The sequence below is a fragment of the Jatrophihabitans sp. GAS493 genome (assembly GCF_900230215.1).
Taxonomy (GTDB): Bacteria; Actinomycetota; Actinomycetes; order Mycobacteriales; family Jatrophihabitantaceae; genus MT45.
On record NZ_LT907982.1, the window covers coordinates 3,497,732 to 3,555,402 of the forward strand.

Below are 57,671 nucleotides of genomic sequence, written 5' to 3' on the forward strand. Positions count from 1 at the left end.
AGTCGGTCTGAGCGAGCGCGTCGACCATCTGCCGACCGAACTCTCCGGCGGCCAGCAGCAGCGAGTCGCGATCGCCCGGGCGATCGTCACGCAGCCGGTGCTGCTACTCGCTGATGAGCCCACGGGTGCGCTGGATTCACGGGCCTCCGCCGACGTGCTTGCCCTCTTCGATGATCTCAACCTGAACGGCCGGACTCTTGTGATCATCACCCACGAGGACGAAGTCGCCCACCATGCCAAGCGGATCGTCCGAATGCGTGATGGCGAAGTCATAGAAGACATCCGCCAGGCCGGGGTCAGCGCGCCGCCACCGCGACTCGGATTGGGAGTCAGCGCATGAACCTGCCCGTCGCGCTGCGTTTCGCAACGGTGGGAATCGCGGCGAACAAGATGCGTTCCGCCCTGACGACACTGGGGATTCTCATCGGGGTATCGGCGGTGATCATTCTGCTCGCCGTCGGCACCGGTTCGAGCGCCGCGGTGAAGAGCCGTATCGCGAAACTCGGAAGTGCCACGATCACGGTCAGCCGGCAGGCCAACGGGAACGGGCGCGCCGGTAGCGGAGGAGGCGGTGCGGGGGGCGCAGCCCGGGCCTTCGGCGGAGGCGGATTCGGTGGGGGTGCCTTCGGCGGCGGCGGCGGTGCGGCGGCCGGTGGCGCGAGCACCTCAGGCTCGGCCACCAAGACCCGGACCACTGACCTCACACTTGACGATGCCAAGGCGCTCACCGATACCTCCCAGCTGCCCGACGTGAAGCTGGTGGCTCCGCAAGCAAGTGCCACCTCGGTCGTCGGCGGCTACACGGGTGTGACGCACACGATCTCGTCCTTCCTCGGCAGCACACCCTCCTACTTCGCCATCAGCAATGACGACCTGCTCGCCGGCAGCTACTTCGGAGACAACGACTATCTGGCCCACAGCAATGTCGTCGTGCTCGGCACGACAGTGGCGCAGGATCTGGTCGGAGGCACCGGAGCCGACGCTGTCGGAAAGACGATTCAGCTCAACGGTGGCAACTGGACGGTCTCCGGCGTGCTCGCTTCGAAGGGGACCACCAGTGGATCGAACGCCGATGACCTGGCGGTGGCCCCACTGACCACGGTTGAGGACAAGCTGACCGGAGTCGATCAGAGCCTCACCTCGATCCTGGTCGAGGCCAAGAGTTCCTCAGCGGTGGACAGCGCCGAGGCACAGATCGAATCGGTCCTCGACGCCCGGCACGTGGTGACGTCCAGTACCCGCGACTACAGCGTCTCCAGCGCGGCATCCATCATCTCGACGGCCACCAGTACCACTCAGACCCTGACCGTCCTGCTCGGTGCTGTCGCCGCGATCAGCCTGCTGGTGGGCGGGATCGGGGTCATGAACATCATGCTGGTGACCGTCACCGAACGCACCCGGGAGATCGGCGTCCGGAAGGCGATCGGGGCCGGCAAGGCTGACATCGTCGTCCAATTTCTGGCCGAAGCGGTGCTGCTGTCAGTGATCGGCGGGCTCGTAGGCGTGGCCATCGGCCTGATCGGAAGCCGCTTCACCATCGTCGGTGTGCAGCCGGTCGTTGCGAGCTGGTCCGTCTTCCTCGCGTTCGGAGTCGCCGTGGCGGTCGGGCTCTTCTTCGGTATCTACCCGGCCAACCGCGCCGCGTCCCTCAAGCCCATCGACGCCCTGCGTTACGAATAAGGAATTCAATGACATTCTTCAACTCCCCAGACGGCGAATCGACGACGTCAGTGACGGCCGAGGATCACGATCAGTCCACCGTCGAACTGCTGGAGACCGACCACGACATCGCGGCCGCGCCGGAGGACGATCTCAACCGCGACGATGACATCGACGACGACATTGACGACGACATTGACGATGACTTCGCGCCGCGCGCCAAGGAGCGCCTCGGAGCGCTGAGCATCGCTCTGATCGCGCTACTCATAGCCGGGATCGGTTTCCTGGGCGGCGTCATCACACAGAAGCACAACGGTGACTCATCGACGGCCAGTCGGGGCGGTGCGGCCGGCGCGGGCGCGAACGCCCAGCGCTTCGGTGCGTTACGCGAGGGAGCCGCCGGCGGCTTCGGTGGGGCAGCCGGCGGCGGTGCCGCGGCTGGCGGTGGAGCGGCCGGAGGTGGCACCGGTTCCGACACCGCCGACACCCCCGCGCTCATCGGCACGGTGGTCAGCGTCAGTGGTGACACGGCCGTGGTGAAGAACCTCGCGGGCAAGGAAGTAACCGTCCATCTCTCCACGGATACGCGCGTATCCAAGGCCGCGACGGCCGCCGACCTCAAGCCCGGACAGACCGTGACCGTGGCCGGCAGTACCGGTACCGACGGCTCAATCGCTGCATCATCGGTCACCGCAAAGTGATCTCCACCAACCATCAGCTGTGAAAGGCAAGACATGCCCATCATCATTCGTTCGTTGACGATTCTCGGTGCGGTCGCACTCGGAACCGCTGGCCTGGCCGCCTGCTCGAGCTCGGCCAAGGCGACATCCTCCACGACATCGACGGCCGCCGCGTCAGGGTCAGCGGCCGCTGCGGGAGATCGCGCCGGTGGCAATAGTGCGCTGCGCGATTTCCTCGCGACCGACGCCGCGAAGACGTGCCTGAGCGCTGCCGGCATCTCGGTGCCGTCCTTCGCCGCTCGCCCCTCCGGCGCGTTCCCGTCCGGCGCCCGCCCGTCCGGGGGATTCCCCTCCGGCGAACGTCCGTCGGGAGCCTTTCCGAGCGGCGCGCGCCGCAGCGGTGGCTTCGGCGGTGGCGCCGGTAACGAGCAGTTCACCAAGATCGAGGCGGCGCTGAAAGCCTGTGGTCTCACCGTTCCGACCCGCTCCCCGGCTTCGCGCCCGGCGGGTGCCGCCCCAACCAGCGCGCCGGCAAGCAGCTAGATCCGAGTGCCATAGTCTGCACGGGTGCTCATCCTGCTGCCGCCGAGCGAGAAGAAGCGACCGGGCGGACGTGGACGGTCACTCACCACGCGCCCGGACGCTGGTGAACTCGCGGAGTACCGCGCGCGCACGATAGACGCCGTCCGGCAGCTAGTCGCCGGCCCGCGCCAGACGGCCGCGGCCAAGCTGCTGCTGCCCGATTCAGTAGTGGACGAGACGGTCGCCATCAACCGCGCCTTGCTCGACAGCCCGACCATGCCGGCTCTGCAGCGCTATAGCGGCGTCGTGTACGACGGTCTCGACGCTGCTGCGCTCTCCGCCGCGGCGACCAGCTTGGCCCGGCGACGTGTGTTGATCTTCTCCGGACTCTTCGGAGTGTTGACCGGTGGTGAGCCGATACCGAACTACCGGGTACCGGCGAAAGCCGTGCTGCCTGGAATCGGGGTCGCGGGCACCTTCTGGCGGCCCGCCCTGGACGGGCGACTGCGCGGACTGATCAAGCGAGGCGCCGTCATCGACCTACGTTCCAGCGACTATGCGTCGATGTGGCGGATGCCAGCCCTGGATGGTCGCGGGGTGAGTGTGCGAATCGAGTCGCCGACCAGTCGCGGCTACGGAGTGGTGAGCTACAACAGCAAGTACGGCAAGGGTGTGCTGGCTCGGGCGTTGCTGGAGCGGGTTGCGGCCGGCGGCGAGGTCAGCGGCGCCGAGGAGGCGCTCGAGGTCTGGCGGGAGGCTACCGGCGAATCCGGTGAGGTCCGGCAAACCTGCTCCGGCGCCACGTTGCTGTTGCTGCGCACCGGACCCACCGGCGGCTAGTAGCTGGTCACTTACACGAAGTCGTTGCGCCCCCATCCCGGACCCCAGTGATGCGCCCGTGTCACAGGTTCGCGAAGATGTGGCCATGCAACTCGATCATCTCTGCTATGTCGCCGGTCCGGAGGGACTCGGTGCGTGCGTTCAGCGCCTCGGCGCCCGCCTGGGAGCCGGATTCAACGACGGCGGCATTCACCCGCGCCTGGGAACACGTAACTATGTGCTGCCGCTGGCCGGCGGTCGGTACCTCGAGGTCGTTGCCGCGCTCGATCACCCGGCGGCCGACTCAGCACCCTTCGGACGGGCGGTTCGCGACCGGACCCTATCCGGCGGCGGCTGGCTGGGCTGGGTCGTGCGGGTCGACGACATCACCGACATCGAACTGCACCTGGCCCGCCCCGCCGTGGCCGGGCACCGCGTTCGCCCCGACGGCTACGACCTGCGGTGGAAGCAGCTCGGGGTCAACGACACGGCGGCCAACCCGCACCTGCCGTTCTTCGTGCAGTGGCTCTCCCCGTTCAATGAGCACCCGTCCAGTCACGGCGGGGCGATCGAGCTGAGCAGCCTGGAGATCTCGGGCGATCAAGGCGAGATCGACCAGTATCTCGGCAGCTCCAGTGCCGAGATACTCGCCGACGTGACTGTGACCTGGCTACCGATCAGCGAGGACGACAACGGCATCGTCGCGGCGGAGTTCACCACCGCGCACGGAACTGTGCGTATCGACTAGGTCCAGCTGGGGCAACGTCGGCCGGGCAGCTGTGCCAGGTGTGCCAGGTGTGCCAGGTGTGCCAGGTGAGGCCGGCCGGCTAGGCGCCGGCGGCCGGCACGGGCTCAGCGATGCCGATCGCGACCTCGTCCCTCGATTTGCGGGTGCGCGCGGCGAGGACAGATCCGGCCAGAATAAGTGGGAATCCGATGGCCATGCCCATCGTGAAGGACTCGTTGAGCAGCAGTACCCCGAGAAACACCGCGACCGCCGGGTTCACGTAGGTGATGACCACCGCGCGGGATGGGCCGATGGCGGCGATCAGCTCGAAGAAGAGGACGAACGCCAGCGCGGTGCAGATGAGGGCCAACGCGATGATCGAAGCCACGGTATTGGCGTGTAGGTGATCGGGTCTCATCACCACGGCCGCGGGTAGGTAAGCCAGGGACGTGATGGCCAGGGACGTGAAGACGACCCCGATCCCGGGGACTCCGCCCAGGTGTCGATTGAGGATCACCGGCGCCACGGCGTAGCCGACTACCACCACCCCCACCTCAAGGAGCGGACGGGCCTGCACATTGCCAAGATCCAATCCGAGCAGCGCCACGACGCCGACCACGCCGAGCAGCAGCCCGGCCAGCCTTGTCGCGTCCACCCTCTCCTTCGTGCGCCCGAAGCGGGCGATGACCACGCCGACCAGCGGCACAGCGGCGATAAGCAGGCCGGTGAGCGAGCTGGAGAGCTTGGTTTCGGCGTCGTTGAGCAGCAACCACGGGATCGCGATCTCGATCGCGGTGAAGGCCAGTAGCGGGCGCCACAGCGGCAGTACGGGCCGGATCGCGTTCCGTTTCAGCGCGATCGGCAGCAGCACCAGAGCGCCGAGGAACGTGCGGGCGAAGACCAGAGCCGGAGGTGAGACGTCTCGCACGGCCACGCGGATCAGCAGATACGGAATACCCCAGATGATGCACATCGCCGAGAAGAGCATCCAGGTACGTCGCGTCACGCGTGCTCCCTCGTAGCGGTCGAAGCTCAGTAGCGGTCGAAGCTCAGTAGCGAATCTGTAACCAGGTCGAGCTTCTGATTCGTGCCAGATCCTAATGAAACCCTCCGACAATGGCGAACGACTTTCGTTCCTTCCGCATTCCCGAAGGTGCAGGCCGTATCCGTACAGCTGCCGCCGACCGGTCCCGACCCCTGGGCGGTGGACCGCAACATCAGGCATAGTTGCGACGTGCACAACATCGCCCTCACCTGGCAGCAGGCCGCTCGCCTCGGGGTGGGCCTGGTTGCGCTCGCGGCATTGGGGCGATGGGCGACGGCGAGCGGCGCGGTATCCGTACGGATTCGGCGCGCGGCCGGCTTCACGACCCCGTTCGTGACCGAGATCGCCATCATCGCGTTTCTGTACTCGATCTGGCAGTTCGCCGGGACCGCGCCGGTCTTCGGAGCGGCCGGAGCGATTGGCCGCGGCTCGGCCATCGAACATTTCGAGCATCTCGTTCATCTGCCGAGCGAGCACGTCGCCCAGCGGCCGTTGCTCGGTCACCCCTTGCTGGCCCAGGCGGCAAACCTCTACTACGCGACGATGCACTTCACCGCACTCTTCGTTCTCCTCCTCTGGGTCTTCGTCCGTCACCGTCGCCGCTACCCCGAGGTGCGTCTGCTACTCGTTGTTCTCACCGTGCTCTGCTTCGTGGTTCAGCTGGTTCCGGTGGCCCCACCCCGCCTCCTGCCCACCGCGGGCTACGTCGACACCGCGGAGATCTACGGGCAGTCGGTGTACACAGCATTCGGGGCGATCGGTCCGGACCAGCTGTCCGCGATGCCGTCCCTGCACGTCGGTTGGTCGGTTCTGGTGGCGTTGGTCGCGGTGACGGTGACAACGAGTCGCTGGCGCTGGCTGGTCGTCGCGCATCCGATCATCACGATCTACGTCGTCTCCGCCACCGCCAATCACTACTGGTCCGACGGTCTGGCCGCGATAGCGCTGCTGGCTCTGAGTCTGCTCGTGCTGAAAGCGGGCCAGCGATTGAGCGGGAGCCGGAGGCCGAGTAGAAGCCGGAGGCAGCGAGACCTTCGCGACGACGTGACCGAGGCCGTCCCCGCAGCCGTGGTCTAAGCCACAGCTGGGTGCGACCGGCAGCCAGCACTCCCTGGCGGCGCGACACGCGGGGAGGCGCAACCGGCGTCCTGTCTAGCAGGAATGGCCGGCGTCGTCCATGCTTTTGAGATGGACGAACAGATTCCGGCAACCGCCGCCCTCGCGCAGGCACACAAGCCCACGCGGAAAGCGGTTCCGATCGGCGACTACGGGTTCCTCTCCGACGGCGAGGCGACGGCGCTGGTCTCACCGGGTGGCGCGGTGGAATGGATGTGCCTGCCCCGCATGGATTCGCCCAGCGTCTTCGGCTCGCTTCTCGGGCCACACGCCGGCAGCTTCCGGGTCGCACCCTCGGACGTAACCGTTCCGGCTGCTCGTCGCTATCTGCCTGGCACGATGATTCTCGAGACGAGTTGGGGCACCGCCACCGGCTGGATCATCGTCCGAGATGTGCTGCTGATGGGTCCATGGCGACACGATCAGGCGGTCTCCAAGACCCATCGCCGCACACCCACCGACTACGAACCCGAGCACACCCTGCTGCGGACGATTCGCTGCGTCAAGGGCGAGGTCCAGACCGTTGTCGAGTGCGAGCCGGTCTTCGACTACGGCCGTGGCATCGGGCACTGGTCCTACACCGAGCAGGTCTATCACCAGGGTGTCGCACGCTCCCAGCACAGCGAGATCGCCCTCACCCTCACCACCGATATGCGGATGGGATTCGAGGGCGGACGGGCCACGGCCCGCACGCTGTTGAAGGAGGGCGACGTTCGGTTCGTGGCGCTCTCCTGGGGGAGCAAGGAGCCACCGCTCACCCACGCCGAGGCATACTCCCGTCTGGTCTGGACCGCGCACCACTGGCAGCACTGGCTGGCCCGCGGTCGTTTCCCGGACCACCCGTGGCGAAGCTACCTGCAGCGCAGTGCGCTCACTCTGAAGGGGCTCACCTTCGCACCGACCGGCGCCATTGCCGCCGCGACCACGACCTCGCTGCCCGAGACGATCGGCGGCGAGCGCAACTACGACTACCGCTACAGCTGGATCCGCGACTCCACGTTCGCCCTCTGGGCGATGTACAGCCTCGGGTTCGATTGGGAGGCGGTCGACTTCTTCTCCTTCATCGCCGACCTGGCTTCGGCCGAGGATGACCTGCAGATCATGTATGGCATCGGTGGCGAGCGGGAGCTACCGGAGGTCGAACTCGACCACCTTCCCGGCTACGCCGACTCGCGACCGGTGCGAATCGGCAACGCGGCCTACGCGCAGCGCCAGCACGACGTCTGGGGCGCGCTGCTCGATTCGGTCTACCTGCACACCAAGGCTCGCGATCACGTCGACGGACGGATCTGGCCCTTCCTGGGGAAGCAGGTTGAACAGGCGATCGCGAACTGGCATCTTCCGGATGCCGGGATCTGGGAGGTCCGCGGCGGCCATCAGCACTTCACTTCCTCGAAGATCATGTGCTGGGTCGCGGTCGACCGTGGAGCGCGACTGGCTGACATCATCGGGCAGAACTCCAAGGCGACGGAGTGGCGCAAGGTGGCGGATGAGATCCATGCCGATATCTGTGCCAACGGCGTCGACTCCCGCGGGGTCTTCACCCAGCATTACGGCACCGACGCGCTGGATGCCTCGCTGCTGCTCGCGCCGCTGCTGAATTTCCTCCCGGCCGACGATCCGCGAATCAAGGCCACCGTGCTGGCCGTCGCCGATGAGTTGACGGTGGACGGCCTGGTTCTTCGCTACCGCACTGACGAAACCGACGATGGGTTCAGCGGTGAAGAGGGATCCTTCACGATCTGTTCGTTCTGGTTGGTCTCGGCCTTGAGCACCATCGGTGAGCGCCGACGCGCCCGGGACCTGTGCAAGAAGCTGCTCTCCTTCGCCGGCCCACTCGAGCTCTACGCCGAGGAGATCGACCCGCATTCGGGCGAACAGTTGGGGAACTTCCCGCAGGCGTTCACCCATCTCGCGCTGATCAACGCGGTAGTCCACGTCATCGCCGACGAGGCGCTGGAAGACGACCTCCACACAGACGATTCATTCAGCGACTAGCGGTAGGCCCGCTGGGTTCGTGGGTACGGTGGCTGGGTGACCGAAGCCAACGAAACGAGCAGTACACCCCGTCCGACGATCTTCGTGCTCTTCGGCGCCACCGGAGATCTGGCCAAGCGAATGGTGCTTCCGGCCTTCTACGAGTTGGCGAACTCGGGGCTCCTGCCACAGCAGTGGCGTCTCATCGGAAACGGCCGCGGCGACGTGTCGCACTTGGACTTCCGACAGCACGTTCACGACGTGCTATCCGAGTTCAGTTCGCTCGGCAGCGATGAACAGTGGGAGGCTTTCCGGGAGCGCCTCTACTTCGCCGGTGGTGGATTCAGCAGCGACGATCCCGGCAGCCTGCTGGACGTGATATCGGAATCCCGGGAAGAGATGCAGGGCGAGCAACTGGTTCACTACTTCGCCGTACCGCCGTCTTCGTTCGGCGAGCTGACCAAGGGTCTCGGCGAGCACGACTTGGCCGGCGACGCCCGAGTCGTCTTCGAGAAACCGTTCGGCACCTCCGCCGAGGCCTTCCACAAGCTGGACAAGATCGTCCACTCAGTGCTGGACGAGTCACAGGCTTATCGGATAGACCATTTCCTCGGCAAGGAGGCGACGCAGGATCTTCACGTCATGCGCTTCGCCAACAGCCTGATCAGCGGAATCTGGGATGCCGAGCATGTCGAGTCAGTGCAGATCGATGTGCCGGAGACGCTGGACGTCGCCGACCGTGCGCTCTTCTACGACGCCACTGGCGCGATCCTCGACATGCTGGTCACCCACCTCTTCCAGGTCGCAGCCGAAGTGGCGATGGAGCCGCCGGCCAGTCTCGACGCGAGCGATCTGCAGTCGGCCCGCGAGGAGATCATCAGCAAATTCCGAACCATCGAGCCCTCCGATGTCGTTCTCGGGCAGTACGACGGATATCTCGAGACTGAGGGCGTGAAGGAGGGTTCCCGCACCGAGACGTTCGTCGCCGCGAAGCTGTGGATCGACAGCGACCGGTGGAAGGGAGTTCCGTTCCTGCTGCGCACCGGCAAGCAGCTGGCCAGGAGCGAACAGCGCGTCAGTCTGGTGCTGCGCAGCCCGCAGGGACCCCTGGGTTCGCTACCGGCCGAGCGGAACGTGCTCTCCTTCTCGCTGAGCGGCTCGGGCGAGGTGGACCTCTCGTTGGTGGTGAAGGAGCCGGGGCCGGAGCTGAAACTCGGCGTGGCCGAGGCGAAGATTCCGTTGGCCAACGTGAACGGCGGCCAGCCACTGTCGCCTTACTCCAGGCTGATTCATGACGTGCTGCTCGGTGATCGTTCGCTCTTTACCCGACCGGACGGCTTGGAGCAGGTGTGGAAGGTGAGCGAGAAGATTCTCTCCGATCCACCCGCCCCACTCCCCTACGCCCCCGGCTCCTGGGGACCGGAGGCGGCCGATGCGCTGGTCTCACCCCTACGCTGGCTCGTCGGAGACGGCAGCCCGGCCGCCAAGGAGAAGTCGGCAGACACTCGGAAGCCAGCAACGAATGAGGAGAAGGAAGAGTCATGACCGGGAGATTGGACGGTACGTCAGCATTGGTGACGGGAGCCAGCAGCGGTATCGGCGCAGCCACCGCGCTGACGGTGGCCGCAGCCGGCGCACGGGTCGCACTGGTGGCTCGCCGAGTCGACCGGCTGGCCGACTTAGCCGACAAGATCACCGAACTCGGCAGCGAAGCCCTGGTCGTCGAGGCTGATGTGAACGTCGAGGAGCAGGTTCGGGGCGCGGTCCAGGCGGCGATCGATCGCTTCGGGCGGCTGGACACCGTGATCGCGAACGCCGGAGTGATGCTCCTGGGGCCGATCGTCGATGCGCCGGTCGAGGAGTGGGAGCGGATGGTGAACCTCAATATTCTCGGCCTCATGTACACCACCCACGCGGCGCTCCCCCACCTGTTGTCTGCGGCCGACAATTCTCCCCGCGGGGTTGCCGACCTAGTGATGATCAGCAGCGTCGCCGGTCGGCAGGCCCGGCTGGGCAGCGGGGCCTACAACGCGTCCAAGCACGCGGTCGGTGCCTTCGCTGAGTCGCTGCGCCAAGAGGTGACCCAGCGCCATGTGCGAGTCGGATTGATTGAACCGGGAGCGGTGGCGACCGAACTGGCTGGGCACAACCGTCCGGAGATCCTTGAGGGTCTGCGGACGCGCTTCAGCCAGATGCAGCGCCTGGAAGCCGAGGACATCGCCGAGACGATCGAGTTCATGCTGACGCGTCCGCGACGGATGGCTATCAACGAGATGCTCATTCGACCCACCGAGCAGCAGCAGTAGACCGTCCACGCTTGCGAATGCGCTAGCTGGACGGCGGTTCGGCGCTGGGCGGGTTCGAGCTCACCCGCGCGGCCCTGACGGTGTCGCCGATCAGCTCGCCCAACTCGTCGAAGCGCTGGATCGGGGACGGGAACTCAAGGTACGTTCCGGAAGCGCCGTTCCGTCCGACCACCCACAATCGCACGCCGTTGCGGGTGAGCCCGGTGAGCGACGCGCCGGCCACGTCGCGTACGTCTTTTCCGGCACAGGCAGCGCCCCAGCCACGGAGCTGCTCACTGTGAAAGCGATTGAGGTGCGCCGTGACCCGCCTCGAATTCGCGGCGAAGAGATCCGGTTCGGCACTGGCATAGCTTAGTAGCGGGATCTGGCGCACTCCGGACACTGCGGGAGGCAGTGAGTCCAGCCGCGGACATGAGACCCAGACCTCTTCGACCCGCAGCGCGACTTGGGTCAGTTCCGGCCCTCCGTGGTGGGCAGAGCAGTGCGAGTGCGCCCCGTCGGGAACGCTGTGGCGGCCGAGTCGGTGCAGCCGACCGCTCAGGGTCAACCCGACGCCGGCCAACCCGGCGCCGCTGTCGACGGCGCCCTTCAAGACGAGCGATCCCCACCTCGGACGCGGCGCGGTAAGCCAGATCGTGCCGGCCGTGGGAACCGTCATGACCGCCTCGCCTCCGTCATCACGCACGGAGACTGTTGTCTCACTGCAGATCGTCGGCCCGCCATCGGCGACCAGCAGATTCCCGCAGTCCGCGCCGGCCAGAATCGTGCGCGCCTGCGTGGCGAGACCTTCATCGTCGAAGTGGACTTGGGCGTTCATCGAGAAACCGTGACGGCGACGGTACACGTGACCTCCGAAGATCGGTTCGAGCCCGAGCGGGCTCGACTTAGGTCAGCCTAACTTAGGCATACCTAACCGTCTATCGTCGGCCAGAGCAAAGCTGTGCACCCCGACCCACTCGCTCGGTCGGGGTGCACAGATCGTCTTGCAAGACGTGCCGAATCAGCGGTACTAGCTGCAGCCGCTGGTCGAACCACAGCCTTCACAGACGAAGCAGCTACCAGCTGGACGCATCTTCGTGCCGCAGTTCATGCACAGCGGCGCATCGGCCGATGTGCCGATGATCGACTCGAGAAGCTCGGTCGAACTGTGCACCTGCAGCGGCGCCGGCTTCGCGGTCTCGGCGACCACGTGATCAGTGCCGTCAGCCGGCGCAACTGGTGTTGCCACCGAGGCCGACTGGGCCAGCGTCTCGAAGTCCTCCTCGACCGGCGCATAGCTACCGGTGTCGAGCTGCTGCGTCCGCTCGGCCGCGGTGTGAATGCCGAGGGCGGAACGAGTCTCGAACGGTAGGTAGTCCAACGCGAGGCGGCGGAAGATGTAGTCGAGCACCGACTGCGCCATCCGGATGTCCGGATCGTCGGTGAGACCAGCTGGCTCGAAGCGCATGTTGGTGAACTTCTGGACGTAGATCTCCAGCGGCACACCGTGCTGCAGCGCGATCGAGATGGCGATCGAGAAGGCATCCATCACACCGGCGAGCGTCGAACCCTGCTTACCGAGCTTCAGGAAAACCTCGCCCAGACCGTCGTCCGGGTAGGAGCCGGCCGTCATGTATCCCTCGGCGCCGCCGACCGCGAACGAAGTCGTCAGCGACGGGCGAGCCTTCGGCAGACGCTTACGGGTCGGACGGAACTCCACGATTTTCTCCGGCTCCGGCTCCGCCTCGGCCTTCGAGCCTTTGCCGGCCGACAGCGGCTGCCCGACCTTGCAGTTGTCGCGGTAGACGGCGAGGGCCTTGATGCCGAGCTTCCAACCCTGCATGTAGACCTCTTCGATCTCCTCGACCGTAGCGCTCTCGGGCAGGTTCACCGTCTTGGAGATCGCACCGGAGAGGAACGGCTGAGCCGCGGCCATCATCCGGACGTGCCCCATGGCGCTGATCGCTCGGGCGCCCATCGCGCAGTCGAAGACCTCATAGTGCTCGTGGCGCAGCCCCGGCGCGTCGATGACGTGCCCATGCGAAGCGATGAATTCGACGATCGCCTCGATCTGCTCCTCCTGGTAGCCCAGGACGCGCAGTGCGCGCGGCACAGTCTGGTTGACGATCTGCATCGAGCCGCCGCCGACCAGCTTCTTGAACTTCACCAGTGCCAGGTCCGGCTCCACACCAGTGGTGTCGCAGTCCATCATCAGACCGATCGTGCCGGTCGGAGCGAGCACCGAAGCCTGGGCGTTGCGCCAGCCGTTGCGGGCACCGATCTCCAGGCTCTTAGCCCACTCTTCGGCCGCGAGCTGGTAGAGCGTGCGGTCGTTCTGGTGCAGTGGGCGGGCCGCGTCGTTGGCCGCCGCGTGCTTGCGGATGACCCGAGTATGCGCGCTGGCATTGCGTGCGTATCCGTCATACGCGCCGACGATCCCAGCCACCTCTGCGGAGCGGCGGTAGGAGGTACTGGTCATAAGCGATGTGATCGCTCCGGCCAGCGCCCGGCCACCTTCGGAGTCATAGGCCAAGCCCGAGGCCATCAATAGGGCACCCAGGTTTGCGTACCCGATTCCGAGCTGACGGTAGGCCCGCGTGTTGACACCGATCGCCTCGGTCGGGAAGTCGGCGAAGCAGATCGAGATGTCCATGGCGGTGATGATGAGCTCAACGGCTTTGACGAACTTCGGGCCATCGAAGACGTTGTCGTCGCCGAGGAACTTCATCAGATTCAGCGAAGCCAAGTTGCACGAGGTGTTGTCCAGGCTCATGTACTCCGAGCACGGGTTCGACGCAGTGATCCGCCCGGTCTCGGGGTTGGTGTGCCAGTCGTTGATCGTGTCGTCGTACTGGATGCCCGGGTCGGCGCAGGCCCACGCAGCCTGGGCAACCTTCGTGAAGAGCGTGCGAGCGTCCACCGACTCGATCACCGAGTTGTCGGTGCGCGACCGCAGGCCGAATTCGCGCCCCTCCTCGACAGCTCGCATGAACTCGTCGGAGACCCGCACCGAGTTGTTGGCGTTCTGGTATTGGACGGAGGTGATGTCCGTCCCGCCGAGATCCATGTCGAAACCCGCATCCCGCAGGACCCGGATCTTGTTCTCCTCGCGGGCCTTCGTCTCCACGAACTCCTCGATGTCCGGGTGATCGATGTCCAGCACGACCATCTTTGCCGCCCGGCGGGTAGCGCCTCCCGACTTGATGGTGCCGGCCGAAGCATCTGCACCTCGCATGAAGCTAACCGGCCCGGACGCGGTTCCACCCGAGGAGAGGAGTTCACGAGACGATCGGATGCGGGACAGGTTCAGTCCAGCACCGGAACCTCCCTTGAAGATAAGTCCCTCTTCTCGGTACCAGTTGAGGATCGAATCCATCGTGTCGTCGACGGCGAGGATGAAGCAGGCACTGACCTGCTGCGGCGATGTGGTGCCGACGTTGAACCAGACCGGCGAGTTGAAGCTGAAGACCTGGTGCAGCAGCATCCAGGTGAGCTCGTGCTCGAAAAGCTCAGCGTCGGCCGGCGATGCGAAGTAACCATGCTCGACACCAGCAGCGCGGTACTTGAGGACGACCCGGTCGATCAACTGGCGCAGGGACCACTCACGGGTCTCGCTGCCAACAGCGCCACGGAAGTACTTGGTGGTCACGATGTTTGCGGCATTGACCGACCAGAAGTCCGGGAACTCCACACCACGCTGCTCGAAGTTGATGGATCCGTCGCGCCAGTTCGTCATGACGACGTCGCGGCGCTCCCAGCTCACTTCGTCATACGGGTGCACACCGGCCGTGGTGTAGACACGCTCGATCACCAGACCATTGGCTGGATAGGTGGCGGCGCTGGGAGCCGCGTCGGCTACATCGGCTGGCTTGCCCTTGGCAGCGCTCTTGTTGATCGCCTCGGTCATGAGTCGGGACTTCCCTTCACGGTGCTGTTTGGTCGTTCGTCGGGTAACGGATGCAGGACTGAACATCGAGACGCCAGTCCGAGCGGGGGATCTAACGGGTGTCGGGGTTGTGCGGGTGGGCTTCCTGCCCATTGAGGGAACTCGGGCCATTGAGCGAATTACGGTGTTCGGTGCGGAGCTCGACGATTGCCTTCTCGAAGTCATCGATGGAGCTGAACGCGTTGTAGACGCTGGCAAAGCGCAGGTAGGCAACCTCGTCGAGCTCCCGAAGCGGGCCGAGGATGGCTAGGCCAACCTCGTCGCTGGGAACTTCGGCCAAGCCACGGGCACGAACTGCGTCCTCGACCTGCTGGGCGAGCTGAGCGAGCGCGTCATCGTCGACTGGGCGACCCTGACAAGCCCGACGCACGCCGTGCACCACCTTGGTACGACTGAATGGTTCGGTGACTCCGCTTCGCTTGATCACCGCGAGTGTGGCTTCCTCGACGGTGGTGAAGCGGCGTCCGCACGCCTGGCAGCTGCGGCGACGCCGAATGACCTGCCCCTCGTCGTGTTCACGGGAGTCGACCACCCGCGAATCAGAATGACGGCAGTACGGGCAGCGCATGTGAGCGGCACCTTCCCTTCCTGTCCGTCTGTGGCGCGAGGTTCTAACGCGGCCGGTGGGTCGCAACCGATGTGACTTGTTGTGGACGATGTGTCGACAACCTGGGGACGACTTGTGGAGATGCAGGCCACACTTGTGGAGAGCTAGACCCAACTTGTGGATGACTTACACCAGTGTAACTACTACATGTAGGGGTAGGCTAGTTCTAATTCACAATCCGCGCAAGAACCTTGCGATCTCTGACACTGCGCGTGTCGGCCGCCCAACCGACGCCCGCTTCATGCGGAATTCACCGGATCCGGATGGTCTGACCCGGGACAAGCGTCAGGTCGGCCAATCCGTTGAGCTTGCGCAGGCGAGCGACCACGTTCCGCGGATCACTGGACGGATCGACTCGATTCGCGATGGACCAGAGTGTGTCGCCGTCATGAACCACGACTGATGACACCGATACCGCGCCGGGCTGCCGCACCGAAGCCGGCCCGGACGAGGCCTGAGCCCCGGCATGCGCCAGTAGCAGAAAAGCAACGCTTGCCACCGCCATCCCAATCAACAGCACGAACCGGCCACGTGCCGTCAGCTTCACCGGACTCAAGCGACTGTCGGGCGGGGCAAGCAGGACACCAGCCCCCTCCAGCGGGTCGGAGACCCTCAGAGATTCCGCTCCGTTAGGTCGAGCCCGGTTCGGTCCCACAAGTAACGCTTCAGGTCCGCGAGCAGCCAACCCCGAGACCGCCGCGTCGACGAAGGAGACGGCCTCAGGCCGGGCGAGGACTCCAATAGACCCCGTGACGACCTCGACCCGGCGCCTAGGCGCAACCGTAGGCACATGACGCGGGAGGACAACCTGAAGCGGGGCGACGGTTCGCAACCCGCGCTGCCGCACGTGCGCCCGGGCTCGCTCAGGTATACGCACAACTGGAGGAAGTTCGGTGGCGGCTGACATAGCATCTCCTCGAAATTAAGAGCAATCTCGCATGAACTCGCCTATCACCAACCCGGCGGAGCCGGAGCCGGTCCGGCTCAGGTATCCGATTCGTCGGCCAATAGTCGAACAGTCGTTCTATCGAACGCCTGTGTCAAACGTTCTACCATCGGGGTCTGACAGAAACCAGGGAAGCCCGGCGTGTCCTTCGAACATGTGTTTGAGATCCGCGTCGCAACGCGTTAACGTACAAGACACAGGCGGCCTCGACCGCCTGTTCGATCAGACGCCCCATCCGAGGTCGAGCCGCCCGCTCGCCGACGCCAAGGAGATCTCCATGCCTCGCAACTCCGGCTCCGAAACCACGACGCCGAAGAGCACGACGCCGAAGAGCACGACGCCGAAGAAGTCGACGACTCAGTCGCTCGTGAAGGGCAGCGCACCAAAGAGCACTCCAAAGGCACCGGCCAAGCAGGCAGCCGCAGCTCGAGGTGGCCCACAGGGGGCCGATGGGGCAGCGGCGACCAGCCGGAAGAGCGCGGCGGCGGTCAAGAAGTCCGCCGCCCTGCGGGTGCCCGGCCGCGCCGGGGCACCGACTCGACTGGAGATCGAAGCACTGCAGGCTACGAACGTGAGCGAGTTCCCTGAGCGGCTCGTGCGCGGTGACGGGCTCACCGTCCGGCAGCGCCGCATACTCGAGATCATTCGGGATTCTGTTCAGGACCGCGGCTACCCGCCGAGCATTCGCGAAATCTGCGAGCTGGCCGGACTCTCCTCCACTTCCAGCGTGGCCCACCAGCTCAGGGCGCTTGAGCAGAAGGGCTACCTGCGACGTGACCCAAACCGTCCACGGGCCGTTGACGTCCGATTGGCCGACGATCCGTCCCACGGTTCGGTAGCCCAGGACGCCCCGCAGACACCGACGCCGGCATACGTGCCTGTCGTCGGGCGGATCGCCGCCGGCGGACCGATCCTGGCCGAGGAGCTGGTCGAGGATGTCTTCCCGCTGCCTCGCGCACTGGTCGGCGAGGGGACTCTGTTCCTTTTGAAGGTCGTCGGCGAGTCGATGATCGACGCCGCAATCTCCGACGGGGACTGGGTTGTCGTACGCCAGCAGCCCAACGCGAACAACGGAGAGATCGTGGCGGCCATGATCGACGGCGAAGCTACGGTGAAGACCTTCCAGCGACGGGACGGCAAAGTATGGCTACTACCGCACAACGCTGCCTATCAGCCGATCGATGGCAGCAACGCAACTGTGCTCGGGCGCGTCGTGACCGTCCTGCGAAAGCTGTAACAAGCAGGGAACTGCAGGGAGGGCCGGTTACTCGTGAGCGGCGGGACGGTCGGCTGCGACAGGCTTGGTGAGACTGACTTCGCCCGCGGTGACTGGCGGGACGGGCGGGAGGACGGGAATCGCCGTCTCGGGAGCAGCGGCGGCGGTCTCCGCGCTCTGAGCGACGGCATCGCGCGTGGCGTCGTCGTCGCCGAGGCCCTTCATCTCGGTCTTGAAGATGCGTAGCGAACGCCCTACCGATCGTGACATTTCGGGGAGCTTCTTGTATCCGAAGAGCACTGCGAAGACAGCAATGGCAATCAGCCAGTGCGACGGCGAATCAAATCCCATATCGCTTCCTCTGGTTCTGCGTTGACGCGCCTGCTGCTCGGCGATCGCCCAACTCTGCGACCGACCGAGTTCGGACCCCTCAACTGGAGACGAACATCTAGTTAGAGGGTACGCCGTCGATCTGCAGGAAGGGCTCCAAAGCACCGGCCAGTTCTTGGCTCACTCGGGCCGAAATAGCAGTGCCGTGTTCGGTGTGCGATTCGCTGTCCATCTGCGCATCGGCGTGGATTCGGGCGACGAGGTCACCCCGCGTGTATGGAAGCAGCACCGAAACCTGCACGTCCGGTCTCGGTAAACGTTCCTCGATCAGCGCCCGAACGGCGTCCAACCCGCGCCCGGTCCGAGCCGATACAAAGAGTGCGTCCGGGACGAGCCGGCGCAGTTGAAGCAATACGGCCGGATCGGCGAGATCTGTCTTGTTGAAGATGATCTGTTCGGCCACCGACGTTGCGTCGATATCGGCCAGCACCTCGTGGACCGCTCTGATCTGCGCCTGCGGGTCGGGATCCGAGGCATCCACGACGTGCAGGATGAGGTCGGCCTCGGCCACCTCTTCCAGCGTCGAGCGGAAAGCCTCGATCAGCTGGTGCGGCAGATGCCGGACAAATCCCACCGTATCGGCGAGGGTGAAGATCCGCCCATCTGCTGTCTCGGACCGGCGCACGGTCGGATCCAGCGTGGCGAAGAGGGCGTTTTCGACCAGCACACCGGCGTCGGTGAGCCGGTTGAGCAACGATGACTTGCCCGCGTTGGTGTACCCGGCCAGCACGACGCTGGGTACCCGATGGTCCGTCCGCCGGGAGCGTTTCACATCCCGGGCCGTCTTCATTCCGGCGATCTCGCGTCGCAGCTTCGCCATCCGGGTGTTGATGCGTCGACGATCGATCTCGATCTTGGTCTCGCCGGGGCCTCGCCCACCGATGCCGACGCCATTGGCCGCCCGTCCACCGACCTGTCGGGACAGCGACTCGCCCCATCCACGCAGGCGCGGCAGCATGTACTGCATCTGCGCCAGCTCGACCTGGGCTTTCCCCTCCTTGGAGCGGGCGTGCTGAGCAAAGATGTCGAGGATGAGGGCCGTCCGGTCGACCACCTTCACCTTCACGACCTGCTCCAACTGGCGGAGCTGGCCTGGCGTCAGTTCACCGTCGCAGATCACCGTGTCGGCGCTCTCGCCGTTGACGATGTCGCGCAACTCCTTGGCCTTCCCCGAGCCGATGTAGGTGGCGGGGTCCGGGCGATCACGACGCTGGATGAGTGCGTCCATCACCTGTGAGCCGGCGGTCTCGGCCAGTCGGGCCAGTTCGGCCAGCGAGTTCTCTGCCTCGGCCAGCGTGCCGGTGGTCCAGACACCGACCAGCACCACCCGCTCCAGTCGCAGCTGGCGATACTCGACCTCGGTGACATCCTGTAGTTCCGTCGACAATCCGGCGACGCGCCGCAGCGCCTGCCGCTCGGAGAGTTCGAAGTCCCCAGTGCTGGAGCGCCCAGTCAGGTGGCGACGACTGTCACGGTCGCCCGCTTCGTCCGATTCGTCAGTGTCGGATCCGAAGCCAAGGTCATCGTCAAGAAATTCAGTCATCGTGACTGTAAGGGTGACACGTCCACGGGTCCCGGCGCCATTTATTTCACAGCGCTGACAGCGAACCTCATCAATCGCACTGCTTGGCCCGAGCCAGCCACTGCGCATCGATGTCGATCGTGGCGACCAGGACCGCCGGCCCGGTCATCACGACGCTGCCGTCGGTTCGCCAGACGACGCTGCAGGTTCCCCCCGGGACGTCGACGCGCCAACGCGTGTCGTCCTGTGGCGTGTCGGCGGCCAGGGCCGAGGCAACCACTGCCGCGCAGATGCCGGTCCCACAAGATCGTGTCTCGCCAACCCCGCGTTCGTGCACGCGCATCTGCAGGTGACGCGGCCCGAGCTGCACCACGAACTCGATGTTCTGCCCGTCCGGCAACGCCGGCGAGACCGCGGGTGCCCGGTCTAGGTCCAGCTCGGCCAACTCCTCGGAGCTGCTCACCGGAACAATCACGTGCGGATTGGGGATATTCAGTGCGTAACTCGAGGCGAGGGCCGGGCCGCCGTGCGTCTGCACCAGCGGTCGCTCGGTAAGCAGCTCCGGCTGTCCCATCTCAACGCTGATGCTGCCGTCGTCGTTCAACCATGTCGGTTTCAGCCCGCCTCGCGTCGCGACGACGACACGCTCACCAGTCAGACCCTGACTCTGCAGGTAGCGGACGAAGACGCGCACGCCGTTGCCGCACATCTGCGCCAATGAGCCGTCGGCGTTGCGGTAGTCCATGAAGTACGGGGCGATGGCCTGGTCCGCCGCAGCAGACGGCTCGTGTTCGCTGGCCACCACCCGGAGCACGCCGTCGGCACCGATTCCAGCTCGTCGGTCGCAGAGGGCCCTAACCAAGTGGTCGGTGAGGTCCAGGGAGTTGTCCAGGTCAGCGATCACGACAAAGTCGTTCTCGGTTCCGTGTCCCTTCATCACCTGCAGCGCGTCCACGGGCCAAGCCTAGGGCAGCACGAGCCGCAGCGCTTGTGTCGTGAGGTCGGCGGCCGCGCCGTCGAGCCAGCGAACGCGGGGATCGCGTCGAAACCAGGAGCGCTGACGGCGGACGAACCGCCGCGTTGCCCGAACCGTGATCGCCAATGCCTCGGTCAGGTCTCCGGTGACCTCGCCCTGGTCATCGACGCAGTTCAGCAGTTGGGCGTAACCCAGCGCTTTCCCCGCCGTCGGGCTCTGCCGCAGCCCCTTCGGCAGCAGCCCCCGGATCTCATCGAGCAGGCCCTGACTCATCATCCGGTCGACCCGCAGCGCGACCCGATCGTCCAGGTCGCTGCGATCCAGCCCGATCTGCAGACAGTTATAGACCGATTCGAAGGCCGGCATGGTGGCCAAGAACGGGGCGCCGGTGATCTCGATGACCTCCAGCGCCCGGAGAATCCGGCGAGCATTCGTGGGCAGAATGGCGTCGGCCGCGGCCGCATCGACGCTCGCCAGCCGAGCGTGCATCTCCGCCGCGCCGAGTTCGTCCAACTCCAGGGCCAGACGCCCCCGAATCTCCGCGGACTCCCCCGGGAACTCCAGATTGTCCAGCGCACCCCGAAGGTAAAGCCCCGAACCCCCGACGAGAATCGGGGTACGCCCGCGCCGCCGGATGTCGGCGATCGCCTCGCGCGCCAGCAGTTGATACTGCGCGACCGCGGCGGACTGGGCCAGCGGCCATACGTCAAGCAGGTGGTGGACGACCCCGCCCCGCTCAGCGACGGTCAGCTTGGCCGTCCCGATGTCCATGCCCTCGTAGAGCTGCATCGAATCGGCGTTGATCACCTCGCCGTCCAACCGCTGCGCGAGAGCGACTGCCAGATCGGATTTTCCAGTAGCCGTCGGGCCGACGACGGCGATGACGTCGGCCATGAATTCGGTGATGCCCGGGCGACTCTCAGGCACTGGGGCCTCGCGGCGTCCAGTACGCAGCAAAGTACTGCACACCGAACGGATCATCCGAGTACAGCAGTCGCGCGTCGTGTTCGGCACCCTCCAGGAGCCCACCTGCGGCTCGCCAGGCCGGAACCCCTGCCGCCAGTAGGGCGGCGCCCAGTTGCTCGTCCAGCTCGGCCAGAGCGCCGCCGTCGCCGTCACGTAACGCAGTCTCAACACCACGGTCGAAGTCGATCGAACGCGGCTCGAGGTACCCCGGGGACGTCGTCGCGCGCCGGGCGCTACCGTCGCCGATGACCAGTAGCGTCAGATCCACGGATTCAGCGAGCCGCAGCAACTCGAGCGCGGCTGGGCTGGATGAGAAACCGGGTGCGACGCTGAATCCGACCGCTCCGCTACGCGGTCCGGCCACCTCGCCGAGCAACCAGGCTCCCACCGTCAGCGAAAGCGGCAGCTCGCCGCGACCACCGCAGCCCGGCGATCCCAACGCCACCTGCAGGTCGACGCCCAGGCCGGCAAAGCTACCCCAGCTCAGCGGTGAGTGGGCCTGGCTCTCATCCGCGGCGCCGATCAACACGACCTGATCTCCGCCCTCCGCCAGCACGCAGTGGATCGCGTCGAGGCTGGCCGTACGCAAATCCGCTAGGTCCGCTGCCGCCGCACCGCCCACTTTTGGGACCATCGCAGGTGGATGTGGACAGAAGGCAACGCCGGATATCACGCTTGCAGGCTATCCGCCTGTCGCGCTTGGCGACCCTCTCGTGTCTAATTCAGTGTCATGGGCTCCGAATGGGGACGCATCGATCCTGACGGAACGGTGTACGTCCGAACAGCTGATGGTGAACGGATCGTCGGGTCATGGCAGGCAGGGGACGCTGAAGCTGGCCTCGCCTACTACGCGCGACACTTCGAGGACATGGAAACCGAGGTGACACTCCTCGAGCAACGCCTCAATTCCGGCGCCGGAGACCCGGCGGCTACCCGCGTCCAGGCAAGCGCGCTGCGCGAGCAACTGCAGACCGCCTCCGTGGTCGGCGACGTGGCCGGTCTGGATGCGCGACTGCAGACCCTGCTCGGCAAGACGGACGAGAAGATCGTCGCCAGCGCCGCCGCGCGACAGCAGGCTCGTAGCGAGGCCATCGCCGCCAAGGAGGCGCTGGTCGCAGAGGCCGAGCAGATTGCCACTTCGGCGACTTCGTGGAAGACGTCCGGTGATCGGCTGCGCACCATCGTCGACGAGTGGAAGCTCATCAAGGGCATCGATCGCAAGACGGACGAGGCCCTCTGGAAGAGATTCGCTGCGGCTCGCGATGCGTTCGGCAAGCGCCGCGGTCAGCATTTCGCCCAGCTTGACGAACAGCGTGGCGTGGCCAAGAGCACGAAGGAACAGCTCGTCGCGCAGGCCGAGGCGCTGTCGGACTCCACGGACTGGAAGGAGACCGCAGCCGCGCTACGCGGTCTGATGGATCAGTGGAAGGCTGCCCCGCGCGGCAACCGCAACGTCGAAGACGCGCTCTGGGCGCGTTTCCGTGCCGCGCAGGACGCGTTCTTCGCGCGTCGTTCGGCGACGTTCTCCGAGCGCGACGCCGAGCAGTCGGTCAACCTGACCAAGAAGCTCGAACTCGTCGCAGAAGCAGAAGCCATCGACGTCAGCGACGTGAAGCAGGCCCAGTCGACGCTGCGCGACATTCAGTCGAGGTTCGAAGAGGTGGGCCATATTCCACGCGATTCGATGCGACGCACCGACGATCGCATGCGGGCCGCCGAGAAGCGGGTCGCCGACGCGGCGGATGCCGAGTGGCGCCGCGGCAGCGTGGAGAGCAACCCATTCCTCAGTGCGCTGCGAGAGCGGCTGGCCGAGGCCGAAGCGAAATTGGAGCGGGCCGAGAAGTCCGGCGACGCAACTCGGATTGCGAAGGCGCAGGAGGAGGTCGCGTCTCGGCGCGCACTGCTGCCCACCGACTAGACCGCGAGACGCAGCAGAGAGTCAGTGGCGGCAGAGTCAGTGGCGGTCAGGCGGAGTGGTCACAGCGGCGGACGGGAGCCGATGCTGAGCAGCTTCGGTGCCGCCGCACTCGCAACGGCGATCGCTTCGTTTCCGGAGCCGCTGCCTCGCCACCGCCGATGCTCGATGACCGGACCATCGGCGACTAGGTGATGGGGCGCGGCATAGGTGACGCGCGAGCGCAGGACGTCGCCCGGTGCGACCGTGATGGCATCGCGGTCGACGGCGACGTGCACCAGCCGACCGTCACGCGAGCGCCCCGAGACCCGGCCGGTGTCCGCGTCCTTTCGACCGTCGGTCGCGTTGACCAGCACCTCGACCTCAGTACCGATGAGCGCCCGGCCCTGCGCTGCGGAGATCTCCTCCTGTAACGCGACAAGTCGCTCGTAGCGCTCCTGGACGATCGCTTTCGGGATCTGGTCCGGCATCGTCGCGGCCGGAGTGCCGGGACGCTTGGAGTACTGGAAAGTGAACGCGCTGGCGAACCGGGCCAGGCGGACCACTTCGAGCGTCTGCTCGAAGTCGGCCTCCGTCTCGCCGGGGAACCCGACAATGATGTCGGTGGTTATCGCGGCGTCCGGAATACGGTCGCGCACGGTCTCAATGATCTGGAGATAGCGCTGCTGCCGGTATGACCGTCGCATTGCCCGGAGCATCTCATCGGAGCCGGACTGCAACGGCATGTGTAGCTGCGGGCAGACGTTCGGCGTTTCAGCCATCGCGTCGATGACGTCATCGGTGAAGTCCCGAGGATGTGGGCTGGTGAAGCGGACCCGGTCGAGCCCCTCGATCTGGCCACAGGCACGCAGGAGTTTTCCGAACGCGAGCTTGTCGCCGAAGGAGCGTCCGTAGGAGTTGACGTTCTGACCGAGCAGCGTGACCTCGACGACCCCGGAGTCAACGAGCGCTTCGATCTCGGCGAGCACGTCACCCGGTCGGCGATCAGTCTCTGCGCCCCGCAGGCTCGGCACGATGCAGAAGGTGCACGTGTTGTCACACCCGACGGAGATCGAGACCCAGGCTGAATAGGGCGATTCGCGCCGGCTCGGAAGATCTGAAGGAAAGTTCTGCAGCGCCTCCACGATCTCGACCTGCGCCGATTCGTTGTGCCGGGCCCGCTCCAGCAGGACGGGCAGACTCGCCAGATTGTGCGTTCCAAAGACGACGTCGACCCACGGCGCCTTCTCGATGATCACGTCGCGATCCTTCTGGGCCAGACAGCCTCCTACGGCGATCTGCATTCCATCCCGGCGCCGTTTCGCCGGCAGCAGATGCCCCAGGTTTCCGTAGAGCCGGTTGTCCGCATTCTCACGCACCGCGCAGGTGTTGAAGACGACCAGGTCGACCTCATCACCGGCATCACCCGGCGCGCGACGGTAGCCGGCCGCCTCCAGCAGCCCCGAGAGCCGCTCCGAGTCGTGGACATTCATCTGGCAGCCGTAGGTGCGGATCGCGTAGGTGCGTGAGCTCGTCATAACGGTGTCAAGGATACGGGCCGGGCGGTACCTGAAGCGCCTCCGAACCGGCGGCTACGCCGATGTGGCCGGGGAACGGGCAGTCGCGTGACTCAGTGGGCGATCTCAGTCGCTCGCGACTCGCGAACGACCGTGACCCGAATCTGCCCTGGGTAGGTCAGCTCGTCCTCGATCTGCTTGGCGATCTCGCGCGCCAGCACTGAGGCCTCCAAGTCATCCACTTCGCCCGGCTGCACCATGACCCGAACCTCACGACCGGCCTGCATCGCGAACACCTTCTCGACGCCGATCTTGGCGGTCGCGATCTCCTCGATCCGGCTCAGCCGCTTGACGTAGGCCTCCAACGACTCGCGCCGTGCTCCGGGCCTCGATGCCGAACAGGTATCAGCCGCCTGGGTCAGGACGGCTTCGATTGTTCGTGGATGCACCTCGTTGTGGTGTGCCTCCACGGCATGGGCCACTGCCTCGGACTCGCCGAACTTGCGAAGCAGCGCCGCCCCGACGATGGCGTGACTACCTTCGACCTCGTGGGTCAGCGCCTTGCCGATGTCGTGCAGGAAAGCACCGCGTTTGACCAGCGTGGGCTCGATGCCGAGTTCGGCCGCCATCACGCCGGCCACATGCGCCGTCTCGACCAGATGACCGAGCACATTCTGCCCATAGCTGGTCCGGTACTTCAGACGACCCAGCGTCGGGAGTAGCCGTTCATCGAGGTCAGTGATCCCCACCTCGGCGAGCGCATCGTGGGCCGCCCGCAGACACAACTGCTCGACCTCGATCTTGCTCAGCTCGTAGGCCTCCTCGATACGGTGCGGGTGGATGCGGCCGTCGAGCACCAACTTGTCGAGGGTAAGCCGGCCAACTTCGCGCCGTACCGGGTCAAAGCAGGAGAGAAGAACGGCCTCGGGCGTGTCGTCGATGATGACGTTCACCCCGGTGACGGTCTCGAACGCGCGGATGTTGCGGCCCTCCCGGCCGATGATTCGCCCCTTCATCTCATCGCTCGGCAGATGCAGCACGCTGACGACACTCTCCGCCGTCTGCGCGCTGGCCACTCGCTGGACCGCCTCGGAGACGACGGCACGAGCACGATCGGCGCCCTCCACCCGGGCCTCGGCTTCGATGCCACGGACCAGAGCGGCCGCCTCCCGCCGGGCGTCCGCCTCAACATGGCTGAGCAGTTCTACCTTCGCTTCAGCCGAACTGAGCCCGGAGATTCGCTCCAGCTCTGCCGTGTGTTCACTGCGGCGACCTTCGAGGGCGTTCAGCTCGAGCTCAAGCTGTCGGCGCAACGCGGCGGCCTCGCCCGTCCTTGTCTCCAACTCGTGCTGACGAGCCTCCAGCTGACGCAACTGACGGTCCAGCTCCGCACCGTCGAGTTCCAATCGCTCGGCCGCCTCCGTGGCTCGTTCATAGAGCTGGTCGATCTCCAGCTGCCGAGCATTGGCCAGCCGCAGGGCCGCTTCGGCCTCCGCCGTCAGGGTCGCGACCTGCGCCTGTCCGGTGCGATCTGCGTCGGCGAGTGTCGCGGTCGCCTCGGCCGCAGCTCGGTCCCGGATCTGTTCCGCGGCCTTGTGCGCCGACTCCACATCGGACTCCGCAGCGCGTCTGAGCGCCCGGAGCTCGGCGTCCGCGGCCCGTCGATTGGCATCCGCCTCCGTCTGAGCCAGTTGGCGAATCGACGCGGCTTCAGCGTCAGCGACTCGGCGGGCCGACTCGATACCGGCGGCGAAATCCGCGGTAGCCTCGCCGGCCGCATCCGCCCTGGAACCGTGTACTGCTGGCTCAGTCGTCGCGCCACGACGCCGGTAGGAATTGACGAAATATAGGGCGACGACGAACGCGGCTGCGATGGCGGCAAAGAATACCCACTGAAGATCATGCAGTTCGTGCATTCGCTTGCCCTCCGGTCCTGACGAGCTGCGAATTCAGCTGAATTCGCGTCAGAAGCAGGCAGCCTAGATCGACGCGGAAACCACCGGGCAGCGCGTGCTCTAGCGGGAGCACGTCAAAATCGAACGCAGACCCGACGATTCCGGGCCGGCGTCTCCAGGTGGAGTTACCGCGTATATCTAAAGTCCGTACTGGACCGACTACTCAAATGAAGGTTGATCTTACGTAGAGCCAACAAGATCGTACGACTACTTCCAACACCACGACATTAGGAAGCAACCAGACTTTGGTCAAGTAAGCGCGCTGGGGCCCGAGTTACCATTCCACCGCCGAGTCCGATGATGAGGCGGATGCGCTAATTGCTTCCCGGCAGATCCGTGCGGCCAGACTGGGCGAATAGCCACGCCTAGCCAGAAGCCCGAAGACCCGTCGCTGTTGCGTGGCCAGGTCAAGGCCGCGCAACGACCGAAGTTTCTTCTCCGCTAACCGGCGCGCAGCCTCCATTTCACTCTCGGCATCGATTGCGGTCAGAGCTACCTCGGCGTCGCTATCGCTGACTCCCCGCTTCCGAAGTGACATCGCAACGGCGCGCCGGGATAACCCTCGCTCGGCGTGCTGGGCTCGAACGACCATGTCGGCGTAGGCCGCATCGTCGATAAGGCCAAGTTCTACAAAACGATCGAGCACCACGTCGGCCGCAGCTTGAGGCACTCCACGGCGCAGCAGCACCGTGGTGAGTTCAGCGCGGCTCCTGGCCCGAGTTGCCAACTGCTGTAGGCAGATCGTTCGGGCGACCGAGACTGGGTCGCCGGGGGGATCAATTTCCGCCGGCGACCCAGTCTCGCGTTGCTTCGGCATTCAGACTCAGAAGTCGACAGGAGCCGGGAGCGGAACTATGGCCTCGGCGTCCAGTTGAGCGCCGACGCCGAGCTTCTCCTTGATCCGCTTCTCGATCTCATCGGCGAGGTCTGGATTGTCACGCAGGAATGTGCGGGCATTCTCCTTGCCCTGTCCCAGCTGATCGGTCTCGTACGTGTACCAGGCACCTGACTTCTTCACCAGGCCCTGCTCGACACCCACATCGATCAGCGAGCCCTCGCGACTGATGCCCTGGCCGTAGACGATGTCGAACTCAGCCTGCTTGAACGGCGGCGCGACCTTGTTTTTGACGACCTTGACGCGCGTTCGGTTGCCAACCGCCTCACCGCCGTCCTTCAGGGTCTCGATGCGACGAACGTCGAGGCGCACAGACGCGTAGAACTTGAGCGCCTTACCGCCTGTCGTGGTCTCCGGCGAGCCGAACATGACGCCGATCTTCTCGCGGAGCTGGTTGATGAAGATCGCAGTAGTTCCCGAGTTGCTAAGGGCGCCCGTCACTTTACGTAGCGCCTGGCTCATCAGGCGCGCCTGTAGACCGACGTGACTGTCCCCCATCTCCCCCTCGATCTCGGCACGCGGAACGAGCGCGGCAACCGAGTCGACCACGACGATGTCGATCGCGCCGGAGCGGATCAGCATGTCCATGATCTCCAACGCCTGCTCTCCGGTGTCAGGCTGGCTGACCAGCAGCGCATCGGTATCGACACCGAGGGCACGGGCGTAGTCCGGGTCGAGGGCGTGCTCCGCATCGATGAAAGCGGCGATTCCACCAGCGGCCTGCGCGTTCGCGACTGCGTGGAGCGCAACGGTCGTCTTACCGGAACTCTCCGGGCCGTAGATCTCCACCACGCGGCCGCGCGGCAGACCACCAATGCCGAGTGCGATATCAAGCGCGATCGAGCCGGTCGGGATCACCGCGATCGGCACAGCGGCTCGTTCACCGAGCCGCATGACGGAGCCTTTGCCGAACTGCTTGTCGATCTGGGCCAGTGCGACATCGAGTGCTTTGTCGCGATCGAATGCTGCCATTGTGTCTACCTCTTCACGAGTCAGGGCGGGTCGGACGATTGCCGACGTGCTGTTCATGCGTCACGCTAAGCCTGGGTACCGACAATTTTTAGGACGTCGGTGGATCTGTGGATTCTCGAACCCACTGTGGACAGCTTAGACGAACACCTGTTCGAGCCGCCACGACACGCCGGGCGGGATACTCAGTCCCACACCGCGCTCAGCGCAGCGAGAGCGGGACATCGAACTCGGCGCAGACCGCGCGCCAGATCTCCTTGGGGTTCACGCCGTCGGCGATGGCTTGCTCAACCGTCGACCCAAGCGTCGGCACGCGATAGTCGCGAGCGAGGCTATGCGCGTAGGCAGAGCCGAACTGGGCCTCCATGAGGCTCCAGAATTCGGTAATTCGCACGACGTCAGCCTAAGGGGTCTGAGAGGATCACCGGTGTGAGCACCCCTGACCAGTGGTACGCGCAACCGATACTCACCGGCAGATTGGTTCGGCTCCGACCGATGGTCGCCGAGGATGCCAGCGGCTACTTCGAGGCATCCCGCGCCGACGGTGCGGGCTCCGAGGTGTTTCGATGGCTCGCGCTGACCCCACCGCCGGACGTCGAAACCGCTGAAGTCCAGATTCTTGCCGCGTTGGCTGCCCGAGCTCGCGGCGAACGATTCGCCTACGCCCAGCTGGATGCCGTCAGCGGGGAGTTCATCGGCACAACCTCCTACTACGAGGTTGACCCCGATCGACGGGCGCTGGGCGTCGGGCACACCTGGCTCACGCGGACACGATGGCGGCGCGGACACAACACGGAGTCCAAGCTGCTCATGCTCAGCCATGCCTTCACCCGGCTGGAAGCGGCCCGCGTCGTCTTTCATACCGACATCTTCAACACGCGCTCCCAGGCCGCCATCGAACGGCTGGGCGCGGTGAAGGAGGGCGTCATCCGCAAACACCGCATCCGTCTGGACGGATCCTGGCGAGACTCGGTGCAGTACTCGATAACCGATGACGACTGGCCCCAGGTGCAGGCGAAGCTGACTGACGCTCTGCTGCGCTGACCTATCGCGATCGGGCGGTTGTGTCAGACCCAGAGGGCAGACTGAGGAGCATGCACACGTTCTCGGAGGCGACGCAGGCCTGGTTCGACGGGGCATTCGTCGGCCCGACGCCGGCCCAGACCGGGGCCTGGGAGTCCATCGCAGCCGGCTCGCACACGCTCGTCGTTGCGCCCACCGGGTCAGGGAAGACGCTGGCCGCCTTCCTCTTCTCGCTGGACCGCCTCAGCGCGGAGCCGGCGCCTGAACAACCGTTGCAGCGGTGCCGAGTGCTCTACATCAGTCCGCTGAAGGCGCTGGCCGTTGACGTTGAGCGGAATCTGCGCTCCCCGCTGGCCGGTATCCGCCAGGCGAGTATGCGTCTGGGCCTGCCCGAACCCGAGATCAGCGTGGCGATGCGCACCGGCGATACGAGCCCCGAGCAGCGAAGACTCTTTGCGCGGCGTCCGGCGGACATCTTGATCACCACCCCAGAATCGCTGTTTCTGCTCCTGACCTCCAACGCTCGAGAGGCGTTGCGCGGTGTCGACACGGTCATCATCGACGAGGTCCACGCGGTCTGTGCGACCAAGCGGGGCGCCCATTTGGCCCTTTCCCTGGAGCGGCTGGACGCCCTGCTCGAACGGCCGGCTCAGCGCATCGGACTCTCGGCAACCGTCCGACCGGTTGAGGAGGTAGCTACCTTCCTGGCCGGTGGCCGCCCAGTGACTGTGGTCCAACCGCCAAGCGAGAAAGCCTTCGAATTACAGGTAGTTGTCCCAGTTGAGGACATGTCGACGCTCGGGGAGGAGACTGACGACCTCTCCGGGGCGGCCGCCGGCGCCGCGACGCGAACATCGATCTGGCCGCACGTCGAAGAGCGAATTCTGGACCTGATCGAGAGCCACAGCTCCACGATCGTCTTCGCCAACTCGCGCCGCCTGGCTGAGCGACTCACATCTCGGCTAAATGAGATAGCCAGCGAGCGCCAGGGCATCCGGCTGGCCGAAACGGCCAAGCCACCGGCCCAGATCATGGCCGAATCAGGCGCCGGTCATCCAGCGTCGGACGTCGTGGTCGCCCGCGCCCACCACGGGTCGGTCTCCCGGGAGCAACGGGCAGTGGTCGAAGAGGACCTGAAGGCCGGACGACTGGCCGCGGTAGTGGCGACGTCCTCGCTCGAACTGGGAATCGACATGGGTGCCGTCGACCTGGTGGTGCAGGTTGAGGCTCCGCCGTCGGTCGCGTCCGGGCTGCAGAGAGTCGGGCGCGCCGGACACCAGGTCGGCGCAACGTCGTTCGGTGTCATCTTTCCCAAGTATCGGGGCGACCTGGTCGAGTGTGCCGTCGTTGCCGAACGGATGCGCGACGGCCTGATCGAGTCGATGCGCTACCCGCGAAACCCGTTGGATGTGCTGGCGCAACAGATCGTCGCGATGGTCGCCATGGAGGATTGGACAGTCGACAGCGTCGATGAGTTGGTGCGTCGGTGTGCCCCCTTCAGTGGGCTCCCCCGGTCGGCGCTGCTCGCGGTGTTGGACATGCTCGCCGGTCGCTACCCCTCAGACGCGTTCGCTGAGCTACGGCCGCGGCTGGTCTGGGATCGGGTCACCGACGAGCTCACCGCCCGGCGGGGCGCACAGCGACTCGCAGTCACCAGCGGTGGAACCATTCCCGACCGCGGGCTGTTCGGCGTCTTCCTGGCCGGCGGCGAGGGCCCTGGGCGGCGGGTCGGCGAACTGGATGAGGAGATGGTCTACGAATCCCGGGTCGGCGATGTATTCCTACTCGGCTCGTCCTCGTGGCGCATCGAAGAGATCAGTCACGACCAGGTACTGGTGACGCCGGCGCCCGGCCAGTTGGGGCGCATGCCATTCTGGAAGGGCGACTCCCTCGGACGTCCGGCCGAGCTGGGGCGGGCCCTCGGACGATTCCTTCGGGAGTTGAACAGCGCCACGGACGCTGCGGCCGTCGCCCGCGCCTCGGCCGCGGGACTCGACGAGTGGGGCACGGCGAATCTCCTCGCCTACCTGCGCGAACAGCAAGCAGCGACGGGACAGCTACCGGACGACCGAACCGTTCTGGTCGAACGCTTCCGAGACGAACTCGGCGACTGGCGCGTCGTCGTCCACTCGCCGTTTGGCGCACCCGTCAACGCACCCTGGGCCCTGGCGATCGCCGCCCGACTGCGCGAGGAACATGGCCTGGATGTTCAGACGATGCACTCCGATGACGGGATCGTGCTCCGGCTGCCAGAGACGGACGCCGCGCCTCCGACGGCCGAGCTAGCCATCTTCGATCCTGGCGTCATCGAGGCGATCGTGACCAGCGAAGTCGGCGGCTCGGCGTTGTTCGCGTCCCGCTTCCGTGAGTGTGCGGCCCGGTCCCTCCTACTGCCACGACGCGATCCGCAGCGGCGGACACCTCTGTGGCAGCAACGCCAACGGGCCAGTCAGCTGCTGCAGGTCGCGAGCGAATACGGCGACTTCCCGGTTGTGCTTGAAGCGATGCGGGAGTGCGTCCAGGACGTCTATGACTTGCCTGGGCTCGTCGGGCTCATGCGGGACCTGGAGAATCGCCGAGTCAAACTGGTCGAGGTGCAGACGGAGACTCCCTCGCCCTTCGCCCGGTCGCTGCTGTTCGGCTATATCGGGATGTTTCTCTATGACGGCGATGCCCCCCTAGCTGAACGTCGGGCACAGGCACTCTCCCTCGACTCCACCCTGCTTGCCGAGTTGCTGGGTACGACCGATCTCCGTGAGCTGCTCGACGTCGACTCGCTGGCCGACGTAGAGGCGGAGCTGCAGCGGTTGCCGGACGGCCGGCACGCCCGCGGTCTTGACTCGGTTCACGATCTACTGCGCTCGCTCGGAGATCTGAGCACCGACGAGGCGACGCGCCGCGGCGCCACCGCCGCCGACCTCGTGGAATTGGAGCGGACGCGACGGGCAATTCAGGTGCGAATCGCCGGCGAGGCGCGGTGGGTCGCAATCGAAGACGCGGGCCGGCTGCGGGATGCGCTCGGTAGCGCATTACCGGTCGGGGTGCCAGAGATATTCACCGAACCCGTGCGTGATCCGCTAGGTGATCTGGTCTCCCGGTTCGCGCGCACGCATGGGCCGTTTCACGCCGACGAGATCGCTGCGCGCCTCGGGCTGGGCGTTGCCGTGGTCATCGCGAGCCTGGAACGACTGCGCAGCAGTGGGACGCTGCTCGAAGGCGAGTTCCGCCCGCTCAGTAGCGGCCATCCGGTGGCGAACGGACGCGAGTGGTGTGACGCTCAGGTTCTTCGAACCGTGCGACGGCGATCGCTAGCGGCCCTGCGCCGGGAGGTCGAGCCCGTCCCCGAACTCGTCTTTGCTCGCTTCACTTCGGTATGGCAGGGCGTCGGAGCCAAGACGCTACGCGGGACGGACGGCGTGATGCGGGTGGTGGAGCAGCTGGCGGGGACCTTGCTACCGGCGAGCGCCCTTGAGTCGCTTGTGCTTCCGAGCCGCATCGCCGGGTACTCCCCTGCGCTGTTGGACGAACTGACTCTCTCCGGCGAGGTCCTCTGGGCCGGCGCCGGCAAGCTAGCCGGCAATGACGGCTGGGTCTCGTTGGTGCCGGCGGACGGCGCGTCACTGCTGCTTCCGACCGCCGTCGACGGTGTCGACGGCGACGAACTCGATGCCGCCGCACACGATGTGCTTGCCGTGCTCGACGCAGATCAGGCACTCTTCTTCAACGCCATTCTGAGCAGGCTCGCCGTAGCGACCGCCGATCGTCAACCATTGACCGAGACCGACCTCAACCGAACCGTCTGGGATCTGATCTGGGCTGGAGCCATCACCAACGACACGCTCGCACCGGTCCGAGCGCTGCTCGGCCGCGCGAGCCGTACTGCACATTCTCGGCCTCGTAGAGCGCCTCGGGCTCGCTACGGTCGCTATGCCGGCCTCATGCCCAGTACGGTCGGCAGCCCCAGCGCAAGGATGACGGGCGGCGCTATTACCGCCACACCGATCGGTATGGGCGGACGCTGGTCACGGCTTCCGGTGCGGGATATTGACCCGACTCGTCGGGCGCTCGCGACCGCCCAGACCCTGCTGGACCGACACGGCATCGTCACGCGGGGAGCCGTCGTGGCTGAGCGAGTGCCTGGCGGATTCGCCGGCGTATACGCGGTGCTGAAGGCAGCTGAGGAGTCGGGACAGGTTCGGCGGGGCTACTTCGTCGATGGACTCGGCGCATCGCAGTTCGCACTTCCTGGGGCAGTGGATCGACTCCGCAACGACGATCTAGTGCGCAGACAGGAGGACGAGGAGCGAGAAGACCCTCAGAGCGCAACGGTGTTGGCGGCGACGGACCCGGCCAACCCCTATGGCGCTGCGCTGAACTGGCCTCAGAGACCCCAGATCGAAGGCGAGGGCCGCGGACATCAGCCCGCACGCAAAGCCGGCTCGTTGGTAGTACTCGTCAACGGGGCATGCGCCCTGTACGTCGAACGGGGTGGCCGAACTCTGCTTTCGTTCACCGATGATCCGAGACACCTGAGACCGGCGGCGGACGCTCTCGCGCTTGCCGTCCGCGAGGGCGCGCTGGGGCGACTGCAAGTAGAACGAGCTGACGGTGTGTCAGTCGTGTCGTCCCCACTGGGAGATGCACTCGAGGCGGCAGGCTTCCGACCGACACCGCGGGGCGGTCTACGCCTACGGGGGCGTTAAGGGTCGTTGGAAACAGTCAGCGCATCGAGGCCCAACCGCTACAGCAACGCTGCCGCCCGATCGGCCGCGTCGGTGAGACCGGATGGATCAAGCGCCGCCGACGCAGCGAACCATTGGGCCGCCTCGTCGTCTCGGCCGATCGACTCGAGAATGTCGGCGTAGACGTACCAGGTGCGAGCGGCACCCGGACGCGGGTTGTTCCGGTCCATTCCCCCGCGGGCCAGGACACCGAGGGCAGCGTCAATCTGACCGAGATCTCGGCGTGCACTGGCAACGACGATGAAGAGTTCCGCTCGGGTCTCAGGGTCGAGTCGGCCGACGTCGCGGTCGCTCAGGACACGCAACGCCTGGGTTGCGCGGCCAAGTGCTCGTTCGCAGTCGGCAATCAACGCGAGGTTTCGGGGGTCTCCGGAGATTCGGCGGGCAGTTCGCAGCTCGCTCAGCGCCTCGGCCCATTCCCCGGCGTGGTACGCGGCTACACCTACCGCCTCACGCACCGCGCCCACTCGTGCGGCACGGTTGCGAGCAGCGTGCGCATGTTCAAGGGCACGCTTCGGGTCCGAATCGACGAGTTGGCCGGCCGCTACCAGATGACCGGCGACGATCTCAGCATTGGGCTTGGAGAGCGTGCGAAGCTCGGCCCGCACCGATGGATCGAGCAGTCGGGGATCAGCGTCGTGCGGAACCGCGATCTCAATCTCCCGGCTGGGCCGACGCGAACGCGAGCCAAGCTCCGACGTAGGACGGTTCTCATTGCCTGGCCGCGACGCGTGACGCGTGCCGCCCGGCTCACTGCGCGGACGCCGAGGCGGAGCGAAGTCGAAGGAGTCACGCGACGAGGCGTCGGAGCGGAAACGATCCCGATCACCGTAGCTACGCTCGGACCCACGTCCTCCGTCACGAGAATTGGCGACCCGTCCGCCCGAGTGGGGACGATCGCCCGATCCTGCGCGAGAATGGCTACTACGACCCCGTTCGTCGCGGTCGCTGTGCCGGTCAGCGTTACGGGGACGCCCGCTGTAACCCGTCCCGGAGCGGCCATCAGTTCTACGCTCTGGACTACGCCCCGGCGCCCCGTCAGTGCGCGGGCGGTACGAGCCCGCGTCATCGCTGCCACCTCGGTAGCCGCCGGAGGACGTCGGGCGAGACGAGCGGCCCTGTGAACGATCGCCGTTATCGCCACGCGAATCGCGAGTGTAGGGGCCGGACTGGCGTGAACGATCGTCGCCGCCGCGTCCCTGGTAGCCACCGCGAGCGGAACTAGATCGGCTACCACCGTCTGAACCGGAGGAACGTTCCCCGCCCCGCGGAGTGCCCGTACCGGCGGAGTAGCCACCCGACCCATAGGAAGTGGACCGACCGGGCGCACCACGGCGGTCCGTTGTGCGACCACCGCCGTCCGAGGAACGGTAATCGCCGCGTGATGAAGTGCGGGGTGCTCCGCCACCGCGACCCGAGTCACTGCCACCGGCATTGCGAGAACGGGAGGGACTTCTAGGATTGTCGCTGTCGCGGTCCTGACTACGGCCACTGCCTGACGGCGAAGCAGGGCGGCGTGCAGCAGAGCCGGAGCTTGCGCGTCCGCTGTTGTCGTTAGGTCCCCGACGACCTGAGTACTCTGCCATCTCTACTACCCGTTCCCTTGTTCAAACTTGTTTTTGTTGGTGTATGTGAGACGAGGACCAGTCCCTGCGGCTGGTGGGCCGGGGTCTGGTCCTCGTCTGTGAGTTGTGTCCGGCGACGTCCTACTCTCCCACACAGTGGCCCGTGCAGTACCATCGGCGCTGAGAGGCTTAGCTTCCGGGTTCGGGATGGGTCCGGGCGTTTCCCTCTCGCTATGGTCGCCGTAACGTTATGGAGATATGTGGGTTTCACCCGCCGCTGACGCACCCCTGTGTTGGGGGGTGGTTGCGGGGGTGGTCCGTATCTCGGGAACCGAACAGTGGACGCGTAGCGCTTGTTCCCTGTCACGTCCCGTTGCCGGGTGTGATGGGGTTGAAGTGTGTGTTGTGGTGAAGTCCTCGGCCTATTAGTACCAGTCAGCTGCACACGTTGCCGTGCTTCCACTTCTGGCCTATCAACCCGGTGGTCTAGCCGGGGGCCTTACTCCATTAAGGATGGGAGATCTAATCTTGAAGCAGGCTTCCCGCTTAGATGCTTTCAGCGGTTATCCCTTCCGAACGTAGCTAACCAGCAGTGCTCCTGGTGGAACAACTGGCACACCAGAGGTTCGTCCGTCCCGGTCCTCTCGTACTAAGGACAGCCCTTCTCAAATCTCCTGCGCGCGCGGCGGATAGGGACCGAACTGTCTCACGACGTTCTAAACCCAGCTCGCGTGCCGCTTTAATGGGCGAACAGCCCAACCCTTGGGACCGACTCCAGCCCCAGGATGCGACGAGCCGACATCGAGGTGCCAAACCATCCCGTCGATATGGACTCTTGGGGAAGATCAGCCTGTTATCCCCGGGGTACCTTTTATCCGTTGAGCGACACCGCTTCCACTAGCCGGTGCCGGATCACTAGTCCCAGCTTTCGCTCCTGCTCGACATGTCTGTCTCACAGTCAAGCTCCCTTGTGCACTTGCACTCAACACCTGATTGCCAACCAGGCTGAGGGAACCTTTGGGCGCCTCCGTTACTTTTTGGGAGGCGACCGCCCCAGTCAAACTACCCATCAGACACTGTCCCTGATCCGGATTACGGACCGAGGTTAGACATCCAATTCGAACAGAGTGGTATTTCAACGTTGACTCCACCCACACTGGCGTGTGAGCTTCACAGTCTCCCACCTATCCTACACAATCCGAACCGAACACCAATATCAAACTATAGTAAAGGTCCCGGGGTCTTTCCGTCCTGCCGCGCGTAACGAGCATCTTTACTCGTAGTGCAATTTCGCCGAGTCCATGGTTGAGACAGTCGAGAAGTCGTTACGCCATTCGTGCAGGTCGGAACTTACCCGACAAGGAATTTCGCTACCTTAGGATGGTTATAGTTACCACCGCCGTTTACTGGGGCTTAAATTCTGAGCTTCGCCCCCAAAAGGGGCTGACCCGTCCTCTTAACCTTCCAGCACCGGGCAGGCGTCAGTCCGTATACATCGTCTTGCGACTTCGCACGGACCTGTGTTTTTAGTAAACAGTCGCTTCTCGCTAGTCTCTGCGGCCAACTCACGCTTTCGGCAGCGTGTGCCGTCACGTGCTTTGGCCCCCCTTCTCCCGAAGTTACGGGGGTATTTTGCCGAGTTCCTTAACCATGGTTCACTCGATCGCCTTAGTATTCTCTACCTGACCACCTGTGTCGGTTTGGGGTACGGGCCGCGAAGAGCTCGCTAGAGAGTTTTCTTGGCAGCATAGGATCATCGAATTCGCCCCAATCGGCTATGCGTCAGATCTCAGGCACATGTGACACGGATTTACCTATGTCACGCCCTACGTCCTTGCCCCGGTATTACCACTGACCGGTACGACTACCTTCCTGCGTCATCCCATCGCTTACCTACTACCGGTTCGGGTCACGCGTTCAACCGATCCGACCCGAAGGTCATCACAGCATCAGGCGCTTAGCATTACCGGACTCGGTATTGGCGCTCTTTTGCGGGTACGGGAATATCAACCCGTTGTCCATCGACTACGCCTGTCGGCCTCGCCTTAGGTCCCGACTTACCCTGGGCGGATTAGCCTGGCCCAGGAACCCTTGGTCATTCGGCGGAAGAGTTTCTCACTCTTCTTTCGCTACTCATGCCTGCATTCTCACTCGTGTGCCGTCCACGGCTGGGTTCCCCCGCCGCTTCCTCCGGCACACGACGCTCCCCTACCCATCCACACACCTGGCCGGCCACCCGTAGGTAACCGACAGGCTATTGCATGAATGACACAGCTTCGGCGGTGTGCTTGAGCCCCGCTACATTGTCGGCGCAGAATCACTTGACCAGTGAGCTATTACGCACTCTTTAAAGGGTGGCTGCTTCTAAGCCAACCTCCTGGTTGTCTATGCGACTCCACATCCTTTCCCACTTAGCACACGCTTAGGGGCCTTAGCTGGTGTTCTGGGTTGTTTCCCTCTCGACCATGAACCTTATCGCCCACAGTCTCACTGCCGCGCTCTCACTTACCGGCATTCGGAGTTTGGCTGATTTCGGTAAGCTTGTAGGCCCCCTAGACCATCCAGTAGCTCTACCTCCGGTAAGAAACACGCGACGCTGCACCTATATGCATTTCGGGGAGAACCAGCTATCACGAAGTTTGATTGGCCTTTCACCCCTACCCACAGCTCATCCCCTCCATTTTCAACTGAAGTGGGTTCGGTCCTCCACGCAGTCTTACCTGCGCTTCAACCTGGCCATGGGTAGATCACTTCGCTTCGGGTCTAGATCATGCGACTCAAACGCCCTATTCAGACTCGCTTTCGCTACGGCTACCCCACACGGGTTAACCTCGCCACATAACGCTAACTCGCAGGCTCATTCTTCAAAAGGCACGCTGTCACGACCATGTCCAACGACATGGCGACGCTCCAACGGCTTGTAGGCGCGCGGTTTCAGGTACTATTTCACTCCCCTCCCGGGGTACTTTTCACCTTTCCCTCACGGTACTTGTCCGCTATCGGTCACTAGGTAGTATTTAGGCTTAGCGGGTGGTCCCGCCAGATTCACAGCGAATTTCACGTGCTCGCTGCTACTTGGGGTAACGCTCAGGAGATCACATGTTTTCGTCTACGGGGGTATCACCCTCTACGCCGGACCTTCCCAAGTCCTTCGACTAACACATGATTTTCTTACTCCTCGATGATTCGGCAGAACCATCAGAACGGCCCCACAACCCCAGATACGCAACGCCTGCCGGCTATCACGCGTACCTGGTTTGGCCTCTTCCGATTTCGCTCGCCACTACTCTCGGAATCGCGGTTGCTTTCTCTTCCTGTGGGTACTGAGATGTTTCACTTCCCCACGTTCCCTCCACATACCCTATGTGTTCAGGTATGGGTGACAGGACATGACTCCTGCCGGGTTTCCCCATTCGGAAATCCTCGGATCACAGCTCGGTTGACAGCTCCCCGAGGCTTATCGCAGCCTCCTACGTCCTTCATCGGCTCCTAGTGCCAAGGCATCCACCGTGCGCCCTTATTAACTTGACCACAAAGATGCTCGCGTCCACTGTTCAGTTCTCAAGGTACGGGCGACACACCACGCAACCCACCGCACACACCCACCCCAACAGGGGGATGCTGTTCGGTGACGCAGCACGCCAAACCACCAACAACCAGACCACCCACACCCAACCCAGCCCCACCCGCCAAAAACGAGCAGAACCAACCTGGACATGAGAAAGTCCCGAGACAAGCAAAGTATCTGCTCTCTCAGGACTCAACAGCGTGCCTACCCACACCACACACGCACCACAACGTTCCCGCCACCCAAAGGTGACTGTACTAATCCCGATACGCCCGCAACATGCGAACTAGTTAGTGTTCCACCCGTGAGCTACCCCCTCAGAACACTCGTCTGAGCAAGGGTGCCTGGACACCCACCCGACCCCAGCAAAACCAGGACCGAACGATGCCAGTTGCTCCTTAGAAAGGAGGTGATCCAGCCGCACCTTCCGGTACGGCTACCTTGTTACGACTTCGTCCCAATCGCCGATCCCACCTTCGACAGCTCCCTCCACAAGGGTTGGGCCACTGGCTTCGGGTGTTACCGACTTTCGTGACGTGACGGGCGGTGTGTACAAGGCCCGGGAACGTATTCACCGCAGCGTTGCTGATCTGCGATTACTAGCAACTCCGACTTCATGGGGTCGAGTTGCAGACCCCAATCCGAACTGAGACCGGCTTTCTGGGATTCGCTCCACCTCGCGGTATCGCAGCCCTTTGTACCGGCCATTGTAGCATGTGTGCAGCCCTAGACATAAGGGGCATGATGACTTGACGTCATCCCCACCTTCCTCCGAGTTGACCCCGGCAGTCTCCTATGAGTCCCCACCATCACGTGCTGGCAACATAGGACGAGGGTTGCGCTCGTTGCGGGACTTAACCCAACATCTCACGACACGAGCTGACGACAGCCATGCACCACCTGTGCACGGCCCTTACGGACCCCGCATCTCTGCGAGATTTCCGTGCATGTCAAGCCTAGGTAAGGTTCTTCGCGTTGCATCGAATTAAGCCACATGCTCCGCTGCTTGTGCGGGCCCCCGTCAATTCCTTTGAGTTTTAGCCTTGCGGCCGTACTCCCCAGGCGGGGCGCTTAATGCGTTAGCTGCGGCACAGACCTCGTGGAATGAGGCCCACACCTAGCGCCCACCGTTTACGGCGTGGACTACCAGGGTATCTAATCCTGTTTGCTCCCCACGCTTTCGCTCCTCAGCGTCAATATCGGCCCAGAGTCCCGCCTTCGCCACCGGTGTTCCTCCTGATATCTGCGCATTTCACCGCTACACCAGGAATTCCAGACTCCCCTACCGAATTCTAGTCAGCCCGTATCGGCTGCAGGCCCGGGGTTGAGCCCCAGGTTTTCACAGCCGACGTGACAAACCGCCTACGAGCTCTTTACGCCCAATAATTCCGGACAACGCTTGCACCCTACGTATTACCGCGGCTGCTGGCACGTAGTTGGCCGGTGCTTCTTCTGCAGGTACCGTCACTCACGCTTCGTCCCTGCTGAAAGAGGTTTACAACCCGAAGGCCGTCATCCCTCACGCGGCGTCGCTGCATCAGGCTTTCGCCCATTGTGCAATATTCCCCACTGCTGCCTCCCGTAGGAGTCTGGGCCGTGTCTCAGTCCCAGTGTGGCCGGTCGCCCTCTCAGGCCGGCTACCCGTCGTCGCCTTGGTAGGCCATTACCCCACCAACAAGCTGATAGGCCGCGGGCCCATCCCTAGCCAGAATCCTTTACACCCTCAACCATGCGGAAGAAAGTCATATCCGGTATTAGACCCCGTTTCCGAGGCTTATCCCAGTGCTAGGGGCAGGTTGCCCACGTGTTACTCACCCGTTCGCCGCTAGGGCACCACCCCGAAGAGTGGGCCTCGCTCGACTTGCATGTGTTAAGCACGCCGCCAGCGTTCGTCCTGAGCCAGGATCAAACTCTCCGTGAATGTATAAACGACACCCCAACCAACCCACAGGCCAGCCAGGAGAATCAACCACAAAAAGTTCCCGCCCTGCGGCGGCACAACAATCCAGACACAAAACAAAACAAACCAGCAAAAAAAACTTCACTAAACTCGTTTCATCAAGTACCAAAAACCATCACGCACCCCAAAAGGCACGCAACAGCATCAAACAAATGGCACTAACTTTCGGCACGCTGTTGAGTTCTCAAAGAACAGACACACACCATCAAAACCCACAACAGGCTCATCCGGGGCAACCTACGAAACACTACCCGACCAGCACCAACAAGTCAAAACCCAGACCCGCCAACACCAACCGCTTCCCACTTGGCCATCGGGGCCACACCACAAAGGGCAGCACTTCCGAACTTGGGGGACCAGCCCTTGGGCTGATGTAGAAAACTGTACCACTCCCTGAGAGCTGTTTCGACCCACCCCCGCCCCGATCAGCGATGCGAAGCTCACACCTGTCCGAGCCGAGTGACCGGACGGCCAGGCTGGCTGCCGCACGCGATCGAGAACGGGAGCGAGAATGGGTGTGTGCCCGAGGGAGACACCGTGTGGTTGACCGCCAAGCGCCTCAATTCTGCGCTTGCCGGCCAGCTGCTGTGCACCTTCGATCTGCGGGTTCCTACGTTGGCCACGGTCGATCGCCGCGGTGACCACGTGCAGTCAGTCCTCGCCCGCGGCAAGCACCTGCTGGTGCGTCTAGACAGTGAGCTCACACTTCGAAGTCACCTGAGAATGGACGGCAGCTGGCGGCTCTCCCCTGCCGGCGGGGCGACCCCCGGGCCACGGCATCAGGTGCGGGCGATTCTCGGAAACGCCCAATGGCAGGCAACCGGCCTGCGACTACACGACCTGGCCATCGTTCCCACGGCCGCGGAGCACACGCTCGTGGGGCACCTTGGACCGGATCTGCTCGGCCCTGACTGGTCGGCCGACCGTGCGGTCGAGCTCCTGCGGCAGGAACCGAACCGTGAGATCGGGGACGCGATCATGGATCAGCGCAATCTCGCCGGAATAGGAAACCTCTACAAGTCGGAGACCCTGTTCCTGCGAGGAGTCGATCCATGGACACCGGTCGGCCTTGTCGATGACCTCAACGCGCTAGTGACCCGAGCTCAGGTGCTGCTGAACGCCAACAAACAACACCCGGAGCAGTCCACCACTGGCCTGCTCGCTCGGGGACAGCAGCATTGGGTCTATCTGCGCGCGAATGAGCCCTGCCGACGCTGCCGAACTCCGATCCAGCAATCTATGCAGGGACGCCCCGGACAGGAGCGGAGCACCTACTGGTGCCCCCACTGCCAGCCATCGGTCGCCTAGACGCGACAGCGATCAGCCCGGCGCGCCGGACGGGTGTGGGTCGCCCGGACTCGACGAGCCCGAATCAACCGGATTCGACGCTGCCGAACCAAGCAGGGCGGTGACGTCGAAGGCGATCTGCGCCTCATCGCCCGGGGATAGGAGGAAGGATGCCAGCCATCGCAGAATCATCTCCCGCCGCTGGGGGCCGGGCGTGGGAGCTCCGGCGGGCCGGTCTGCCGTCAACGCGGCATCGATAGCGGCCCGGGCACGCTCCCATAGCGGATTGGCGGCGACGTCCGCGCTGTCAGACGATGCCTGCTCCACGGTGCCGACTGGCGGGATCGTCGCTAAGGCGACGAGAGCTTCAGGCTCGGCTTCGGCCAGCGCCGCCCGAAGCGAATTGGAGCCGATCGCCGAGGCGCAGCCACGCAACGCCTCGCCGAGGGGTATTGCCTGGGCCTGTTCGACAAGGCGTCTCACCTCGTCAGCGACCAACGCGCCGAGTACGGCGTCCCGGGTACGGAAATGGTTGTAGAGCGTCGCCTTGGCGACGCCCGAGGCCGCGGCGATCTGCGCCATGGAGACCCGTGTCCCGTTGGCCAGAACGGCAGACCTCGCGCCATCGAGAAGCGCGGCCCGGGTCCGGCTCATCGAGTTGCCGGCCCGGGATCGAGTCCCGACCGCACGCAACGGGACCGCGGAGTCGATCGGCTGCGGCGGGCGGGCCACTGCTTCGTCGACCACTGCGTTAGGGTCCGCGCCCTCGACAACCGTCTGAGCCGGTTCGGAATCCGGCGCGGTCGAACGGAAGAGGGTATCGAAAAGCGGGTCTCCCCCAGGGCTCATGTCCTGAAAGCTACCCGCCCGACTTCATCGATGTGCAGCCGATGCCGCACGCCGTTCGTCGCGAACTAAGCGGCGACGGTCGGTTCGCTCGGAACGGAGCGCAGCAGAGACGCCTGCTCAATGGCGGTTGCCGGAACGGCGGACGCCACACTGCTGTGGTGCATCCGATTCGCCAACTGGCCGGAGTGAGCCGAATGGGTAAGGGCCGTCGGATGACCGATCGTCGCACCTACCCGGTTCGAGGCGCCGGCGAGCTTCTCTTCGCGACGCAATGAGTCGGAGACCTCCGCGAAAAGGTCGGACAACTCGACATCCAACGCGCCGCAGATAGCGGCTAGAAGCTCTGAAGATGGTTCCTTCTGACCTCTCTCGACCTCGGAGAGGTAGCCCAGGCTGACCCGGGCTGTGGAGGAGACCTCGCGTAGCGTGCGCTGTTGGCGCAGGCGGACCCCACGAAGCGTGTCGCCGACAACCTGTCGTAGCACGGCCATGGTGCGAACCTCCCTCGTAAGTGTTCTGTCTATACGGTCAATGTAACGCTGTAATACCAGCGCCGCATTCCCGCGATAACGCTGCATCTACATCGTTACAACCTGCACAACGCGGCACGCCTGAATGTCGTTCCGACCCTCCGTCGGCACCCAATCATCTACTCCGCGTCTCAGCGAGCAGGTTAGGTCTGGACCGCCACGCCGCTTCGCAACCGAATCGCCCGGGCAACGTAGTCCGCGCCGGTGACCAGGGCGAGCACGACCGCGGCGACCATGAAGACCGCGGCGATCGTATGCCAGACACCGTTCAGCGGGAGCACATACAGCCAGATGGCCAGTGACTGCACGAAGGTCTTGATCTTCCCGCCACGGCTCGCAGCGATCACCCCGTGCCGGATGACCCAGAAACGCAGCAGCGTCACGCCAACTTCGCGGACCACCATCACGATCGTGATCCACCAGGCGAGATCTCCGAGTATCGACAGCCCGATAAGCGCAGTACCGACCAGTGCCTTATCGGCGATCGGATCGGCCAGCTTCCCGAACTCGGTGACCAGGCCCCGCTTGCGGGCGATCTCTCCGTCGAAGCGATCAGTCAATGAGGCGATGAAGAAGATCGCCGCCGCGACGACGCGAGCTCCATCGTTGTGCCCGCCGTCGTGGAACAGGGCAATGGCGAAGACCGGCACCAGAAGCAATCGCAGAACGGTGAGCCCGTTCGCGATGTTCCAGGCCGACGCTTCACTGGAGGTCTGGGCGATTGGATCAGTGGGCGGTGGCCGAGTCACGACCCAGCCACCGTGGCGACCAGATCGGCACCGTCGGTGTCGACGACCTCCGCGGTGACGATCTCCCCCCGGCTGGGGTGGTAGCCGGGCTCGAAGCCGACCAGGATCGTGCTGCCGTCCACGTCCGGCCCCTGATGGGCGGCGCGGCCGACGATCTGATCAGAGATCTCTTCGACCAGCACCTGGACCTGCTCGCCGATTCGGTCCTCGGCTCGCTGCGCGATGAGTTCGGTGACGGTCTCCGAGATCCGCTCAACGCGCTCGGCGATCACCTCGGCGTCGAGCTTGCCGTCAAAACCCACCGCCTCGGTACCGTCCTCGTCGCTGTAGCCGAAGACGCCGACCACGTCGAGGCGGGCACCGTCTAGGAATGCTTCGAGTTCAGCCAGATCGTCCTCGGTCTCACCGGGAAATCCGACGATGATGTTGCTCCGCGCGCCCGCGTGCGGTGCCAATTCACGGATCTGGGCGAGCAACTGCAGGAAGGACTCCGTCGAACCGAACCGCTTCATCCGCCGCAGCACAGTGGCACTGGAATGCTGGAAGGAGAGGTCGAAGTACGGCGCTACGCCCGGCGTGGTGGCGATCGCCTGCAGCAGGGAGGGACGCAACTCCGCCGGCTGCAGATAGGAGACACGGAGCCGTTCGATGCCGTCGACGGCAGCCAGCTCCGGAAGCAGGCGCTCGAGAGTCCGCAAGTCGCCCAGGTCTTTGCCGTAGGAGGTGGAGTTCTCGCTGACGAGCACGATCTCCCGGGCGCCCGAGTCGGCGAGCCACCGAGCTTCGGCGAGAACGTCAGCCGGCGGGCGGGAGACGAACGCGCCGCGGAAGGACGGGATCGCGCAGAAGGAGCAGCGCCGGTCGCAGCCGGAGGCAAGCTTCAGATAGGCAACCGGCGAATCGTCGAGTCTGGTCCTGGCCACACCCCCGTTCGGAAGCCACGCATGCCCCGGAAGGGCAACCTCCGCGGCGGCGGCCGGGCGATGAGCCGGCGAGACGGGCAGCAGCGTGCGTCGATCCCGAGGACGGTGGGCGGGCACCTCACGCCCCGCGGCCACATCATCGAGTCGAGCGGCGATGTCGGCGTAGGAGTCGAAGCCGAGAATCGCGTCGGCCTCCGGCAGCGAGGCCGCGAGCTCGTCGCCGTACCGCTCAGCCAGGCAGCCGACGGCGACGACCTTCTTGCCCGTATCGGCGGCGGCGAGAACGGTGTCGATCGAGTCCTTCTTGGCCGAGTCGATGAATCCGCAGGTGTTGACGACGATCACGTCAGCGTTCTCGGACTCGCCCTCAGTGAGGGTCCAGCCACCGGCACCCAGGCGAGCGGCAAGCTCTTCGGAGTCAACCTCGTTGCGGGCACAGCCCAATGTCAGTAGCGCGACGCTGCGCTTATTGGGCTCGGACACATACCGTAGAGTACCCGCGCGCACGGACTCACCGTTGCCATCCTCGCGCCACGGGGCGTCGACGGGGAATTCCGCTCGACGACCGATCGCGCACCGGTAACGTCTTCACTCATGCAACTGCACGTGCGTCGCGCTCGAACCCCAGACGTCCCAGCGGTAAAACAGATAGTCGACATCTACGCCGGCTCGGGTCGCAAGCTCCTGGCGAAGGAGCTGGTGACCCTCTACGAGGACGTCGCCGACTTCCGAGTCGCCGAATTGGACGGAGTGGTGGTCGGCTGCGGCGCGCTGCACGTCCTCTGGGCCGACTTGGGTGAGATCCGCACGCTGGCCGTGCATCCGGACTACCGTGGCCGCAAGATCGGCGACGCACTGCTCGCGGAACTGCTCGACACCGCGCGCGACCTCGGGCTCGAGCGCCTCTTCGCGCTTACCTTTCACACGAACTTCTTCGCCCGACACGGCTTCGCCGAGATCGAGGGAACTCCGGTCGAGCCGGACACCTACGATGCCCTGCGCCAGTCCTTCGATCCGGGCGTCGCCGAGTTTCTGGCGCTGGAATACGTCAAACCGAACACTCTCGGCAATGCGCGAATGCTGCTGCGGCTCAACGGTCAGCACCCAGATCTGAGCCGGTGATCACGGCTGGTGAGCGCTCTGTAGCAAGTCTCAACCTTCACTCGAGACACGCCGACGAACCTCACGCGTCACGCTGTTCTCACCAGTTACCTTCTGTCCCAGGAGGTGGTTGCGATGGTCGCGATCGACACGTCAGCATTCGGGTCGGGTTCACGGGCCCCGGCTGGCGCAGCAACATGGCCGGTCGACACAGTGATCGGCTCCGGAAAGGCCATCGGCCGACACCGGGCGCAGCTGCGAGCTTCGCTTACCTGGCGGCGCGCGATGTACAGCGCACGACACCGCGCTAGCTGAAACGACAAGCCAGCTGAAACGACAAGCCAGCTGAAACGACAAGCCAGCTGAAACGACTAAGCAAGCCTTAGAGCTGTACACAAGAAGGCGCCGGGACGGATTGTCCCGGCGCCCTTTCGTGTCTTATGAGCCTGTGCGAGCTACGCCCGCTACTCCCCCGGACCGACTTCGTTACCGTCGAATGCCGGTTCCAGGGTGTCGTCATCCTCGGCGTCCACGAGGTCGTCGGCCGAGCCGCCGTGGCGAAGGGTGTACATCAGACCGGTGAGTTCGTCGGGCTTGACCAGGACGTCTCGCGCCTTGGATCCCTCCGACGGCCCGACGATGGCCCGCGACTCCATCAGGTCCATCAGCCGACCGGCCTTGGCGAAGCCGACTCGCAGCTTTCGCTGCAGCATCGAGGTCGACCCGAACTGGGTTGATACGACGAGCTCAACCGCCGACAGGAAGAGATCCATGTCGTCGCCGATGTCGTCCTCGATCTCCTTCTTCGCCGCGACCGGAGCGGTGACGTCCTCACGGTAAGTCGGCTGCAGCTGCTCCTTGCAGTGCGTCACGACTGCGGTGATCTCGTCGTCGGTGACGAAGGCGCCTTGAATTCGGGCCGGCTTGCTCGCGCCCATCGGCAGGAAGAGGGCATCGCCCTTGCCGAGAAGCTTCTCTGCGCCCGGCTGATCGAGGATGACTCGAGAGTCGGTCACCGAAGAGGTCTTGAAGCCCAGCCGTGAAGGAACGTTCGCCTTGATCAACCCGGTCACGACATCAACCGAGGGTCGCTGGGTGGCGATCACCAGATGAATTCCGGCCGCTCGGGCCAGCTGGGTGATGCGGACGACCGACTCCTCGACGTCGCGCGGCGCGACCATCATCAGGTCGGCCAGCTCGTCGATGATCACGAGCAGGTAGGGGTAGGTCGTGTAGATCCGCTCCGACCCCGGCGGCGCGACCAGCTCACCGCTGCGAACCTTGCGGTTGAAGTCCTCCACATGTCGCACACCCGAGGCCTCCATGTCCTCGTAGCGCATATCCATCTCACGCACCACCCACTGCAGCGCGTCGGCCGCCTTCTTCGGGTTCGTGATGACCGGGGTGACCAGATGCGGAATGCCTTGGTACGCGGCGAACTCGACGCGCTTGGGGTCGATGAGCACCATCCGCACCTGGTCCGGCGTGGCGCGGGTCAGGATCGAGAGAATCAGCGAGTTGATGCAGCTGGACTTTCCGGCGCCAGTGGCACCCGCGACCAGCAGATGAGGCATCTTGGCCAGGTTCGCCACGACGAAACCGCCACCGACGTCCTTCCCGAGCGCCACAACCATCGGATGCTGTTCGCGCTGAGCGACCTGGGCCCGAAGCACGTCCCCGAGCATCACGACCTCCGGATCGGCGTTCGGGATCTCGACGCCGACTGCGCTCTTGCCGGGAATCGGGCTGATGATCCGCACATCCGGACTCTTCACCGCGTAGGCGATGTTGCGGGTGAGCTGCGTGATTCGCTCCACTTTCACGCCGGGGCCGAGCTCGATCTCGTAGCGGGTGACCGTCGGCCCCCGGCTGAAGCCGGTGACTCCGCAGTCCACCGAGAACTCCAGGAACACCTGCTGCAGCGCGGCGATCACCTCGTCGTTGGCTTTGGTGTGCTCCATATGCGGCGCCCCCGGCCCAAGCACCGTCAGCGAAGGCAGGGTGTACATGCCGGCGCCGTTGTTGAGTTCAAGCTGCACCGGACGAGTGATCTCCGGCAGGTCGGGTTCGACCGGCGCCTTGGCCACCCGCGGTTTGCGGGGACGGGGTGTCGGCTCACTGGCCACTATGGCCGCACCGTCGAGTGCCGTCGTGTTGCGGCTGTCGGTCTCATCCGGAGCGAACGGGTCCTCCAGATAAGCGTCAGTGACCGGAACCCGTCGCCGGCGGCGCGGGATCGTCTGGGAGTCGTCGAGGCCCTCCTCGATCTCGACCGGCGCGGAATGAGCATCGGCGCCGCCGAAGAGCTCCCGAAGCTGAGCCGGCAACTGGCGGACCGGGGTGGCGGTGACGACCAGCGCGCCGAAGACGCCCAACAGGAAGAGCAGTCCGACGGCGATTCCGGCGGAGAGACCCTTCTCCAGCGGTTCGGCGATCAGGGCGCCGAGAACTCCGCCGGCATAGGAGCGCCCGTGCATGGTGGTCGGTGAGTCGGCGAGCAGATGCAACAGGCCCAAGACGGCGAGCACCAACGACCCGGCGCCGACGAGGATGCGGCCACGGTGCTCCGGGTGGGGCGCCTGTCGGAGCATGTGCAGACCAAGACCGACCAGCAAGACCGGAAAGACGAGCGCAAGGTTTCCGATCAGCAACCGGACAGCATCGGTAAGGAGCCGACCGACGGGGCCAGCCGCATGCGACCAGATCGAAATCGCTGAGATGACGCCGATCGCGATCACGGCTAGTGCCTTACCGTCGCGACGATGCTCTACGTCCAGATCCCGGGCGGTCGCTGCATTCCGGCGCACTGCGCGGGCCAGGCTCCCCAGCAGCGCGGCCAGCGCGCGCCACGCGCCAGCGATCATCCGTCCGATCGACGCGAGTGGCGCCGGAGCGGGCTTGGGCGCCGGTCGCCGACCGCCACCGCGACCAGATCGGTTGGACCGTGGGGGCGTCGAGCGGTTCTTGGTTCCCGAAGAGACTGCCATCACTAAACCCTAACCTTTAGGTCGAGGATTAAGCCGGAGGCGCGGAGTATCTACCGACGAGCGGAGAAGATGTTTTCGGTCACACTCATGTGCCCGCCCGGTTCGGCGGGATCAGACCCGGGATGCCTCAAGATCGGCCAGCAGATGAGATATCTCGTGCTCGGTCGCCTCGACCAGCGGCGGGCGCACTGAACCCACGCCGCGTCCGCGTAGCTGGAGCCCGGCCTTGACAAGAATCGTCCCCTGGGTGGCGAAGATACCGGTGTAGATGGGCAGCAGTTGCTGATGCAGGGCGAGTGCGGTGGCCACGTCCCCACGCTCGAAGGCCTCGACCAGTTGCTTGGTCTGCCGTCCGGTGAAGTGGGTCGAAGTTCCGACCACGCCGCTGCCACCGACAGCCAGCATCGGCAGGGTGAGCGGATCATCCCCGCTGTAGAAGGCCAGATCCGTCTCGGCCATGACGCGCCCGCTGCTGTTCAGATCACCCTTGGCATCCTTCACCGCCACGATCCGCTCATGGGAGGCGAGGCTGAGCAGCGTCTCGGTCGCGATAGCGGCGGCGCTACGGGCCGGGATGTCGTACAGCATCACGGGGAGGTCGCACGCGTCGGCAACGGCCCGGAAGTGAAGCAGCAGGCCGGCCTGCGGTGGTCGCGAGTAATAGGGCGTGACGACGAGAGTCGCGTGTGCGCCGGCCTTCTGGGCCTGCTGCGCCAGATGGATCGAGTGCGCAGTGTCGAAGGTCCCGACGCCGGCGATGACATGAGCTCGGTCCCCGACCGCCTCGGCCACCGCGGCGACGAGTTCTGACTTCTCGAGATCACTGGTGGTCGGGCTCTCGCCGGTCGTTCCGTTGACGACCAGCCCGTCGTTTCCCTGCTCGTCGACCAGGTAGGTCGCCAGTTCCTGGGCGGCCTTCAGATCGAGGCCGCCGGCGATGTCGAACGGGGTGACCATCGCGGTCAGTACCCGACCGAATGGATGTCGCGAATCCTGGACCAGAGCCATCAGCTGTCCTGTTTCCCTGTCAGCCTTCGCTGACCATCGGGCTGGAGGCAACCTCGGTGCCGTCGGGCAGCGTGGTGATCTCGAAGTCCGCGAATACGTTTCCGGCGACTCGCTTCAGCTCACGCAGGCAGGCGATTGCCAGCTGGCGGATCTCGACGTCGGCGTGCTCAGAGGCCCGCATCGCGACGAAGTGCCGCCACGCCCGGTAGTTACCGGTGACGACGATGCGAGTCTCGGTGGCATTGGGCAGCAGGGCCCGAGCGGCCTGGCGGGCCTGCTTACGGCGCAGCGTCGCATGCTCGACATCGGCGAACCGCTTCTCCAGCCCCTCGAGGATCTCGGTGTAGGCGCTGACAGCAGCCTCGGTCGCCTCGACGAACTTGGCGTGCAGCACCGGGTCGTCGGCGATGACATCAGGCTCGACCATTGCCGCGTCGCGCTCGGGCACATAACGCTGAGACAGCTGGGAGTAGCTGAAGTGCCGGTGCCGGATCAGCTCGTGAGTGAGCGACCGGGAGATGCCGGAGAGGTAGAAGGTGACGGTGCCGTGCTCCAGCACCGACAAGTGCCCGACCTCGAGAATGTGATGCAGGTAGCCGGCGTTGGTCGCGGTAGCCGGATTCGGCTTCTTCCACGACTGGTAGCAGGCCCGTCCAGCGAACTCGGCCAGTGCCTGACCACCGTCGGCGTCGGTCTCCCACGGGATTTCCTCGGGCGACTCGAAGTGCGTCCAGGCGATGATCTGAACCTTTGGCGTAACGATGTCTGTCACCCGGGACTCCTGCGTAAACGTACGGCCGATGAACTGTCAGCTTATCGGTTCGCCGCCGCCTTGAGAGCCACGGTCAGCGGCGCGGCGAGATCTCCGCGCCCGGTGACGACGACGTCGTCGAGCTCAAGCCACTCGGCCGCCAGCCACAGCTGGCCGGCCAGCGCTTCAGCCACCTCGGGTCCGTCGAACCCGTCCTCCAGATAGGCGCCCTGCACCCGCAGCACCCGCGCCTGCCGATCCGACTTGAGGTCAACCCGAGCCGTCAGGTGCTCCCCCAGCAGAAACGGAAGCACGTAGTAGCCGTGGGTCCGCTTGGCCTCCGGGGTGTAGATCTCGATCCGATAGCGGAAGTCGAAGAGCCGTTGGGTGCGCTCCCGGAACCAGATCAGCGAGTCGAAGGGGCTCAGCAGCGCCGTGGCCTGCACTCGGCGCGGGATCCTGGCCGCCGGCCATAGGTAGGCCGGCGCCGTCCACCCGTCAACCTGAACCGTCTCCAGTTCGCCGGCGTCCACCAGCTCGGCCACCCGCAGTTTTGACTCGGCGCGGGGCAGACGAAAGTAGTCACCCAGATCCGGTTCGGTCGCGATCCCCATCGAACGTGCCGCAACCCGCACGAGCTGGCGCTGTTGATCGGCGTCGGACGCGGACGGCTGATTCACGATCTCCGGCGGCAGCACCCGCTCCGGCAGGTCATAGCGGCGTTCGAAATTCACCCGCCGCGCGGCGGTGATACGCCCGGACCAGAAGAGATATTCCAGCGCCAGCTTCCCGTCGTGCCAGTTCCACATCTGGCCGGCTGCGCGCTGGCCGGCTTCGCGCTGGGGGGCGACGATGCCGGTGTCGGCGGCGCGGATCGGGCCGTTCGTGCGCACCAGATCGAAGACCTCCTCCACCAGTTCAGGAAAATCCGCGGCGATGCGCACCATGCCACCCCACGCCTCGCGATCGGCGCGGGCCATCCTCCACCGCAGGAACGGGTGCAGTTCGACCGGGATCAGTGAGGCTTCGTGCGCCCAATACTCGACCAATTCACGGCGATGAGGGCCGGCCGTGTGCGCCGTTAGTTCATCCAACAGCTCGCGCCGGTACGGTCCGAGGCGGGAGAAGATCGGCAGGTAGTGCGATCGGCTAAAGACATTCACCGAGTCCAGCTGCAGCAGGCCGACCCGGTCGATCACTCGCCGGATGTGGCGGGCGTCGACCCGACCGGTGGGTGACGGATCAGCGAAACCCTGCGCGGCGAGGCTGATACGGCGCGCCTGGCTAGCGGTGAATCGGCTCGCGGTGATTCGCGTCAGACTCGTTCGGCTGGAAACTCGGCGCTGCGCCACAGGACCCTCGTCTGTCGGTGCACGGCTGTCACGTGCATTCTGCCGACGACTCTAGAGACCACCTGTGACAACGCCATCGTGCAAGGATTGCATCATGTTCGAGCACATCATGACGCGCATCGGCGACGCGACCGGTACCTGGCTCTACGCCATCGCCGCCGGCCTGGCCTTCGCCGAGGCTGCGTTCCTGCTCGGCGTGGTGCTCCCCGGCGAGACAGCCCTGCTGGTGGCCGGCGTCTTCTGCGAGCGCGGCGTCCTGGACCTGCGGATCATGATTCCGGTCGCCATCATCGCGGCCATCGCCGGCGACTCGGTGGGCTACGAATTCGGCCGGAAGTTCGGCCCCGCACTGCGCCGCTCGCGAGCCGGCCTACGGGTCGGTGAACCGCGCTGGGCCACCGTCGATGCGTTTCTCCACAAACACGGTGGAAAGGCGGTTTTCCTCGGCCGGATGACCGCGCTGCTTCGTGCATTGATGCCCTCGATGGCCGGCATGAGTGGCATGCACTACTGGACCTTCCTCTTCTGGAACGCCCTCGGCGGCATCCTCTGGGCCACTGGCTGTGTCCTACTCGGTTACGCATTCTCCTCAGCCCTCGGCACCATCGGCTCAACGCTCACCTGGGCACCGCTGGCGATCCTGGCCGTGGCGGGGATCGTCTACCTGGTGCTGCACCGGCGCCGACGCAAGAGGGAGCAGGCGGAGGGACACTCATTGGCGGGACTCACCAGCTCCGAGAGCTCCGACGCCGAGTAGTCGAGATCGCCGTCAGCAACACCGACTAGATTTCCCTTCATGGCTGATGTGAGCGTGCGACCAGGTCGATCTGACGATGCGGCGACGCTGGCCCAGATCCAGGTCGAGGTGTGGCAGACCGCCTACAGCGCGTTCCTACCGCCGGCGATCCTGGCGCTGACGCCCGATGAGGTCCGCCCGCCCTGGGCGGCGGCAATCGCCGAACCACCGTCTTCGCGCCACCACGTGCTGGTCGCACAGGAGCAGGAGTGGGTGGTCGGTTTCGCGGCGCTCGCCCCGGCTGATCCACAGGAACAGACGCCGGACGTCGCGACCACCGCCCTGCTCGGGCCTATCCTCGTCCAGCCTCGATGGGGACGCCGCGGTCACGGGTCGCGGTTGCTGTCGGCCAGCGTCGAACATGCGCTCGGCGACGGGATGACCCGGCTCATCTGCTGGATCGCCGAAGCCGATGAGGTGACCCGCACTTTCCTGAGCGCTGCCGGCTGGCAGGTCGATGGGTACGCCCGGGCGCTGGACACCGGAGCCGGCGAACTGCGCGAGATCAGGATGCACACCACGTTGACCGATACGGGCCCGTCGGAGCAGCGATGAGCGACTTCACCGGCATCCCGGTCGCGGCGCTCGATTTCTACGAGGACCTGGAAGACGACAACTCGAAGGCATTCTGGACCGCCCACAAGAAGATCTACGACGAATCGGTGCGCCAGCCGATGGAGGCATTGGTTGCCGCATTGGCGCCGGAGTTCGGGCCGGCCAAGCTCTTCCGCCCCTATCGGGACGTGCGATTCGCCAAAGACAAGACGCCGTACAAGACGCATCAGGGCGCCTGGTTCGGCGACGCGTCGCTGTACCTTGAGATATCGGCGGCCGGCCTGCGGGTCGCCGGAGGCTATTGGCAGTGCGCAAGTGATCAGGTCGCACGCCTGCGTCGCGGGGTCGCCGACGACGTCGCGGGCCCCCAGCTGGAACGAGTTATCGCGGGCGTAACCCGGGCCAAGTTCTCGGTCAACGGCGAGCAATTGACCCGGGTGCCAGCGGGCTACCCCAAGGATCATCCGCGGGTTGAGCTACTCCGGTACAAGACGTTGATCGCGCAACGCATGTACGGCGCTCCCGCGTGGCTCAGCACCGCCCGGGCGAAGTCGGAGGTGGCCAAGGGGTGGCGGAGCATCGGGCCCCTCTGTGAGTGGCTCGACACCCACGTCGGGGCCAGCAACGATCTCACTTCTCGCCGCTGACCGGAGGATGGCCGATGTCAGCCTGTCCGATAGCGTGCCGCATCGCCTCGCGCGCCCGCTTGCGATCGCCGGCCAGATCGTAGGCCTCGGCCAGTCGGTACCAACGCTGCCATTCGCCCGGGTGGGCCTCGACCTCCTTGCGACGCTGCGCGAAGTACTCGTCCGCCGCCGCTCGGTCGACCCGCCCTGACGGCCGGCGCGGCAGGTCGGCCAGGTCGATGTCGGCCCCCGACCCGCCTTCGGTCCCCGCCTCGCCTTCGGTGCCCGACTCACTGTCGGACCCACTCCGCTCACCCGGCGGATCGGTCACTTCCAGGTCCGCCTGCTCTTCGGCGTTGAGTCGCTCGGCCAGGATCTGAGTGGCGACCCCGAAGCGAAGCTCGGCCACCACCACCCATGCACCGACCAGGGGAAGTGCGAGCACGGCGACTCCGAGCAGCTTCAGGCTCAGCTTGGGCTGGCCCAGAAGATAGAAACCGCGGTAGCCGATCAGCACGAAGTAGAGCCCTAGGGCCAAGACGAGCGCAACAACGGCGCGACGCGCCTTCACAGCCCAAGCAGGGATTCGATGCCGACGGTCAGACCCGGCCGGTTGACGATCTCCCGGATGCCGAGCAGCACCCCGGGCATGAACGACGAGCGGTGCAGCGAATCGTGGCGGATCGTGAGGGTCTCGCCCTCGGTCCCGAAGATGACCTCCTGGTGAGCCACCAGCCCGGCGATGCGCAGCGCATGCACCCGAACCCCGTCGACCGAAGCGCCGCGGGCGCCGTCGAGGCTCTGGGTCGTCGCGTCCGGGATCGCGCCGACGCCCGCCTCCGCGCGGGCGGCACTGATCAGCTTCGCGGTGTGTATGGCGGTGCCGCTGGGCGCGTCCACCTTCTTGGGGTGGTGCAGCTCGATCACCTCGACCGAGTCGTAGAACCTCGCCGCGAGCTGAGCAAAACGCATCGAAAGAACCGCGCCGATACCGAAGTTGGGAGCAACCAGCACGCCGACCTCCGGCTTGTCGACTAGCCACTCACGAATGGTCGCGATCCGCTCGTCGGTGATCCCGGTCGTGCCGATCACGATGTTGATGTCCTGGTCGATGGCGAACCGCACATTCTCCATCACGACGTCCGGATGGGTGAAGTCCACGAGGACCTGGGCGTCGGCGTCGGCGACGCTGAACAGCCAGTCACCGATGTCGACCATGCCCACCAGATCCATGTCGGCCGCCGCGTCGACGGCCTGGCAGACCTGGGCCCCCATTCGGCCGCGGGCACCCAGAACTCCGACTCTGACTGGTTCAGTCACTGTTGCACTCATCCTTCTCTTTTACACCGCGCCATCGAAATCGTGCTCACCGAAGGGTCCCACAACGGTTAGGCACCTCGGCTGGCTCAGCAACTGCTGGGCCACGTCAGTGACCTGATCGCGGGTAACCGAGTCCACCCGGGCCAGTAGTTCATCCAGTCCGAGCACGTCGCCGTAACAGATCTCGCTCTTGCCCAGGCGCGTCATGCGGGAACCGGCATCTTCCAGACCGAGCACGATTCCGCCGCGCATCTGCCCCTTGCCACGCTGAATCTCGTCCTCCGTCAGGGCACCCTCCGCGACAGCGGACAGGTCGCGGACCATCAACTCGATCACCTGGTTGACCTTCGCCGGCTGGCACCCGGCGTAGACCCCGAACTGGCCGATGTCGGCGTAGCTACCGCCGAAGCTGTACACCGAATAGGCGAGTCCGCGCTCCTCACGGATCGACTGGAAGAGCCGAGAGCTCATCCCCCCGCCGAGGGCGGCCGAGAGGACACCGACGATGAATCTGCGGTCGTCGTGGCGGGAGAAGGCCCGTGTTCCCAGGATGATGTTGGCCTGTTCGGTGTCGTCGGCGATCACCTTCGTCGGGCAGATCGGCGGGTACCGCGTCGCCGTACCCGATCGCGGTGCGCCGGTGGCCTGCGCCGGGTCGAGTCGGCCGGCGAAGTTTGCCCGCACACGGTTGACGACCGCCGCGTGCTCCACGTTGCCGGCGACCGCGACCACCATCTCGTTGGTCTGGTAGCGGCGGTGGTAGTAACCGGCGACCTGGGCGCGGCTGATCGACTCGATCGACTCGACGCTGCCGAGGATCGGACGTCCGACCGGCGAGTCACCGAAGAGGGCACTGGCGAACTCGTCGTGCACGAGGTCTGACGGGTCGTCGTCGCGCATCGCTAACTCTTCCAGCACTACATTCCGCTCGACGTCGACGTCCTCGCTGCGGATGGTCGCATTGAGCACCACGTCGGAGATGATGTCGATCGCCAACGACAGGTCGCGGTCGAGCACGGTCGCGTAGTAGCAGGTGTGTTCCTTCTCCGTGAAGGCGTTGAACTCACCACCCACACTGTCCATCGTCCGTGCGATGTCCAGCCCGCTTCGCGTCGAGGTTCCCTTGAAGAGCAGGTGCTCCAGGAAGTGGCTGGCCCCGGCGACCGATGGCGTTTCGTCACGGCTGCCGATCGGGACCCACACCCCGATACTCGCACTGCGCACCCCAGGCATCGCTTCGCTGATTACCCGAAGCCCACCCGGCAGCGTCGTACGGGTGATCACCCCGCCGCCGTGGGCCGGAAGCTTCGCCGTCCGGGCGCGCAGTCGCGGTGGGGCCGGGCGAGCGGC

46 protein-coding genes and 3 rRNA genes (2 of these 49 running past the window's edge) are annotated in these 57,671 nt (G+C 65.0%); 19 read left to right on the forward strand and 30 right to left on the reverse strand.

Features of this window, described 5'->3' with window-relative positions:
- From CPH63_RS16260 to CPH63_RS16285, 6 genes are all read left to right on the forward strand, one after another.
- On the forward strand, positions 1 to 340 hold the final stretch of the coding sequence (locus CPH63_RS16260) for an ABC transporter ATP-binding protein (RefSeq protein WP_096303885.1). It extends 467 nt beyond the left edge of the window; the window shows 340 of its 807 coding nt (coding positions 468-807); the start codon falls outside the window, past its left edge; it ends in the stop codon at positions 338 to 340.
- Positions 337 to 1,680 carry an ABC transporter permease gene (locus CPH63_RS16265; protein WP_096303886.1) on the forward strand — a complete coding sequence of 448 codons (1,344 nt, stop codon included), beginning with the start codon at positions 337 to 339 and terminating at the stop codon, positions 1,678 to 1,680. Before CPH63_RS16260 ends, CPH63_RS16265 begins: the two co-directional genes overlap by 4 nt.
- Before the next feature lie 8 nt (positions 1,681 to 1,688).
- Positions 1,689 to 2,360 (forward strand): DUF5666 domain-containing protein, encoded by a 672-nt coding sequence (locus CPH63_RS16270; RefSeq protein WP_096303887.1) that lies wholly within the window; start codon positions 1,689 to 1,691, stop codon positions 2,358 to 2,360.
- A 33-nt stretch (positions 2,361 to 2,393) separates the two neighbouring features.
- Positions 2,394 to 2,882, forward strand: a complete 489-nt coding sequence (locus CPH63_RS16275; RefSeq protein WP_096303888.1) for a hypothetical protein — start codon at positions 2,394 to 2,396, stop codon at positions 2,880 to 2,882.
- A gap of 24 nt (positions 2,883 to 2,906) precedes the next feature.
- On the forward strand, positions 2,907 to 3,701 hold the full coding sequence (locus tag CPH63_RS16280) for a YaaA family protein (protein ID WP_096303889.1): 795 nt from the start codon (positions 2,907 to 2,909) through the stop codon (positions 3,699 to 3,701).
- A gap of 85 nt (positions 3,702 to 3,786) precedes the next feature.
- Positions 3,787 to 4,428, forward strand: a complete 642-nt coding sequence (locus CPH63_RS16285; protein ID WP_096305213.1) for a VOC family protein — start codon at positions 3,787 to 3,789, stop codon at positions 4,426 to 4,428.
- A gap of 79 nt (positions 4,429 to 4,507) precedes the next feature.
- On the opposite strand, the gene CPH63_RS16290 is transcribed toward CPH63_RS16285, so the two are convergent.
- On the reverse strand, positions 4,508 to 5,413 hold the full coding sequence (locus tag CPH63_RS16290; RefSeq protein WP_096303890.1) for a DMT family transporter: 906 nt from the start codon (positions 5,411 to 5,413) through the stop codon (positions 4,508 to 4,510).
- Between the two features lie 228 nt (positions 5,414 to 5,641).
- Between CPH63_RS16290 and CPH63_RS16295 the strand changes: the two genes are divergently transcribed.
- The 4 genes from CPH63_RS16295 (at position 5,642) to CPH63_RS16310 (ending at position 10,851) form a co-directional block, all read left to right on the forward strand.
- Positions 5,642 to 6,529 (forward strand): phosphatase PAP2 family protein, encoded by an 888-nt coding sequence (locus CPH63_RS16295; RefSeq protein WP_157749607.1) that lies wholly within the window; start codon positions 5,642 to 5,644, stop codon positions 6,527 to 6,529.
- Between the two features lie 84 nt (positions 6,530 to 6,613).
- Positions 6,614 to 8,566, forward strand: a complete 1,953-nt coding sequence (locus CPH63_RS16300; RefSeq protein WP_172892226.1) for a glycoside hydrolase family 15 protein — start codon at positions 6,614 to 6,616, stop codon at positions 8,564 to 8,566.
- Between the two features lie 36 nt (positions 8,567 to 8,602).
- Positions 8,603 to 10,090 (forward strand): glucose-6-phosphate dehydrogenase (NADP(+)), encoded by a 1,488-nt coding sequence (locus tag CPH63_RS16305; RefSeq protein ID WP_197704391.1) that lies wholly within the window; start codon positions 8,603 to 8,605, stop codon positions 10,088 to 10,090.
- Positions 10,087 to 10,851 (forward strand): SDR family NAD(P)-dependent oxidoreductase, encoded by a 765-nt coding sequence (locus CPH63_RS16310; RefSeq protein WP_096303892.1) that lies wholly within the window; start codon positions 10,087 to 10,089, stop codon positions 10,849 to 10,851. Before CPH63_RS16305 ends, CPH63_RS16310 begins: the two co-directional genes overlap by 4 nt.
- Positions 10,852 to 10,873: 22 nt before the next feature.
- On the opposite strand, the gene CPH63_RS16315 is transcribed toward CPH63_RS16310, so the two are convergent.
- From CPH63_RS16315 to CPH63_RS22395, 4 genes are all read right to left on the reverse strand, one after another.
- On the reverse strand, positions 10,874 to 11,668 hold the full coding sequence (locus CPH63_RS16315) for a hypothetical protein (RefSeq protein WP_157749608.1): 795 nt from the start codon (positions 11,666 to 11,668) through the stop codon (positions 10,874 to 10,876).
- 192 nt (positions 11,669 to 11,860) lie between these two features.
- Complete coding sequence (locus CPH63_RS16320; protein WP_096303894.1) at positions 11,861 to 14,737, reverse strand: vitamin B12-dependent ribonucleotide reductase; 2,877 nt, start codon at positions 14,735 to 14,737, stop codon at positions 11,861 to 11,863.
- 91 nt (positions 14,738 to 14,828) lie between these two features.
- Positions 14,829 to 15,344 carry a transcriptional regulator NrdR gene (gene nrdR / locus CPH63_RS16325; RefSeq protein WP_096303895.1) on the reverse strand — a complete coding sequence of 172 codons (516 nt, stop codon included), beginning with the start codon at positions 15,342 to 15,344 and terminating at the stop codon, positions 14,829 to 14,831.
- Positions 15,345 to 15,633: 289 nt separating this feature from the next.
- Positions 15,634 to 15,882 (reverse strand): LysM peptidoglycan-binding domain-containing protein, encoded by a 249-nt coding sequence (locus CPH63_RS22395; RefSeq protein WP_157749609.1) that lies wholly within the window; start codon positions 15,880 to 15,882, stop codon positions 15,634 to 15,636.
- A 1,003-nt stretch (positions 15,883 to 16,885) separates the two neighbouring features.
- Here CPH63_RS22395 and lexA point away from each other — a divergent pair.
- Complete coding sequence (gene lexA / locus CPH63_RS16335; protein ID WP_371365001.1) at positions 16,886 to 17,566, forward strand: transcriptional repressor LexA; 681 nt, start codon at positions 16,886 to 16,888, stop codon at positions 17,564 to 17,566.
- A gap of 27 nt (positions 17,567 to 17,593) precedes the next feature.
- On the opposite strand, the gene tatA is transcribed toward lexA, so the two are convergent.
- From tatA to CPH63_RS16360, 5 genes are all read right to left on the reverse strand, one after another.
- Positions 17,594 to 17,896, reverse strand: coding sequence for a Sec-independent protein translocase subunit TatA (tatA, locus tag CPH63_RS16340; RefSeq protein WP_096303898.1), 303 nt, complete (start codon positions 17,894 to 17,896; stop codon positions 17,594 to 17,596).
- Positions 17,897 to 17,993: 97 nt separating this feature from the next.
- Entirely contained in the window at positions 17,994 to 19,478 is a 1,485-nt protein-coding gene (gene hflX / locus CPH63_RS16345; RefSeq protein WP_096303899.1) for a GTPase HflX, read from the reverse strand.
- Between the two features lie 70 nt (positions 19,479 to 19,548).
- Positions 19,549 to 20,412 carry a diaminopimelate epimerase gene (gene dapF, locus CPH63_RS16350; protein WP_197704392.1) on the reverse strand — a complete coding sequence of 288 codons (864 nt, stop codon included), beginning with the start codon at positions 20,410 to 20,412 and terminating at the stop codon, positions 19,549 to 19,551.
- A gap of 9 nt (positions 20,413 to 20,421) precedes the next feature.
- Positions 20,422 to 21,327 carry a tRNA (adenosine(37)-N6)-dimethylallyltransferase MiaA gene (miaA, locus tag CPH63_RS16355; protein ID WP_096305217.1) on the reverse strand — a complete coding sequence of 302 codons (906 nt, stop codon included), beginning with the start codon at positions 21,325 to 21,327 and terminating at the stop codon, positions 20,422 to 20,424.
- A gap of 25 nt (positions 21,328 to 21,352) precedes the next feature.
- Positions 21,353 to 22,033 (reverse strand): hypothetical protein, encoded by a 681-nt coding sequence (locus CPH63_RS16360; RefSeq protein ID WP_157749610.1) that lies wholly within the window; start codon positions 22,031 to 22,033, stop codon positions 21,353 to 21,355.
- Positions 22,034 to 22,279: 246 nt separating this feature from the next.
- Between CPH63_RS16360 and CPH63_RS16365 the strand changes: the two genes are divergently transcribed.
- Entirely contained in the window at positions 22,280 to 23,317 is a 1,038-nt protein-coding gene (locus tag CPH63_RS16365; protein WP_206745568.1) for a DUF349 domain-containing protein, read from the forward strand.
- 59 nt (positions 23,318 to 23,376) lie between these two features.
- Here the strand turns inward: CPH63_RS16365 and miaB are convergent, their stop codons facing one another.
- The 5 genes from miaB to CPH63_RS16390 form a co-directional block, all read right to left on the reverse strand.
- The gene (miaB, locus tag CPH63_RS16370) at positions 23,377 to 24,831 is read right to left on the reverse strand and encodes a tRNA (N6-isopentenyl adenosine(37)-C2)-methylthiotransferase MiaB (RefSeq protein WP_096303902.1); all 1,455 of its coding nucleotides are present in this window, start codon (positions 24,829 to 24,831) and stop codon (positions 23,377 to 23,379) included.
- A 92-nt stretch (positions 24,832 to 24,923) separates the two neighbouring features.
- Positions 24,924 to 26,726, reverse strand: a complete 1,803-nt coding sequence (rny, locus tag CPH63_RS16375; RefSeq protein WP_096303903.1) for a ribonuclease Y — start codon at positions 26,724 to 26,726, stop codon at positions 24,924 to 24,926.
- A gap of 313 nt (positions 26,727 to 27,039) precedes the next feature.
- A complete protein-coding gene (locus tag CPH63_RS16380) occupies positions 27,040 to 27,582 on the reverse strand; it encodes a regulatory protein RecX (protein WP_096303904.1) in 543 nt (180 codons plus the stop codon).
- A gap of 6 nt (positions 27,583 to 27,588) precedes the next feature.
- Positions 27,589 to 28,632: a recombinase RecA gene (gene recA / locus CPH63_RS16385; RefSeq protein WP_096303905.1), complete on the reverse strand. Its 1,044-nt coding sequence runs from the start codon at positions 28,630 to 28,632 to the stop codon at positions 27,589 to 27,591.
- Positions 28,633 to 28,831: 199 nt separating this feature from the next.
- Positions 28,832 to 29,023, reverse strand: coding sequence for a DUF3046 domain-containing protein (locus tag CPH63_RS16390; protein ID WP_096303906.1), 192 nt, complete (start codon positions 29,021 to 29,023; stop codon positions 28,832 to 28,834).
- 35 nt (positions 29,024 to 29,058) lie between these two features.
- On the opposite strand from CPH63_RS16390, the gene CPH63_RS16395 reads away from it, so the two are divergent.
- Together CPH63_RS16395 and CPH63_RS16400 are read left to right on the forward strand one after the other, a co-directional pair.
- On the forward strand, positions 29,059 to 29,673 hold the full coding sequence (locus CPH63_RS16395) for a GNAT family N-acetyltransferase (RefSeq protein WP_241895701.1): 615 nt from the start codon (positions 29,059 to 29,061) through the stop codon (positions 29,671 to 29,673).
- 50 nt (positions 29,674 to 29,723) lie between these two features.
- The gene (locus tag CPH63_RS16400; RefSeq protein WP_096303908.1) at positions 29,724 to 34,355 is read left to right on the forward strand and encodes an ATP-dependent helicase; all 4,632 of its coding nucleotides are present in this window, start codon (positions 29,724 to 29,726) and stop codon (positions 34,353 to 34,355) included.
- Positions 34,356 to 34,393: 38 nt separating this feature from the next.
- On the opposite strand, the gene CPH63_RS16405 is transcribed toward CPH63_RS16400, so the two are convergent.
- The 4 genes from CPH63_RS16405 to CPH63_RS16420 all read right to left on the reverse strand — a co-directional run bounded on the left by CPH63_RS16405 (position 34,394) and on the right by CPH63_RS16420 (position 41,448).
- Entirely contained in the window at positions 34,394 to 35,002 is a 609-nt protein-coding gene (locus CPH63_RS16405; protein WP_096303909.1) for a tetratricopeptide repeat protein, read from the reverse strand.
- Between the two features lie 1,085 nt (positions 35,003 to 36,087).
- A 5S ribosomal RNA gene (gene rrf, locus CPH63_RS16410) occupies positions 36,088 to 36,204 on the reverse strand.
- Between the two features lie 160 nt (positions 36,205 to 36,364).
- Positions 36,365 to 39,490: ribosomal RNA gene (locus CPH63_RS16415) — 23S ribosomal RNA — on the reverse strand.
- Between the two features lie 439 nt (positions 39,491 to 39,929).
- A 16S ribosomal RNA gene (locus tag CPH63_RS16420) occupies positions 39,930 to 41,448 on the reverse strand.
- Together the 16S, 23S and 5S rRNA genes form the textbook arrangement of a ribosomal RNA operon.
- Positions 41,449 to 42,006: 558 nt before the next feature.
- Here CPH63_RS16420 and CPH63_RS16425 point away from each other — a divergent pair.
- Positions 42,007 to 42,795 (forward strand): DNA-formamidopyrimidine glycosylase family protein, encoded by a 789-nt coding sequence (locus CPH63_RS16425; RefSeq protein ID WP_096305218.1) that lies wholly within the window; start codon positions 42,007 to 42,009, stop codon positions 42,793 to 42,795.
- 12 nt (positions 42,796 to 42,807) lie between these two features.
- Here the strand turns inward: CPH63_RS16425 and CPH63_RS16430 are convergent, their stop codons facing one another.
- The 4 genes from CPH63_RS16430 to rimO all read right to left on the reverse strand — a co-directional run bounded on the left by CPH63_RS16430 (position 42,808) and on the right by rimO (position 46,308).
- Entirely contained in the window at positions 42,808 to 43,623 is an 816-nt protein-coding gene (locus tag CPH63_RS16430; RefSeq protein WP_096303910.1) for a TetR/AcrR family transcriptional regulator, read from the reverse strand.
- 65 nt (positions 43,624 to 43,688) lie between these two features.
- Entirely contained in the window at positions 43,689 to 44,114 is a 426-nt protein-coding gene (locus tag CPH63_RS23525) for a helix-turn-helix domain-containing protein (RefSeq protein ID WP_096303911.1), read from the reverse strand.
- Positions 44,115 to 44,296: 182 nt separating this feature from the next.
- Positions 44,297 to 44,902, reverse strand: a complete 606-nt coding sequence (gene pgsA, locus CPH63_RS16440) for a CDP-diacylglycerol--glycerol-3-phosphate 3-phosphatidyltransferase (protein ID WP_096303912.1) — start codon at positions 44,900 to 44,902, stop codon at positions 44,297 to 44,299.
- Positions 44,899 to 46,308: a 30S ribosomal protein S12 methylthiotransferase RimO gene (rimO, locus tag CPH63_RS16445; RefSeq protein ID WP_197704394.1), complete on the reverse strand. Its 1,410-nt coding sequence runs from the start codon at positions 46,306 to 46,308 to the stop codon at positions 44,899 to 44,901. Before rimO ends, pgsA begins: the two co-directional genes overlap by 4 nt.
- A 111-nt stretch (positions 46,309 to 46,419) precedes the next feature.
- On the opposite strand from rimO, the gene CPH63_RS16450 reads away from it, so the two are divergent.
- Positions 46,420 to 46,947, forward strand: a complete 528-nt coding sequence (locus CPH63_RS16450) for an amino-acid N-acetyltransferase (protein ID WP_096303913.1) — start codon at positions 46,420 to 46,422, stop codon at positions 46,945 to 46,947.
- 443 nt (positions 46,948 to 47,390) lie between these two features.
- Here the strand turns inward: CPH63_RS16450 and CPH63_RS16455 are convergent, their stop codons facing one another.
- The 4 genes from CPH63_RS16455 to CPH63_RS16470 all read right to left on the reverse strand — a co-directional run bounded on the left by CPH63_RS16455 (position 47,391) and on the right by CPH63_RS16470 (position 52,982).
- On the reverse strand, positions 47,391 to 49,913 hold the full coding sequence (locus tag CPH63_RS16455) for a DNA translocase FtsK (RefSeq protein ID WP_096303914.1): 2,523 nt from the start codon (positions 49,911 to 49,913) through the stop codon (positions 47,391 to 47,393).
- Positions 49,914 to 50,024: 111 nt separating this feature from the next.
- Complete coding sequence (gene dapA / locus CPH63_RS16460) at positions 50,025 to 50,921, reverse strand: 4-hydroxy-tetrahydrodipicolinate synthase (protein ID WP_096303915.1); 897 nt, start codon at positions 50,919 to 50,921, stop codon at positions 50,025 to 50,027.
- 19 nt (positions 50,922 to 50,940) lie between these two features.
- Complete coding sequence (gene thyX / locus CPH63_RS16465) at positions 50,941 to 51,693, reverse strand: FAD-dependent thymidylate synthase (RefSeq protein WP_096303916.1); 753 nt, start codon at positions 51,691 to 51,693, stop codon at positions 50,941 to 50,943.
- 41 nt (positions 51,694 to 51,734) lie between these two features.
- The gene (locus CPH63_RS16470) at positions 51,735 to 52,982 is read right to left on the reverse strand and encodes a DNA glycosylase AlkZ-like family protein (RefSeq protein WP_096305220.1); all 1,248 of its coding nucleotides are present in this window, start codon (positions 52,980 to 52,982) and stop codon (positions 51,735 to 51,737) included.
- A gap of 136 nt (positions 52,983 to 53,118) precedes the next feature.
- Here CPH63_RS16470 and CPH63_RS16475 point away from each other — a divergent pair, with 136 nt between their 5' ends.
- From CPH63_RS16475 to CPH63_RS16485, 3 genes are read left to right on the forward strand one after another with little or no spacing between them, the layout of a single operon-like run.
- Positions 53,119 to 53,781, forward strand: a complete 663-nt coding sequence (locus tag CPH63_RS16475) for a DedA family protein (RefSeq protein WP_096303917.1) — start codon at positions 53,119 to 53,121, stop codon at positions 53,779 to 53,781.
- Between the two features lie 39 nt (positions 53,782 to 53,820).
- The gene (locus CPH63_RS16480; protein WP_096303918.1) at positions 53,821 to 54,375 is read left to right on the forward strand and encodes a GNAT family N-acetyltransferase; all 555 of its coding nucleotides are present in this window, start codon (positions 53,821 to 53,823) and stop codon (positions 54,373 to 54,375) included.
- Positions 54,372 to 55,022 carry a DUF2461 domain-containing protein gene (locus tag CPH63_RS16485; RefSeq protein ID WP_096303919.1) on the forward strand — a complete coding sequence of 217 codons (651 nt, stop codon included), beginning with the start codon at positions 54,372 to 54,374 and terminating at the stop codon, positions 55,020 to 55,022. The genes CPH63_RS16480 and CPH63_RS16485 overlap by 4 nt, the downstream gene beginning before the upstream one ends.
- Here CPH63_RS16485 and CPH63_RS16490 read toward each other — a convergent pair.
- The 3 genes in view from CPH63_RS16490 to CPH63_RS16500 are tightly spaced (at most 9 nt apart) and all read right to left on the reverse strand, a layout consistent with a single transcriptional unit that may run on beyond the window.
- Positions 55,006 to 55,572: a hypothetical protein gene (locus tag CPH63_RS16490; protein WP_096303920.1), complete on the reverse strand. Its 567-nt coding sequence runs from the start codon at positions 55,570 to 55,572 to the stop codon at positions 55,006 to 55,008. The two genes, CPH63_RS16485 and CPH63_RS16490, sit on opposite strands and share 17 nt — an antisense overlap.
- A complete protein-coding gene (gene dapB / locus CPH63_RS16495; protein WP_096303921.1) occupies positions 55,569 to 56,333 on the reverse strand; it encodes a 4-hydroxy-tetrahydrodipicolinate reductase in 765 nt (254 codons plus the stop codon). The genes CPH63_RS16490 and dapB overlap by 4 nt, the downstream gene beginning before the upstream one ends.
- A 9-nt stretch (positions 56,334 to 56,342) precedes the next feature.
- Positions 56,343 to 57,671: the 3' portion of a pitrilysin family protein gene (locus CPH63_RS16500; RefSeq protein ID WP_096303922.1), read on the reverse strand. The gene runs 48 nt beyond the window's last position; 1,329 of the gene's 1,377 nt are visible here — the last part of the coding sequence; its start codon lies beyond the right edge, outside the window; its stop codon occupies positions 56,343 to 56,345.

What these genes read in the sequence shown, in the direction of transcription:
- CPH63_RS16310 (WP_096303892.1), top strand. Translation starts at nt 10,087, where the DNA reads ATGACCGGGAGATTGGACGGTACGTCAGCATTGGTGACGGGAGCCAGC.
- CPH63_RS16400 (WP_096303908.1), top strand. Translation starts at nt 29,724, where the DNA reads ATGCACACGTTCTCGGAGGCGACGCAGGCCTGGTTCGACGGGGCATTC.
- CPH63_RS23525 (WP_096303911.1), bottom strand. Translation starts at nt 44,114, where the DNA reads ATGGCCGTGCTACGACAGGTTGTCGGCGACACGCTTCGTGGGGTCCGC.
- hflX (WP_096303899.1), bottom strand. Translation starts at nt 19,478, where the DNA reads ATGACTGAATTTCTTGACGATGACCTTGGCTTCGGATCCGACACTGAC.
- dapB (WP_096303921.1), bottom strand. Translation starts at nt 56,333, where the DNA reads ATGAGTGCAACAGTGACTGAACCAGTCAGAGTCGGAGTTCTGGGTGCC.
- CPH63_RS16380 (WP_096303904.1), bottom strand. Translation starts at nt 27,582, where the DNA reads ATGCCGAAGCAACGCGAGACTGGGTCGCCGGCGGAAATTGATCCCCCC.
- dapA (WP_096303915.1), bottom strand. Translation starts at nt 50,921, where the DNA reads ATGGCTCTGGTCCAGGATTCGCGACATCCATTCGGTCGGGTACTGACC.
- CPH63_RS16360 (WP_157749610.1), bottom strand. Translation starts at nt 22,033, where the DNA reads ATGGTCCCAAAAGTGGGCGGTGCGGCGGCAGCGGACCTAGCGGATTTG.
- nrdR (WP_096303895.1), bottom strand. Translation starts at nt 15,344, where the DNA reads ATGCGCTGCCCGTACTGCCGTCATTCTGATTCGCGGGTGGTCGACTCC.
- CPH63_RS16485 (WP_096303919.1), top strand. Translation starts at nt 54,372, where the DNA reads ATGAGCGACTTCACCGGCATCCCGGTCGCGGCGCTCGATTTCTACGAG.
- CPH63_RS16480 (WP_096303918.1), top strand. Translation starts at nt 53,821, where the DNA reads ATGGCTGATGTGAGCGTGCGACCAGGTCGATCTGACGATGCGGCGACG.
- rny (WP_096303903.1), bottom strand. Translation starts at nt 26,726, where the DNA reads ATGCACGAACTGCATGATCTTCAGTGGGTATTCTTTGCCGCCATCGCA.
- CPH63_RS16315 (WP_157749608.1), bottom strand. Translation starts at nt 11,668, where the DNA reads ATGAACGCCCAAGTCCACTTCGACGATGAAGGTCTCGCCACGCAGGCG.
- CPH63_RS16430 (WP_096303910.1), bottom strand. Translation starts at nt 43,623, where the DNA reads ATGAGCCCTGGGGGAGACCCGCTTTTCGATACCCTCTTCCGTTCGACC.
- CPH63_RS16285 (WP_096305213.1), top strand. Translation starts at nt 3,787, where the DNA reads ATGCAACTCGATCATCTCTGCTATGTCGCCGGTCCGGAGGGACTCGGT.
- CPH63_RS16300 (WP_172892226.1), top strand. Translation starts at nt 6,614, where the DNA reads ATGGCCGGCGTCGTCCATGCTTTTGAGATGGACGAACAGATTCCGGCA.
- CPH63_RS16265 (WP_096303886.1), top strand. Translation starts at nt 337, where the DNA reads ATGAACCTGCCCGTCGCGCTGCGTTTCGCAACGGTGGGAATCGCGGCG.
- miaA (WP_096305217.1), bottom strand. Translation starts at nt 21,327, where the DNA reads ATGGCCGACGTCATCGCCGTCGTCGGCCCGACGGCTACTGGAAAATCC.
- CPH63_RS16475 (WP_096303917.1), top strand. Translation starts at nt 53,119, where the DNA reads ATGTTCGAGCACATCATGACGCGCATCGGCGACGCGACCGGTACCTGG.
- CPH63_RS16450 (WP_096303913.1), top strand. Translation starts at nt 46,420, where the DNA reads ATGCAACTGCACGTGCGTCGCGCTCGAACCCCAGACGTCCCAGCGGTA.
- tatA (WP_096303898.1), bottom strand. Translation starts at nt 17,896, where the DNA reads ATGGGATTTGATTCGCCGTCGCACTGGCTGATTGCCATTGCTGTCTTC.
- miaB (WP_096303902.1), bottom strand. Translation starts at nt 24,831, where the DNA reads ATGACGAGCTCACGCACCTACGCGATCCGCACCTACGGCTGCCAGATG.
- CPH63_RS16270 (WP_096303887.1), top strand. Translation starts at nt 1,689, where the DNA reads ATGACATTCTTCAACTCCCCAGACGGCGAATCGACGACGTCAGTGACG.
- CPH63_RS16275 (WP_096303888.1), top strand. Translation starts at nt 2,394, where the DNA reads ATGCCCATCATCATTCGTTCGTTGACGATTCTCGGTGCGGTCGCACTC.
- recA (WP_096303905.1), bottom strand. Translation starts at nt 28,632, where the DNA reads ATGGCAGCATTCGATCGCGACAAAGCACTCGATGTCGCACTGGCCCAG.
- CPH63_RS16320 (WP_096303894.1), bottom strand. Translation starts at nt 14,737, where the DNA reads ATGACCGAGGCGATCAACAAGAGCGCTGCCAAGGGCAAGCCAGCCGAT.
- CPH63_RS16455 (WP_096303914.1), bottom strand. Translation starts at nt 49,913, where the DNA reads ATGGCAGTCTCTTCGGGAACCAAGAACCGCTCGACGCCCCCACGGTCC.